General features: G+C 61.0%; 56 protein-coding genes and 1 tRNA gene. 30 read left to right on the forward strand and 27 right to left on the reverse strand.

Translation table 11 applies throughout. The annotated features are described in order from the left end of the window. The first annotated feature begins 149 nt into the window (after positions 1-149). From dapB to ACXIQ9_RS07140, 5 genes are all read left to right on the forward strand, one after another. On the forward strand, positions 150-1,004 hold the full coding sequence (gene dapB, locus ACXIQ9_RS07120) for a 4-hydroxy-tetrahydrodipicolinate reductase (RefSeq protein WP_247478818.1): 855 nt from the start codon (positions 150-152) through the stop codon (positions 1,002-1,004). A gap of 26 nt (positions 1,005-1,030) precedes the next feature. Then, the gene (locus ACXIQ9_RS07125; RefSeq protein ID WP_010317571.1) at positions 1,031-1,678 is read left to right on the forward strand and encodes a hypothetical protein; all 648 of its coding nucleotides are present in this window, start codon (positions 1,031-1,033) and stop codon (positions 1,676-1,678) included. 75 nt (positions 1,679-1,753) lie between these two features. After that, positions 1,754-2,008, forward strand: a complete 255-nt coding sequence (locus tag ACXIQ9_RS07130) for a hypothetical protein (protein WP_010317569.1) — start codon at positions 1,754-1,756, stop codon at positions 2,006-2,008. A gap of 71 nt (positions 2,009-2,079) precedes the next feature. Beyond that, on the forward strand, positions 2,080-3,246 hold the full coding sequence (locus tag ACXIQ9_RS07135) for an FAD-dependent monooxygenase (protein ID WP_459016210.1): 1,167 nt from the start codon (positions 2,080-2,082) through the stop codon (positions 3,244-3,246). Between the two features lie 13 nt (positions 3,247-3,259). Beyond that, positions 3,260-3,472: a DUF2949 domain-containing protein gene (locus ACXIQ9_RS07140; RefSeq protein WP_010317567.1), complete on the forward strand. Its 213-nt coding sequence runs from the start codon at positions 3,260-3,262 to the stop codon at positions 3,470-3,472. Between the two features lie 4 nt (positions 3,473-3,476). Here the strand turns inward: ACXIQ9_RS07140 and ACXIQ9_RS07145 are convergent, their stop codons facing one another. Then, positions 3,477-4,001, reverse strand: coding sequence for an adenine phosphoribosyltransferase (locus ACXIQ9_RS07145; protein WP_010317566.1), 525 nt, complete (start codon positions 3,999-4,001; stop codon positions 3,477-3,479). A 39-nt stretch (positions 4,002-4,040) separates the two neighbouring features. On the opposite strand from ACXIQ9_RS07145, the gene ACXIQ9_RS07150 reads away from it, so the two are divergent. From ACXIQ9_RS07150 to ACXIQ9_RS07170, 5 genes are all read left to right on the forward strand, one after another. Continuing rightward, a complete protein-coding gene (locus ACXIQ9_RS07150) occupies positions 4,041-4,577 on the forward strand; it encodes a DUF3038 domain-containing protein (RefSeq protein WP_459016211.1) in 537 nt (178 codons plus the stop codon). A gap of 8 nt (positions 4,578-4,585) precedes the next feature. After that, positions 4,586-5,182, forward strand: coding sequence for a DUF4335 domain-containing protein (locus ACXIQ9_RS07155; RefSeq protein ID WP_247478810.1), 597 nt, complete (start codon positions 4,586-4,588; stop codon positions 5,180-5,182). Between the two features lie 36 nt (positions 5,183-5,218). After that, positions 5,219-5,467, forward strand: coding sequence for a hypothetical protein (locus ACXIQ9_RS07160; RefSeq protein ID WP_247478808.1), 249 nt, complete (start codon positions 5,219-5,221; stop codon positions 5,465-5,467). Then, positions 5,464-5,838: a hypothetical protein gene (locus ACXIQ9_RS07165; RefSeq protein ID WP_459016212.1), complete on the forward strand. Its 375-nt coding sequence runs from the start codon at positions 5,464-5,466 to the stop codon at positions 5,836-5,838. Before ACXIQ9_RS07160 ends, ACXIQ9_RS07165 begins: the two co-directional genes overlap by 4 nt. Positions 5,839-5,899: 61 nt before the next feature. Continuing rightward, positions 5,900-6,922, forward strand: coding sequence for a linear amide C-N hydrolase (locus ACXIQ9_RS07170; RefSeq protein WP_459016213.1), 1,023 nt, complete (start codon positions 5,900-5,902; stop codon positions 6,920-6,922). Between the two features lie 139 nt (positions 6,923-7,061). Here the strand turns inward: ACXIQ9_RS07170 and ACXIQ9_RS07175 are convergent, their stop codons facing one another. From ACXIQ9_RS07175 to ACXIQ9_RS07200, 6 genes are all read right to left on the reverse strand, one after another. Continuing rightward, positions 7,062-7,409 (reverse strand): hypothetical protein, encoded by a 348-nt coding sequence (locus ACXIQ9_RS07175; protein WP_459016214.1) that lies wholly within the window; start codon positions 7,407-7,409, stop codon positions 7,062-7,064. Between the two features lie 42 nt (positions 7,410-7,451). Further along, complete coding sequence (locus ACXIQ9_RS07180) at positions 7,452-7,643, reverse strand: hypothetical protein (protein ID WP_010317549.1); 192 nt, start codon at positions 7,641-7,643, stop codon at positions 7,452-7,454. 499 nt (positions 7,644-8,142) lie between these two features. Continuing rightward, a complete protein-coding gene (locus ACXIQ9_RS07185) occupies positions 8,143-16,263 on the reverse strand; it encodes a multicopper oxidase domain-containing protein (RefSeq protein WP_459016215.1) in 8,121 nt (2,706 codons plus the stop codon). 303 nt (positions 16,264-16,566) lie between these two features. Beyond that, a complete protein-coding gene (locus tag ACXIQ9_RS07190) occupies positions 16,567-16,725 on the reverse strand; it encodes a hypothetical protein (protein WP_459016216.1) in 159 nt (52 codons plus the stop codon). 23 nt (positions 16,726-16,748) lie between these two features. Further along, complete coding sequence (locus tag ACXIQ9_RS07195) at positions 16,749-17,294, reverse strand: hypothetical protein (protein ID WP_459016217.1); 546 nt, start codon at positions 17,292-17,294, stop codon at positions 16,749-16,751. 63 nt (positions 17,295-17,357) lie between these two features. Continuing rightward, positions 17,358-17,442 (reverse strand) — tRNA-Ser (locus ACXIQ9_RS07200). 127 nt (positions 17,443-17,569) lie between these two features. On the opposite strand from ACXIQ9_RS07200, the gene ACXIQ9_RS07205 reads away from it, so the two are divergent. Next, entirely contained in the window at positions 17,570-17,740 is a 171-nt protein-coding gene (locus ACXIQ9_RS07205) for a hypothetical protein (RefSeq protein ID WP_010317547.1), read from the forward strand. A gap of 5 nt (positions 17,741-17,745) precedes the next feature. Here the strand turns inward: ACXIQ9_RS07205 and ACXIQ9_RS07210 are convergent, their stop codons facing one another. Both ACXIQ9_RS07210 and nrdJ read right to left on the reverse strand, forming a co-directional pair. Continuing rightward, the gene (locus ACXIQ9_RS07210) at positions 17,746-17,943 is read right to left on the reverse strand and encodes a hypothetical protein (protein WP_010317545.1); all 198 of its coding nucleotides are present in this window, start codon (positions 17,941-17,943) and stop codon (positions 17,746-17,748) included. 106 nt (positions 17,944-18,049) lie between these two features. Beyond that, positions 18,050-20,386 carry a ribonucleoside-triphosphate reductase, adenosylcobalamin-dependent gene (gene nrdJ, locus ACXIQ9_RS07215; RefSeq protein ID WP_459016289.1) on the reverse strand — a complete coding sequence of 779 codons (2,337 nt, stop codon included), beginning with the start codon at positions 20,384-20,386 and terminating at the stop codon, positions 18,050-18,052. A 154-nt stretch (positions 20,387-20,540) separates the two neighbouring features. Between nrdJ and ACXIQ9_RS07220 the strand changes: the two genes are divergently transcribed. The 5 genes from ACXIQ9_RS07220 (at position 20,541) to ACXIQ9_RS07240 (ending at position 26,093) form a co-directional block, all read left to right on the forward strand. Then, entirely contained in the window at positions 20,541-22,754 is a 2,214-nt protein-coding gene (locus tag ACXIQ9_RS07220; protein ID WP_459016218.1) for a mechanosensitive ion channel family protein, read from the forward strand. After that, entirely contained in the window at positions 22,738-23,400 is a 663-nt protein-coding gene (locus ACXIQ9_RS07225; RefSeq protein WP_459016219.1) for a class I SAM-dependent methyltransferase, read from the forward strand. The genes ACXIQ9_RS07220 and ACXIQ9_RS07225 overlap by 17 nt, the downstream gene beginning before the upstream one ends. 22 nt (positions 23,401-23,422) lie before the next feature. After that, positions 23,423-25,066: a peptide chain release factor 3 gene (locus ACXIQ9_RS07230; protein WP_459016220.1), complete on the forward strand. Its 1,644-nt coding sequence runs from the start codon at positions 23,423-23,425 to the stop codon at positions 25,064-25,066. Positions 25,067-25,144: 78 nt separating this feature from the next. Beyond that, complete coding sequence (locus ACXIQ9_RS07235; RefSeq protein WP_247478797.1) at positions 25,145-25,369, forward strand: hypothetical protein; 225 nt, start codon at positions 25,145-25,147, stop codon at positions 25,367-25,369. Between the two features lie 37 nt (positions 25,370-25,406). Beyond that, complete coding sequence (locus ACXIQ9_RS07240) at positions 25,407-26,093, forward strand: CPP1-like family protein (protein WP_296420952.1); 687 nt, start codon at positions 25,407-25,409, stop codon at positions 26,091-26,093. Here ACXIQ9_RS07240 and ACXIQ9_RS07245 read toward each other — a convergent pair. Continuing rightward, positions 26,090-26,248, reverse strand: coding sequence for a hypothetical protein (locus ACXIQ9_RS07245; protein ID WP_247478793.1), 159 nt, complete (start codon positions 26,246-26,248; stop codon positions 26,090-26,092). The two genes, ACXIQ9_RS07240 and ACXIQ9_RS07245, sit on opposite strands and share 4 nt — an antisense overlap. A gap of 270 nt (positions 26,249-26,518) precedes the next feature. Continuing rightward, positions 26,519-26,686: a hypothetical protein gene (locus tag ACXIQ9_RS07250; RefSeq protein ID WP_459016221.1), complete on the reverse strand. Its 168-nt coding sequence runs from the start codon at positions 26,684-26,686 to the stop codon at positions 26,519-26,521. 509 nt (positions 26,687-27,195) lie between these two features. Between ACXIQ9_RS07250 and ACXIQ9_RS07255 the strand changes: the two genes are divergently transcribed. The 9 genes from ACXIQ9_RS07255 (at position 27,196) to ACXIQ9_RS07295 (ending at position 35,656) form a co-directional block, all read left to right on the forward strand. Then, entirely contained in the window at positions 27,196-27,567 is a 372-nt protein-coding gene (locus ACXIQ9_RS07255) for a DUF805 domain-containing protein (RefSeq protein ID WP_459016222.1), read from the forward strand. A gap of 166 nt (positions 27,568-27,733) precedes the next feature. Continuing rightward, positions 27,734-28,351: a GIY-YIG nuclease family protein gene (locus ACXIQ9_RS07260; RefSeq protein WP_459016224.1), complete on the forward strand. Its 618-nt coding sequence runs from the start codon at positions 27,734-27,736 to the stop codon at positions 28,349-28,351. After that, positions 28,351-28,839 (forward strand): hypothetical protein, encoded by a 489-nt coding sequence (locus ACXIQ9_RS07265; RefSeq protein WP_459016225.1) that lies wholly within the window; start codon positions 28,351-28,353, stop codon positions 28,837-28,839. The genes ACXIQ9_RS07260 and ACXIQ9_RS07265 overlap by 1 nt, the downstream gene beginning before the upstream one ends. Positions 28,840-29,026: 187 nt before the next feature. Next, on the forward strand, positions 29,027-29,542 hold the full coding sequence (locus ACXIQ9_RS07270; protein WP_459016226.1) for a hypothetical protein: 516 nt from the start codon (positions 29,027-29,029) through the stop codon (positions 29,540-29,542). Further along, positions 29,542-29,970 carry a Rho termination factor N-terminal domain-containing protein gene (locus tag ACXIQ9_RS07275; protein ID WP_459016227.1) on the forward strand — a complete coding sequence of 143 codons (429 nt, stop codon included), beginning with the start codon at positions 29,542-29,544 and terminating at the stop codon, positions 29,968-29,970. Before ACXIQ9_RS07270 ends, ACXIQ9_RS07275 begins: the two co-directional genes overlap by 1 nt. Before the next feature lie 42 nt (positions 29,971-30,012). Beyond that, positions 30,013-31,797: a type I restriction-modification system subunit M gene (locus ACXIQ9_RS07280; RefSeq protein ID WP_459016228.1), complete on the forward strand. Its 1,785-nt coding sequence runs from the start codon at positions 30,013-30,015 to the stop codon at positions 31,795-31,797. After that, entirely contained in the window at positions 31,794-32,948 is a 1,155-nt protein-coding gene (locus tag ACXIQ9_RS07285; protein WP_459016229.1) for a restriction endonuclease subunit S, read from the forward strand. Before ACXIQ9_RS07280 ends, ACXIQ9_RS07285 begins: the two co-directional genes overlap by 4 nt. A gap of 8 nt (positions 32,949-32,956) precedes the next feature. Further along, on the forward strand, positions 32,957-35,299 hold the full coding sequence (gene hsdR, locus ACXIQ9_RS07290; protein ID WP_459016230.1) for an EcoAI/FtnUII family type I restriction enzme subunit R: 2,343 nt from the start codon (positions 32,957-32,959) through the stop codon (positions 35,297-35,299). 57 nt (positions 35,300-35,356) lie between these two features. After that, positions 35,357-35,656, forward strand: coding sequence for a hypothetical protein (locus ACXIQ9_RS07295; protein WP_459016231.1), 300 nt, complete (start codon positions 35,357-35,359; stop codon positions 35,654-35,656). Here the strand turns inward: ACXIQ9_RS07295 and ACXIQ9_RS07300 are convergent. Together ACXIQ9_RS07300 and ACXIQ9_RS07305 are read right to left on the reverse strand one after the other, a co-directional pair. After that, the gene (locus tag ACXIQ9_RS07300; RefSeq protein WP_459016232.1) at positions 35,653-36,135 is read right to left on the reverse strand and encodes a hypothetical protein; all 483 of its coding nucleotides are present in this window, start codon (positions 36,133-36,135) and stop codon (positions 35,653-35,655) included. The genes ACXIQ9_RS07295 and ACXIQ9_RS07300 overlap by 4 nt on opposite strands. Before the next feature lie 18 nt (positions 36,136-36,153). Beyond that, a complete protein-coding gene (locus ACXIQ9_RS07305) occupies positions 36,154-36,570 on the reverse strand; it encodes a hypothetical protein (protein WP_459016233.1) in 417 nt (138 codons plus the stop codon). A 569-nt stretch (positions 36,571-37,139) separates the two neighbouring features. Between ACXIQ9_RS07305 and ACXIQ9_RS07310 the strand changes: the two genes are divergently transcribed. After that, complete coding sequence (locus ACXIQ9_RS07310) at positions 37,140-37,715, forward strand: tyrosine-type recombinase/integrase (RefSeq protein ID WP_459016234.1); 576 nt, start codon at positions 37,140-37,142, stop codon at positions 37,713-37,715. A gap of 776 nt (positions 37,716-38,491) precedes the next feature. On the opposite strand, the gene ACXIQ9_RS07315 is transcribed toward ACXIQ9_RS07310, so the two are convergent. The 6 genes from ACXIQ9_RS07315 to ACXIQ9_RS07340 all read right to left on the reverse strand — a co-directional run bounded on the left by ACXIQ9_RS07315 (position 38,492) and on the right by ACXIQ9_RS07340 (position 45,546). Continuing rightward, entirely contained in the window at positions 38,492-41,287 is a 2,796-nt protein-coding gene (locus ACXIQ9_RS07315) for a primase-like DNA-binding domain-containing protein (RefSeq protein ID WP_459016235.1), read from the reverse strand. Continuing rightward, positions 41,284-41,802 carry a hypothetical protein gene (locus tag ACXIQ9_RS07320; RefSeq protein ID WP_459016236.1) on the reverse strand — a complete coding sequence of 173 codons (519 nt, stop codon included), beginning with the start codon at positions 41,800-41,802 and terminating at the stop codon, positions 41,284-41,286. Before ACXIQ9_RS07320 ends, ACXIQ9_RS07315 begins: the two co-directional genes overlap by 4 nt. Before the next feature lie 374 nt (positions 41,803-42,176). After that, positions 42,177-42,404 (reverse strand): hypothetical protein, encoded by a 228-nt coding sequence (locus tag ACXIQ9_RS07325; RefSeq protein ID WP_459016237.1) that lies wholly within the window; start codon positions 42,402-42,404, stop codon positions 42,177-42,179. A 359-nt stretch (positions 42,405-42,763) separates the two neighbouring features. Further along, positions 42,764-43,861: a tyrosine-type recombinase/integrase gene (locus ACXIQ9_RS07330; RefSeq protein WP_459016238.1), complete on the reverse strand. Its 1,098-nt coding sequence runs from the start codon at positions 43,859-43,861 to the stop codon at positions 42,764-42,766. Positions 43,862-43,943: 82 nt separating this feature from the next. Further along, entirely contained in the window at positions 43,944-44,864 is a 921-nt protein-coding gene (hslO, locus tag ACXIQ9_RS07335; protein WP_459016290.1) for an Hsp33 family molecular chaperone HslO, read from the reverse strand. A gap of 37 nt (positions 44,865-44,901) precedes the next feature. Then, complete coding sequence (locus ACXIQ9_RS07340; protein ID WP_043706045.1) at positions 44,902-45,546, reverse strand: ABC transporter ATP-binding protein; 645 nt, start codon at positions 45,544-45,546, stop codon at positions 44,902-44,904. A 69-nt stretch (positions 45,547-45,615) separates the two neighbouring features. Between ACXIQ9_RS07340 and ACXIQ9_RS07345 the strand changes: the two genes are divergently transcribed. Together ACXIQ9_RS07345 and ACXIQ9_RS07350 are read left to right on the forward strand one after the other, a co-directional pair. Continuing rightward, positions 45,616-46,074, forward strand: a complete 459-nt coding sequence (locus ACXIQ9_RS07345) for a DUF3531 family protein (RefSeq protein WP_459016239.1) — start codon at positions 45,616-45,618, stop codon at positions 46,072-46,074. Between the two features lie 3 nt (positions 46,075-46,077). After that, positions 46,078-46,824, forward strand: a complete 747-nt coding sequence (locus tag ACXIQ9_RS07350; RefSeq protein WP_459016240.1) for a 16S rRNA (uracil(1498)-N(3))-methyltransferase — start codon at positions 46,078-46,080, stop codon at positions 46,822-46,824. 15 nt (positions 46,825-46,839) lie between these two features. On the opposite strand, the gene ACXIQ9_RS07355 is transcribed toward ACXIQ9_RS07350, so the two are convergent. Continuing rightward, the gene (locus ACXIQ9_RS07355; protein WP_424163027.1) at positions 46,840-47,220 is read right to left on the reverse strand and encodes a hypothetical protein; all 381 of its coding nucleotides are present in this window, start codon (positions 47,218-47,220) and stop codon (positions 46,840-46,842) included. 126 nt (positions 47,221-47,346) lie between these two features. On the opposite strand from ACXIQ9_RS07355, the gene ACXIQ9_RS07360 reads away from it, so the two are divergent. Then, a complete protein-coding gene (locus tag ACXIQ9_RS07360) occupies positions 47,347-48,111 on the forward strand; it encodes a DUF92 domain-containing protein (protein ID WP_296420950.1) in 765 nt (254 codons plus the stop codon). On the opposite strand, the gene ACXIQ9_RS07365 is transcribed toward ACXIQ9_RS07360, so the two are convergent. The 7 genes from ACXIQ9_RS07365 to ACXIQ9_RS07395 all read right to left on the reverse strand — a co-directional run bounded on the left by ACXIQ9_RS07365 (position 48,108) and on the right by ACXIQ9_RS07395 (position 54,445). Next, positions 48,108-48,869, reverse strand: a complete 762-nt coding sequence (locus ACXIQ9_RS07365; protein ID WP_296416077.1) for a sigma-70 family RNA polymerase sigma factor — start codon at positions 48,867-48,869, stop codon at positions 48,108-48,110. The genes ACXIQ9_RS07360 and ACXIQ9_RS07365 overlap by 4 nt on opposite strands. A gap of 78 nt (positions 48,870-48,947) precedes the next feature. Continuing rightward, a complete protein-coding gene (locus ACXIQ9_RS07370) occupies positions 48,948-49,625 on the reverse strand; it encodes a GDSL-type esterase/lipase family protein (protein ID WP_247478782.1) in 678 nt (225 codons plus the stop codon). A gap of 8 nt (positions 49,626-49,633) precedes the next feature. Then, positions 49,634-51,169, reverse strand: coding sequence for a phosphonate ABC transporter (locus ACXIQ9_RS07375; protein ID WP_459016241.1), 1,536 nt, complete (start codon positions 51,167-51,169; stop codon positions 49,634-49,636). Then, positions 51,166-51,915: a phosphonate ABC transporter ATP-binding protein gene (locus ACXIQ9_RS07380; RefSeq protein WP_459016242.1), complete on the reverse strand. Its 750-nt coding sequence runs from the start codon at positions 51,913-51,915 to the stop codon at positions 51,166-51,168. Before ACXIQ9_RS07380 ends, ACXIQ9_RS07375 begins: the two co-directional genes overlap by 4 nt. 90 nt (positions 51,916-52,005) lie before the next feature. Next, complete coding sequence (locus ACXIQ9_RS07385; RefSeq protein ID WP_010317515.1) at positions 52,006-52,242, reverse strand: hypothetical protein; 237 nt, start codon at positions 52,240-52,242, stop codon at positions 52,006-52,008. Positions 52,243-52,281: 39 nt separating this feature from the next. After that, complete coding sequence (locus ACXIQ9_RS07390; protein ID WP_459016243.1) at positions 52,282-53,232, reverse strand: putative selenate ABC transporter substrate-binding protein; 951 nt, start codon at positions 53,230-53,232, stop codon at positions 52,282-52,284. 34 nt (positions 53,233-53,266) lie between these two features. Next, positions 53,267-54,445, reverse strand: a complete 1,179-nt coding sequence (locus tag ACXIQ9_RS07395) for a pyridoxal phosphate-dependent aminotransferase (RefSeq protein WP_459016244.1) — start codon at positions 54,443-54,445, stop codon at positions 53,267-53,269. Between the two features lie 81 nt (positions 54,446-54,526). Between ACXIQ9_RS07395 and ACXIQ9_RS07400 the strand changes: the two genes are divergently transcribed. Next, entirely contained in the window at positions 54,527-54,916 is a 390-nt protein-coding gene (locus ACXIQ9_RS07400) for a VOC family protein (RefSeq protein ID WP_459016245.1), read from the forward strand. Positions 54,917-54,923: the final 7 nt, after the last annotated feature.

Raw genomic sequence — 54,923 nt, forward strand, 5'->3', positions numbered from 1 at the left:
ATTGAGCAATGTGAAGAAGCCTACGAAGGAGTGCGCTGTCTGCGCGAGGGTTCTTCCCTCCTGTAACAGGAGTTTCGGGGGGTTCTCTGGACTCTGCGACTCGTGTTAAGGGGGCGACATAGGCTCGGGCGATTGTCTTGCGCTCTCCCATGACCCAGGCTGCCGCCAGCAAGCCCATCTCCGTTGTGGTGGCCGGCGCCTTGGGCCGGATGGGAGCGGAGGTGATCAAGACCGTCGTGGCGGCGCCCGACTGCCAATTGGTGGGTGCGGTGGACACCACCCCAGGCAAGGAAGGGGCCGATGTGGGTCTGGAGCTCGGCCTCGGTGAACTGGAGGTCGCGATCACCTCTGATTTCGAAGGAACCCTCTGCCAAGCCAGTCAGGCCGTCCGCAATGACGGGCCGGGTCAGGGGGCGGTTTTGGTGGATTTCACGCACCCTTCGGTGGTTTACGAGCACACCCGTGCCGCCATCGCCTACGGCGTCCATCCCGTGATCGGCACCACGGGCCTCAGCCCTGAGCAGCTGGGCGAGCTGGCCCAATTCGCCGCCAAAGCCTCCGTCGGCGGTGCCGTCATCCCCAACTTTTCTGTGGGCATGGTGCTGCTGCAGCAGGCCGCAGCCGCGGCAGCCCGCTTCTATGACTTTGCGGAGCTCACCGAGCTGCACCACAACCGCAAGGCTGATGCGCCGAGCGGCACCTGCATCAAGACCGCCGAGCTCATGGAGGAGCTCGGCAAGAGCTTCAACCCGCTTCAGGTGGAGGAGCACGAAACGCTCTCCGGTTGCCGGGGCGGTCAGCGGGAGAGTGGCCTGCGGCTGCACTCCATCCGTCTACCCGGCCTGGTGGCCCATCAAGAGGTGATGTTTGGCGCGGCCGGCGAGACCTATACGTTGCGCCACGACACGATTGATCGGTCGGCCTACATGCCCGGAGTCCTGCTGACGGCCCGCAAGGTCCGGCAGCTCGATGGCCTGGTTTACGGGCTGGAGCGCTTGCTCTAATCCCTCCAGCAGCAGACACTGTCGGCATGCTCATCCCGCTTCGCTCCGGTGAGCTGCCGCGTCTGATCCCCGCGGTGGCCACTGGCCCTCAGTTCAACTTCTGCAGTGGCAGTCCCCAGAAGCTGCTGCAGCGGGTCTTTATCTCGGTGATCGGCGGGGTGATCAGCCTGTTGATCAGCCAAGGAGTGGCCATCAACAGTCAGGCCTCACCGATCCTGCTGATGGTGGGGTTCATCTTCCTTCTCTATGTGCTGTGGGGGCCGATCGTCGAGGCCAGCCGCAAGAACGCGACGCTCCGCCGCTACCCAGCTGCCGCCATCTTCGAGGGGGAGGTGGCTGACCTTTACACCAAGGAATTGGTGGAGGGCCGCCAGGAGACCACCGACAAGCAAGGGCGCCTGGAAACCGTTGAGAACCGCCGCACCTGGCTCTGCCTGGAGCTGGAGGACGAGGACGGTTACCTCGGCAGCATCCGCTTCCCCTACGACAAGAAGCACAAGCAGATTCGCCGTGGCGCGGTCGTTCGTTGTCTGGTGCTGAGTGAGCGCAAGGACTTTTCTCGGGTGGGTGCCCTCAGTGATGCCTGGCTGCCCCAGCTGAAGCTTTGGGTTGGTGAGTATCCCTTTCTGCTGCGTCCGGCCTTTGAGGAGCTCTGCCTGATGCGCCTGCGCTGAGGCCAGGCAAACGGGGGCTTGTTACATCGCGCAATATTGCGTTACAGTTCTGTTACGTCCAGATGAGAAAGCGCAATGACCCAGGCCAATCCTTCCGCCCCCGCAGTGATCCGCGGCGCCACCGTGACCGAAGAGGACGGCGGTCGTCTGAACGCCTTCGCCACCGAGCCCCGCATGGAAGTGGTGGACGTCGAGAGCGGCTGGGGTTTCCATGACCGCGCCGAGAAGCTGAACGGCCGTATGGCCATGCTCGGCTTTATCGCTCTGCTGGCTACTGAGATTGCCCTCGGTGGTGAGTCCTTCACCCACGGTCTGCTGGGTCTGGGCTGATCGCTCCCTAATTCATCTCAACGAGACCGCAGCACAGAATCGTGCTGCGGTTTTTTTGTGCCGTTTCTTCCGTGCCCCAGCGCAGCACCACATCGCCTCAAACCCTGCGCGCTCGGGTGAATGGCGCCGGCCCGACCGGGACGCTGAGCGCCTTGGCCCTGGCGGATGCGGGCTGGCAGGTGGAGCTCTGCGATCCCCTCACAGCTGCGGCACTGCGGGAACGCAACCGGGCCTACGCCCTGACCCATTCCAGCCAGAGCTTGTTGCAACGGCTTGGACTCTGGGATGCCTTGCTGCCGGCCCTGGCGCCCTTTCGCCGCCTGGAACTCTGTGATCGGGCCACGCACCTGCAGGTTCCCTTCACAGCAGATGATCTCCCGTGGCTTGGGGGCGATCAGCCCGTCGGCTGGATCCTGCAGCACCAAGATTTGATGGGGGTGCTGCTGGGGGCGGTGCAGCACCAGGCGTCGATCCACTCGCGCCTTGGGCTGACTCCGGTGCCCTCTCCCCTGGGGGTGGATTTGGTGGTGGCGGCCGATGGCCATCGCTCCCCTACCCGCCAGGATGCTGGCATTAGCCAATGGGCCCTGCCCTATCGACAGGGCTGTCTGACGGTGCAGGTGCGTCTGCGCGGCTCCGCCCCAGATCAGGCCTGGGAGCTGTTTCGCCCGGAGGGGCCCTTTGCGGTTCTTCCCTTGGGCGGAGACGCGTTCCAGCTGGTTTGGAGTGCGCCGCTTTCGCGTCTGCGCCAGCTGGAGCAGCTCGATGCGGTTGCCTTCCTCGATGCCCTGAGCGGCGCCCTGCCGGAGGAGCTGCAGGCCGAGGTGCTGCTGGATCAACCCCGGGCCTTCCCCGTTGCTCTGGAGCTGGCCTGGCCCTTGGCCCGCCGCGGCACGGTTGCCATCGGTGAGGTGGCCCATCGCTGCCACCCGGTCGGCGGACAGGGCCTGAACCTCTGCTGGCGCGATGTCGATCAGCTCCATCGCTTGGCCAGCCGCTGCGCCACGGGCCGTCTGCGGCCGAGCGCCCTTCCTGGGGCCTACGGGCGTTCCCGCGTCCTCGACATCGCCCTGGTGCTGCTCGCCACCGATGCCCTGGTGCGCTTGTTCTCCAATCGGTTTGCGCCGTTGCTGCCCGTGCGCCGTCTGGCGCTTCTGGCCCTCGGCCGCTTTGGCTGGATGCGTCAGCTCAGCCTGCGGGCGATGAGCGAAGGACCTTGCCGCCTCTGGCGGACCTGATCAGGATGGCGGCATGGTGATCTGCACCTCGCCACAACCCGCCCCCCATCCGGAGCTGCTGCGCTTTCTGCGCAACAGCCTGGGCTTAAGCGAGAACGCCCTGGGGCTGGGGCTGAAGCAGTCGCAACTGGAGCAGGCTCCCCTGCCGGTGGTGCTCTGGCGCTTTGGCTTGATCAGCCTGGAGCAGCTCGATCAGGTCCTGCAGTGGCAGGACCTGCATCTGTAGCTCCTCAGTAGACGATCAGGGAATCCACGGGCACTCCTGAGGGGAGCTTGCGTTGACCGCCGAGGTCGGCCAGTTCCACCACAAAGGAGAAACCCACCAACTGACCGCCCACCTGTTGAACCAGCTCAGCGCAGGCCGCTGCAGTGCCGCCGGTGGCCAGCAGGTCATCCACGATCAGCACCCGGGGGTTGTTCTCAAAACCATCGGGGACGATCTCGAGGCGGTCCGTGCCGTACTCGAGGCTGTAGTCGACCCCAATGACCTGACCGGGCAACTTGCCGGGTTTGCGAACCGGGCTGAAGCCAATGGTCTTGGCGGTGGCCAGGGCGGTGCCGACGATGAAGCCGCGGGATTCGATGCCAACAATCAAATCGGGCTGAAGCCGGTCGCAGACCTCACCGAGCTGGCGCATGACTTCCTGCCAGGCGTCCGGCTGGCGCATCAGCGGGATGATGTCGCGAAAGAGGATCCCGGGCTGGGGAAAGTCGGGAATCTCTCGGACCAGTTGACGCAGATTGATGCTGCCCATGGTCGACGAATCAGCGCCAGTGCTGGCAGTATCGCAGCCATGGCCCAAGCCCCTGCGAGCGTGCGAACCCCATTGTCCCGCCGCGGCATTGAGCGCCTGGATTTGATGCTCCTCTGCGCCGAGGCGCTGGATCTCAATGGCGGTGAGGCGATGGTCTGGCTGAGTGAGGAGATGGGTTTCACGGACCTCTTCCCCAACCGTGTTGAGCTCTGGAAACGCCGCTGCATCAATCCACTGCGACGCAACACCCGCCGGGCCTCGCTGAAGCCCGAGGAGACGGATGCCTTGATTCGCATCCTCACCGCCCTCTCAGAGCGGCTCTACCCGATGCTGCGGACCCTGCTCTCCTCCGCTGAGCCGCCGGATCTGAATGCCCAGCGTTGGGATCTCTTTCGCTCCCGCCTGAGGGAGCTGGTGCTGGAGCGCCTGAACCCGCGGCGGGGCGGGGTCCAGCGCCTGCTCGATCCCCAGGAGGGTCCTGCCTTGAGCCGTGAATTGGTGCAATCCATGGCGCTCTGCGCTGGGGAGGGCGGTTTTGAGCGCCTGCGGGCGAGCCTTCTTGATGCGGCTGTTTGATCACTGAGATGAAACTCACCACGCGCTACGAACAGACCAGCTGCCGCCTGATCGTTGAGGGCTTGCCGGATCTCTCCGCTGGCCAGGACTCCAGCACCATTGGCATCCTCACCGGCTTCACGATGGGCTTGGCGGGCCAGACCGAACTGGAGGGCAAGCGTGAGCACCTGCAGGCGTTGCTCACGGCTGTGATTCCCTACGCCCGCCATCTCCTCAGTGGCGTCCCCAAGGCCTTCGGGGAAGCAGACGCCCCAGTAGCGATTGCTCCAGGCGATGGCTGCCACCAGCTGGAGTTGCGCAGCAGCCAGCCCAACACGCCGCCCTTGACCCTGCGGTTGGATGACGCCGAGCTCGCGGACCTGGTGCGCTGCCTCGATCAGCTCCGTTTGGATGCCCGTTTGGCGCTTCCGTTTGAAGCCCCCCCCTTGGTGCCCCTGGCTCGCAAGGAGTTGCGCCACCGCCAACCCCTACTGCGGCGCATTGCGGCTCCGCTGGCCGGTGTTGCGGCTTTCGCGATCAGCGCCGCCCTGATCGCCATGCTGCCGACGCCGAAGCCCGCCCCGCAGACTGCCCCCGAGCTGGCACCGCCGGCCAAGGGCGGTTGACGTCCATTTGAATCACCCCACACTTGCAGTACTGCGATGAGCGCATTGAGCTGGTCGGAATTGCGTCGTCGTGTCACCCGGCTGGGCGCCAGCCTGGATGTGGTGGTTCGCAGCGATCCGGAAGTGTGTGGTCTCAGTGGTCCTGACTTCCACATCTCCTTGCATCACGGCGGTCAGGGGGATTGCACGGTGGGCGACCTGAGCCTGGTGGATTGCCCCAATGAGCTGGTCTTAATCGAATTTGAGCGCTGGATGCGCGGAGCTGGACACCAGCTGGAGTCATGACACGTCAACGGCGTTTGCGGGTGGTGGCAAGCCGAGCGGGTGCTGCAGCGCGTCAGCGTCCGGTGTTCCGCAAACGCAAGGGCAAGCGCCGTCCGCGGCTGATCCTGGAGGCGCTCTTGATGATGGCCGGCGGGGTCGGCCTGCTTGTGCTGTTGCTCCAGTTGCCGCAGCTGATTGATCTCGACAGCCTGCTGCTCGTGAGCACGGCCCTGGCCCATCTGATTGGCGGCCTCTCTCAGTTGTTGATGGGGGTGCTTCAACTGTTGGGGGTGCTGCTGTTGGGCGGGTTGGCTCTGCTGGCTCTGTTGTGTTTGCTGGGTGGACTGGTGCGCTTCGTGCGGGCGGTGGTGGCTCCGCCTAAACGCCGTTAGGCGTTGTTCTCCGGCTCCGTTCTCTTCATCCTGAGCAGACCGCTCCGATCGGTTGGCCCCGATGAAGACCTCCCGTGTTTGGCCCTGGGCTCTGCTGCTGCTGGGGGCCCTGAGTCCGCAGGCCGCGCAGTCCTGTAGCCGTGTGCTCTCCAACAGCAACGGTCAGGCCGTGGTTGTGGGGCGGACGATGGATCTCTACCTCGACGACCAGGCGGCTCTGGTGCTGCGGCCCCGTGGTCTGGAGGCTGGTGGATTGGTTAGCGCTTCGGTGGCGAACGCCAAGCGCTGGCGGGTGAAGCACGGCAGCGTCGGGGTGATGAGTGTCGGCACGGTGCTTGCCGATGGCCTGAATGAACGGGGGCTCAACGTCAATCTTCTCTACCTCTCGGGTAGCGATTACGGCTCGCCCAGCAGCGGCAAGCCCGTTATCTCCAATCTGCGGATGGCGGAATTCGTGCTGGATCAGTTCGCCACCGTCGAGGAGGCGATCGCGGGGTTAGCCCAGGTTCAGGTCGTCTCGGACCGCATTCTTGATCGCGATTGGGGGCTGCATCTCTCCTTGGCTGACCGCAGCGGGCGTTCGGCTGTGGTGGAGTTCATCGCTGGGCGAATGGTGGTCCATCAGGGCAACCAGACGCGGGTGATGACCAATGAGCCGCCGCTGGCCTGGCAGTTGAACAATCTCAAGCGTTACCGCCCGTTCGGCGGCGACCTTCCCTTGCCTGGTGATGTCGATCCCGCCTCCCGCTTTGTGCGGGCTTCGACCTTCCTGAGCACCCTGCCGAAGGCCAGCTCCGCCGCGGAGGCGGAGGGCAACCTCTACGGCGTGATGAAAAACGTCGCTGTTCCGGCGGGGGCTGAGGACTACTCCGGCGGTCAGGCGGAGGACAGCTGGGTGACGCTCTGGACGATCATCGCCAACCTCGATGAAGGCAGTTACGCCTTCCAGTTGGCCCGAAACCCCTATCCGATCTGGGTGGAACTCAAGCGTTTGAACTTCGGCGGCGGCGGAGCCATGCGCCGCCTCGACGTGCAGTCCCCCGAACTCACGGGTGATGTCTCCGAACGTCTGAACCGGTCCTGACTCAACCGCCGTGCAGTTGCTGGAACCAGAAGCCAGCTAGCTGCCAGCTGGAGTACAGGAAGATCCCCAGGAACAACCAATTCAGCCAGGCTGGACGCTTGTCGTTTTCAAACACAGGTGCTGTCCGCTCGCTGGGGCATCATCGCCCCTGAAACCATTGCAGCACCACTCCTTGGGCCGCCGGACCGGGAACAGTGATGACCGCCAGGGTTTCGGCTCCGCGTTGGTAGTCGTAGCGGCAAAAGCCCTGGCCAGTCCCTGAGCAGGCACTCAGGCTTTTGAGCCGGTTGCCAGCGAGTTGCCGGTCCATCGGTTCTGGCGCGAGTCCATGGAGCGGGGTCCAGCCATTGCGCTGCAAGCTGCTGTCGGCCTGCTCGATGGGTTGCTGCGGGATGAGGCCAAGCTCCTGGGCCGCGCTGGCTCCACCGATCCCACTGAGCAAGGTCAGCAGGATCAGCAGTCGGCTGGCGGAGGGAACAGCTGCCATGGCAGCGGCCGAGGTGAAGGTCTACCTCGATTAGAGCAATGCTCAGGCAGGAACGGAACTGCGCTGTTCACGCACCTGATCGTGCAGCGCCTCCAGTTGGGCGTGGACCGAGCGCAGTTGCTCGCGAATGGCCTCGGTGTTCTCCAACTTGCTCAAGGTCAAGAGCATGGTTTCGATCTGATCCTTGCTGTTGATCAGGACGCGGCATTCGCTGGTGCCAGGTTCGTAGCGCACGGGAGAGTGTTCGCTGGAACACCATCGAAGCGAGCCTGGCCGCTCAGAAGTGTGCCCGATGTTGCGGTTTCGGCGGTTGTCACGGCCTTGGCCTCTGTTGGCCCCTGTGACTGATATCTTGAGATCGTCTGATCTCACTTGCACGGCCTGGTGACGGTGGCAAGATGCGAGTTTTCTCTCGCTGGGCAGCCAGGAAGATCGAATCCTTCAGGCTGGTTGGAAAAGCAGAGGGGGTGGGATTCGAACCCACGGAAGCTTTCACTTCGCTGGTTTTCAAGACCGAAGTAGGGCCTAATAAGGAGAGTGGTTATGAGGTGGTTACGGAAGTCTTCTGCCGAATTTCTGCCGAAGTATTTGTCTTGAAAGCTCTTGCTCTGGGGATTCAGCTTCGAGAGGGACTAGCTGCCTTTCTGTCCCTCATCCCTTCGCTAGCTAGTGCAGGTTGTGCTGGACGTGTCGGGCGTCGTCCCTAGACCGATAGCGGATCGAATCGATGCAATCAGAAAAAACCAGTTTCGGAGACAGGGGTTCCGATCAATTGATGCATCGCATCAGTGGTGTAGAGATCAAAAACATCTTGTGCAGCATCCCAGCTGCCCACAGGCACCACCGACTGCAGCATCTGATCCAGCTCAGCGGAAACGACCAGATCACCACTCAGACCTTGGCCAAAGGAGCCTGCAATTTCAGCGCTTGTGCCCCACTGAAGCGCAGCCCATTGGCTGATGCCGCTGAGGGTTGCCACGCGGTACTGGTCGGAGCCCTCCGTGCTCTGAAGAATCGCCTGGGGCAGCAGGGTGCGATCCAGGCCATTCGCCACCTCGCTCTGCCATCGCTGTAGCTCCGCCGCATCGGCCGACCGCAGATACAGAGTGGCGTAGGCGGTCTCAACGATGGAGGCCACGCTCTGAGCCGCAAGGTCGCCGCCGTAGTGGGCATCAACCTCTGGAGCGTAATCAGGGCTGTTGAGTAGGTTGCTGACCAGGTCGGAGGCATACCCTCCGGTACCCAGAATGGCAGCTGCCTGATCGGCCAAACCAGAAGGCCACAACAGCTGGCCGGTGTAGGCCAGATAGGTCATGGCTGTGAGTTGATAACGATCTCGAACCTGTTCAGCGCTGAAGGTGCTGGTAGCGGTGGAATCGATGATGCCGGTCAGATCATCCACACTCACCTCATTCAGGCCAGCCAGAGGAATCACCAACTGTTGGGTGGTATTGATCAGTACATCTGAATTCGAGCTATTGCCATTCACCGCATTGCCCTGAGCAACCACGGCGTAACCATCCACCAGGGTGCCGCCATGACCCAGGCCAGCGCCGATGACGGGTGTTACCGCCTGCGTGGCAGAGGGAAGTTGAAGCTCCTCTACCAGATAAACCGGAAGTGAATCCTCACGAAGGTTGAGGATCCGATCGTCGATGGGCTGGGAATGGCCGCCATGACCGTTTCCTGAACTCTGGTTGTTGCTGTGCTGGGTTTGGACGTTAGTGGCAATAAAATGCCCCGCCTGCAGTTGGAGCGTGAACTGTTGACGACCAGCGGAAGACTCGGTGGTAAGCACCACATTCTCAAGCGCTGACTGGGCATAACTGTTGAATCCTGACGTGAGCGCCAGCTGGGAGAGATCACTTAGGCCGTTATCGAGCAACACCGCATCGGCGAGCACGTTGCTGTTCGGGAAGTAGCCACCCTCCATCTCACCGGTCTGATAGCTCAGCGACAGTGCCGCACCATCCAGAACCACCAAACGCACGCCACTTTCAACGGCATAGGCAATGGCGACGTCCTGGAAGTTGTCCAAGTTCATATCGCTGATCGCCACACTCACCTGATCTCCTGTGAGCTGCTTGCGTGGCATCACCTGATGAGGCGTCATCAGTGAGATGTCATCAAAGGGGTCGAAATTGAACTGTTCCTGCCAGCTACCAGGCTGCGATCCAGGAAGAAAGGCCTTGATTTCTAGATCTTTGAGATTGATAGCACCAACCTGAGCCTGATCGAAGCCAGCTGTCAGCAAATCACGCTGACCATCACCGCTGAAATCCTCAATGAACACCCAGGGTGCGAGAGTGGACTCGCTGTAGGGAGTCAAGCTGGAAGTCAAGAGGGCTTCACCTTTTTGTAGAGCTTCACCATCAAAGATCCGAATCAACCCGGCCTCTGTACCTCCCCCAGCCGACAAAGCGATGTCCTGGACAAAGTCGACGTTGAGATCACCAGCCTGAGCACGCTGCCAGCTTTGGGCGCCAGGCGCCTCCGCACCCAGGATCACTGGCTCGTAGGTCTGGGCTTGATAGAGACGCACACCACCATCCACCTGCTCAAATCCTTCAGCAGCCACCAACCAACTGGAGTCGGTGTTTTCAACAACGGTGAGAACCTGCATCATGCCGGCATCCTCATGGGGAAGGATATGGCAGTGGAACACATAGGTGCCGAGATAATCCTGGAACAGCATGCGTATGGTCTGATCATTCGCGCCAAATGTGGAAAGGCTGCCAACTTGAGTCGGGTCAAGTGCCTCGTCGATGGAATGAAACGAACCGCGTAGAGGATCTTTTGAAACCACACGACCCAAGTCGTTGTCGTAGTAGTGATAACCGGAAGAGTTAAGAGGAGTGGTGTCTTCAAGATTGCGCTTATCTTGAAGCTCGGTATCGCTATCCTTCACCTGGTAATCATTAATGTGGATGTGAAATGGGTGCCCAATGTATTTTGAAGCGCTTCCAATGCTCCAGTTTCGATTCACCCACTCCTCCATTGTGCCAAGCTGGGTAATGGTCAGATTGCCATTCGGGAAAACATGATCATTGATTAGGAAAGGATTTTTGTAACCAAGCCAATCTTCCACACCTGGCTCACCCAGGGGCAGCGGGGTATAAGGCTGGTAAGTGGCCCCATCATTCTTCTGGCTGTATTGCTCAAGGAGCGCAACTGTTGCAGCGTCGTACTCACTCGCCGGTCCAACTAGGGTGCCTTTGCTCCAGTTGAACTGACGCCTCCGAATCGGCTGCCAGACGTCTTCCCCGGTGGTCGTCTTAGCGAAAAGATCAACACTCGGCACCCGACGGGGATCGTAAGCAGAGGCAGGTGTATCTGGCGTTATCTCTTGAACGTTGATGCCGCGATTCGCGAGTGCAATCACCTCGTTCAACTCATCTTCACTGGGCCGAGCCGTTCCACCGGTGACTTCAAAAAGAGCGAGAGGACCAGCACCAGTGTTGGCGCCGAATCCGGTATTCGCCAACGAGAGATCTGGATAGCCGCCGGCATTCTTGACAACATATTGATCTCCTGTCTGCTCGAAGGAGTAGGTGGAAGCAAGCTCGGTTGTGCCCTCAGGCAGATAGAAAAGCAGATCAACCCGTTTCGCTGGGGGTAAACTGATCAGATCCTGAGCTTGGGTGTATCCCTTCGGCACGGTGCCTGGCGCATTGCCTCCGTTGACACCGATCACGCCCTGATCGACCGGACGGATCTGCGGGTACTGATGACCATCTTCACCGTAGATGTAAAGCGGTAGTGTTGAACGATTCCCCTGGGGATCCGTGTGAATCAGCGAGATGTTGTAGAAGGCCTGATTCGCCTGGTTCGACAAGGTCAACGCCTGCCAGCCACCGCTTCCCGCTTCTGCAGTCGGCTGAAACTCGCCGTTCACCGTCACCATCGTCATCCGATTGACAACCCCTCCGAGGTTGTCAAAACCATCCAGTCGCAAATCGGAGCTGCCAGCAACGATGCCGACATCCATGGTTTTCAGAACCGCAAGATTACGGGGCACATCTTTAAACAGGCTTACCTTGCTGAGGGGGTCGCCCACAAGCAATGCCCCAGACATGCCGCCATAGACCATTTGATTCACCGAAGGGTGGTAGTGGGGGTGGTACCAATACGTGCCTTGCCCATGGTCAATTGGAAGATCAATCTCGGTCGTCCATTGCTGCCCCGAGGTATATCGGGCCACCACGTTGTCACCAAATCCAGCGGGATTGGTGTGTGAGCCATGAAAGTGATAGTTGGCCGAAGTCGCCGCACCTAAGCCATCACCAGCGCTGTTTCCATAGGTGCTATTAACTACAAGGGTTGCCTGTTGGTTCTGCTTCTCACTGATGCCTTCTATGCGGATATCATTGCTGAAGCGGAGCCTTAGATCATCGCCTGGTTGCATCACCAGCACGGGCCCTGGATAGCTGGTCCCCTGCTCAGGCACTGCCATGGTGTAAAGCATGGAGGGGTACCAGAGGTCGGGCTCTGGATTTGCCTGGGGATTCTCGAGCGCCGCAATATTTTCCAGAAGCGCGGCCTGATCAAATGCGGAGCTCACCAAAGTGCTGCCGTTGTAGCTACCCCAAAGGGTCACAGGGTCATAGTTCTCTAGGTCACTGACATCTTTGTAGAGCTGTTCGCTCTTATCGCCGTACGCATTCCAGTAACTGCTATTGGTTGCTGAGTTCTCACTGCCTGCCCCGTCATAACCAATCTTGAGGAGATCCGTGATCGAGTTATTACGTGGCGTCGAATCCCATTGATCTAAAACAGACTTTCTATACTTGCTGAACAGCGACTGTTGATTATCAACAGCCGTAATCTGAGGAATAAACCAGTTTCTTAGAAAACGATCTACCCCCGGAATCACAACGGGTTCACTGCTCATTCGCATCCGCGAGTCCAGGAGGTCTTCGCCTCCAGGATTGTTGACGATGCGAGATTCACCGTCGATTGTCTTCAGAGCAAGGCCCGAAGAAAGCAGTAGATTGGGTTCACCATCAGGTCGCGTCGGAAAAAGAGAACCGAGACGGAAGCTGACGGGGTTGGCAACGGGTGCACTGGCTTTAGCCGGCAATGTCAGAATCAGATCATTAAAGTCCTGATCTGAGCTGTTTCGGCTCGTCAGCAGGTCTTCAAAGCCAAAAGTTAAGGCACCATCGGGTGTGGTGAAGCTGGTGATCTGAATGCTCCCATCTGGATTAGCTGCGCTGTAGGAGCTAAAGAGATGGCTCTCATCACCATCAACGATCAACAAAAAGCCATAGTTTTTATCCGGCGAGAGTGTGAGGTTGAGATTTCCGTTTTCGCCATAGCTCGGAAGCTGATGTGCTGAAATCACGGTGCCTCTACGCTTAGCGGCCTGAAGCGCTGCTTGCAGGTAGCCCGGATCGCCAGGCAGAAGCCCATCCACGGCACCCGAGAGGGCATCGGCCTCATAAAGTGCTAGATCGTTATTGAAGTCTCCAAGCCGTTTCACAGTGGCGGTGACACTGGCCAGGGGGCCATCGGAGATGGCGCTGGCCAGCAGGCCGGAACCGCCCACTGCGTACACGGCTTCCACGCCACCGGCAAAACGTGCCGATGCACTGTTGCCTGAAAGCACCAGGGATTCCAGCGAGAGGCGTTGGCCTTTGGCATCGGTCGCGACTGGAATCCAGGTATCGGCAGCGACCGCAGATGCCGTGCGTCCGCCAAGGGCAACACCCTCCGTCTCCGTCCAGGTCCCCGCGAGAATCTTCTCAAGATTGAGCGATTGATCGCTGGCGGCAACGAGTGAGACGAGATCCATGGCCGAACCACTCGCCGCATTCTCAATGCCGAAACGAATGCCTTCTGAACCGGTATCAACACGCAGAACGCTAATCGTGGAATCGGCCGTCAGGGTGAAGCGATCGGAATTAACAGCCTTGGTAAAGCTGAGATTGGCCCACCCCGGTGCGATCTGTACTGCACCGTAAGTATTGGAGTTAAATGTGAGCCCCTCACCGCTTTGCCGATCGGCTTCGATTGCACTCACTCCAAGGAAGCTGAGGCCATAAGTGCTGTTGTCTCGAAATTCTGTCTGACTGATCCTATTGTTCAGACTGGCCTCAATTGTGAGACCGTTGCCATAATTATTGGCGAGCAATGTCTGCGTCGTGCCAGAAGAATCACCAACAGTGGCCTGAGCAGATCCACCAATGAAAACACCTCCCAAGCGATTACCGAACTTCAGTGCCTCATCGGCAATAATCGACCCGGTCCCGATTGCAGTATTTGCAATGCGCACGTTGCTGGCAGTCCCGGTCACATGAATGCCGTAGCCGTTATTGTTTGAGATTGTGTTTTGTGGAATCACCGAGGCATAAGTGCCGGCAATGCTGATAGCCGAAGCCTCACCCTCCACCCGGATGCCGTCACCCTGGTTGCCGTAGGACACCACATCACCGGTGCTGGAAACATAGTTGGCCGCGGTACCAAAGCTGTTGAGGCCAATGATGTTGGGATCCACCGTGATCCCTGTAGCGGAGCCCGCAATGCGAATACCGTTACCGACATTTCCACCAATTACATTCGTGCGAATGGTGTTGTCGCCACCAGTGCTGGTGAACAACATGCCATCAGCCTGGTTGGGAGCAATGCCCCCAAAGGCAGTGGTGCCTGCAAAGGTGTTGAAGGTGATAAAACCGCTGGCTTGATCCTTCACTTCAATGCCGTTGGCACCATTGCCAGAATTCACATTGCCCAGCGGGATCACTCCGCCATACTGAGTGTTGGTAGAAGTACCTTCAACCAGTGAACCATTGAGGTCATTGCCAAGAGGATCCTGGTTATTGGCCGCTAAGCCAAAGAAATTAGCGTGAATGGTCGTGTTGTCGCTATTACTGATACGAAGGCCATTTCCCTTGTTGCCGCTCACAACGTTGTAGTAAACGAACGGCGAGCTTTCCAGCTGACAGCCCAGCAGCGCATTGTCATCGGCATCCACGATGGCCACCCCATCGGCACCATTGGCGATTTTCTGGTTGCCGCTGACGCTGGTGCCGATGAAGTTGCCGCTGAGGATGTTGTAGCCGGCACCATTAGTGATCAACACACCATTCAGGTTGTTGCCGGAAATCAGGTTGCCCAGTGGTGGCGGGGTGGTGATGCCCTTGGTGGGGTCATTCCCGCCGCTGATCGTGCCGCCGATCAGGTTGCGACTGGCGCCATCAATCAGGATGCCGTTCCCACCATTACCCAAGCCGCTACCGCCATCGGCGGTCGTGCCGATGCGGTTCTGGGCGATGGTGTTGTTAGTGCCTGAATCGGTACTGGAGCTGACAACTGCAATGCCATGTCCCCCATTCCCGCTTATCAAGTTTGAAGGACCTACAAACAAGCTTGTCTTTGACGACCAGGTCAGATCACTGCCGTCGCTGCCAACAAACACACCGGTCATTACGTCACCGGCGACGGAGGTGGGTGTGGTGATCCCCCCGGATGAATTCGGGTAGTTGACCTCCGTCCAGCGCATCGCACCAAAACCGCCATCGGCGGTGCGATCAACGGTCATCAACTGCCCGCTAACCGGATCGCCGCTGGTGGCCTCAAGCCCAACGGTGGCCAGCGTGAAAGTGTTGTCGCTGCTGTTGTAGCTGATGCCATCAGCATGACTGGCAATGTTGCCAAGCCCGGTGTTATTCACATCCCAGCTGGTCCAGTCGCGGAAACTGTTGCTGCCTCGGTGGTAGTAGACGAGATAACCATGGGCCACACCGTCGGGTTCGGCATCGAGGCTGTAGGAGCCGGTGATTGCGAAGAGATCGTCATTGACCTTGGCAATGCCGTAGGCCGTGGTGGATCTCGCACCCGGGTAGGAGACATCGGCAATGGAGACACCACTGTCGACGTCATAGATGAAAGCTCTTCCCGCTCCGATGATCGGCTTTGAGGTGTCAGGAACAGAGACCGTGTCATCCCAGTTGCCAACTACCAGACCGGCCTGAGTGCTGTGAAAGAAGGTCCAGGTGGAACCGGGATATTGGTATTCCACAAAGCCCGTTGTGGTGCCGTTAGCTTCATCAATGGCACCGGTGTAAATGAACGCTGTGGTGTTCGTGGGGGGAATGCCGCCGCTGCTGTTGTAAGAACCCACCACTCGGATAGTGTCTGGTCCCAGTTGCTCAGGGCCATAACAGCTGGTGATCGCACTGCTGCTGCCAGCGAAGGCCGTGGCCGCATTCACTGTGTACCAGGGATCGCTGCCATCAGCGTCCCCGAGACTCACCACACCAATCCCCTGCCCCGAAGCTCCACGGGTTCCGGATCCGCAGAGGATGTACGGCACATCTGCACTACTGCCGTAACGAATGCCCTGAATCGAAGCGATGGTGTAGCCATTTTCCTGAGACAAGTCCGTGAACGTTGTGCTGCTGCCCGGCGTGGTGCTGCCGATCAGGTTGCCGCTGGACGTAGCGGTGATCGTGATGCCGTTCCCCTGATTGGCGAGTGCCGTCAGGCCATCTAGATCAACACCGATGTAGTTGTTCTGAATCGTGTTGCCCGAACTGACGAGGGTCAGCGCATCGCTCGAGGCACCCACCAGAGACAAACCACTCAGGGAGGAGCCATTGCTGCCGGAGCCCAGCACCAGCCCTGGATGGCCGGCGAAGTCGATCTGGATCACCGGGGTCGCCTGACCGGCGGGCAGGGCCTGGATGGTCACCGCTCCGATGATTTCAGGCAGGGCTGACTCAAGGCTGATCGTGCCGCTTAGGCCCGAAGCGAAGGTGATCGCATCAAGGCCAGGGTTGGCGTTGGCCTGTTCAATTGCAGCGCGCAGGCTTCCCGTGCCGCTGTTGTTGAGATTGCTAACTTCGATAGACATAGGGCCCCCTGAGAAAGTGAAGTCAGCCTCAACAAGCCGGTTCTATGTTGAGCTCGCAGCTCGATCATCACGGCGCAGTCATCTGGGGTCAAGCTCGTGATCAGCGATGTTCACAATGGCCTCGCCAAATGCAGATGCCCTGGCGGATCTGGTCGGATATGAAGAACTGGGGCAGATGTTTGCCGGGTTCCAGCGCTACCGCTATTAGCCAGTCAGCGTGTAAATCATTGGTATGACTGAATAGCACTTCTAGTCGCGTTTTTGGCAGTGCATCTGAACTTTCCGTCATCCCTTGGCTGAGGCCTATACGTCGATCACCTTCGCTTCCTGAACGCCGTCTTCTATAGCTTGGAGTTGGTTGCGGATCGCTTGAAGCTGTCTGCGCTGCTCGGCTTCCAGAACGTTCGCGCCGAGAATCTTGAAGCACTCGGAAATTGCGCTGACTCGTGCGTATTGCTTCACCGCAGGGTCAAGCGCGATCCGGACTAGTTCTTCGGCCAGACGCGGTGCTGCATTGGAAAGGACCCCAGTCGCGCTGTTGAGGTTTTCGCGGACAACGGTTTCGACGAACTCTCGTGCTTGAGGGTCTTTGGCGTATCCCCGCAGGGCCTGGCTCGAACGCTGCTGTCCTTCCAGAAATCGTTTTCCAGCTGCGTGATCGCCTCGGCAATCGTTAAGGCATTTGGTACGGAATCTGGAAACTTCCTGATCTCACTTGCCCAGGGAAACGGATCGGGCAAGATTCCTAATCGCGCAATCTCGGCGGCAAGCCGAATGACGCGGTTTTCGGCCTCAAGAACCTGGCTGCTGTTTGAGGGCAGGTCCAGTCGGATCCTGCGGTCACTGCGTTTTCCGTTGCTGCTGGTGACCGTTGTGCGCCAGTACAGCTTGTTGTCGTGGTCAACGACCCTGCCGCCTATTCCGCGGGTCTTCAGCCCAGTGTTGAGGGTCGTCAGATCGACCATTCCTGCCGAGTTTCTGCCGAATTTCCTGCCGGAATCATCCCGCAGCAGCCGGAAGCTGGCAATCACCCCGACCCATAGCTGCTATGGCTAGACACTAAAAAACCCAGTCAGAGACTGGGTCTTTTAAAGCGGAGGGGGTGGGATTCGAACCCACGGAAGCTTTCACTTCGCTGGTTTTCAAGACCAGAGCCATCAACCACTCGACCACCCCTCCAGGGACGACCTTGGGTCCTCCTCATTGTTCCACGGCCCCGCCCAACTTTCTGATCTCAGGAGTGAGATAGCTGAGACGGATTGACATGGTTGGTTTAGAGCCCTGCGACCGAGAGGTCGTCTGATCCATGGCCGTTCTGTCCACCAACCTGCTGGCCGTGCGCACCCGTGAGCTGGCCGACATGATTGAGACCCTGCCGGTCAGTCTCAGCCCGGATCACCAGTACGAGCGTTGCTGCGAGTTGCTTGAGCAAGTCGCTGTCGCCCTGGACCTGCTGTCGGCTGCGACTCCTGGCTGATGGCCTCAGGCCTCGAAGCCGAAGCTTTGGCGCTGCCTGGGGTTCAGTAATTGTTTGGTGACGTGTTTTTGGGCGTGCATCATCTCGGCCATCTGCTTGGCGAGGTGCTTGAGCAGCTCGAGGTCGTCCATCGCATCGATCGAGCGCTTGATCCGCTCGAGTTCGAAGTTGGATTCCAGGGACAGAGAGGTGGGGGCTGTCACGCGGATCAAACTGTGTGAACGAATGTTAAGTGGCGCAGTGGCTTGCTGTGGCTGCCACAAAAAAGCCGCCCCCCAGCAGGAGGCGGCTCTGGGCGCTGGTGACCGCCTAGTTCTCAGGTTTGGCCAGCGGCAGCAGGCACTTATCGGAGTCGCAGCCCGCGGGACCGGCCTCCATCAGTTCGCCACCGTCGTAGCGCTGCAGGGCTTCGAAGAAGTCGTTGGTGCTGCGGCGGCTGACCACGGCGGCCTGGAGTTCTTCGTAGGTGTCCTGGTTGATCGGCTCAAAGGGTAGACGCGGGAAGGTGGCGTTGGCGTCGAAGCGGGCCAGCAGCGCAGCTGAGATGTAGCCCTGGCCGTTGTCGATCGCGGCGTGGATCGCATTGGTCAGGGGTTCGATCTCGTTCTCGCGGAACTCCACCGTCGCTGAGGTGTTGTGGGCGGTGTAGTGCTGCTGCACCTGCATATAGAAGTCGAACTGGGCCATGGCCGAGAAGTTGTTGATCTCGACGGCATCGGCGCCGGGGATGTTCGCCCAGCTCACCTCGGTGGGGATTTCCACCAGCCATTCGGTGCAGCGGGGATCGAAGGCGTCATCGAGCAGGCGACCCTCTTCGTCTTTGTCGGACTGGGACGGGACGATCGAGTAGCCGTAGTCCATGCAGGCCAGAGCGACCGGGTCGTTCTTGCGGAAGGTGATCCGGCGGATGAAGCGCTGGGCCTTGGGGGGGTGCCAGCCGGGGGAGGCACCGGTGAGCAGGCTCTTGGTGCCGGCGGGCTGGACCGTGGTGCAGCGGTTGGGACGGCGCAGGCCGTGGCGATCGCAGTAGTCCCAAACGGCCTTGTTGACGATCTCTTTCCAACGGCTGAGGTACTCCGCTTCCTTGGCCTTGAAGGCCCGGCCTTCCTCGCTGTCCGGGCGACCGGCTTCCCACCAGGTCAGCCAGGGGGTACCGAAGGCATGCACGAAGAAGTCGAACAGGCCGGTGAAGCTCACGCCAACGATCGGATCCCAGGCGCGGCTTTGGCGGTAGCGCTCCACCTCAAAGCGGTGGTTGAGCAGGCAGGCCACGGCCAGGCCGCCGGCGGTGAAGGCTTCTTCCTGGGCCACCAGATCGTCGGGGTCGATCCGGTTGAGGTGAATCTCAGCGAGGTTGCAGTGGAAGTCGGCGCCCAGGATCTCGCCGCAGGGGTTCAGGCCGTAGCGCCCCAGGCGATGCTCGAGCTCTTCAGCGCTGATCTCGGGGTGGTTGGTGGTCAGCCAGCGGGCGGCCTCTTCACGGCCTTGATCGCAGTAGACGTCGATGAACTCCTTGCGCAGCTCAGGGGTGGAGAGCAGGTCGGCGTTGGAGCGGGCGATGGCCTCAGGGGCGAACTGAATCGCACCTTCGCCGGAGTGGAACTGCTTGGTCACCGCCTCGAGAACGGTCTGGCGGTCCGGCCGGGTGTGGAAGACCCGGGTGTGGTTCGCCATGCGTAGGGCATCGCGCTCGGGGTCGATGCGCCAGTTGCCATCGCTGTCCTGCTGCCAGAGGTTGTCCTTGGCGTTTGACGCGGCGCTGTCATCAGCGCTGAACTGGCGCATGCCGGCGCTGCGGCGGATGTTGCCGGCGACGATTGTGACCGCGGCCTCGTCAATGAGCAGGCAGCACTCGACCGAGGTGAGTCGACGGCCCTGGGCCTTGTTCAGGATTTGGGCAACGCGGCCGTAGAGGTCCTTGAGTTTGACGGGGTTGGCCATGCCGCCGAAGCCCTTCAGGGTTTCGCCGACGGGCCGCACGTCGGAGAGGTCGACGCTGACTTCGATCGGGGTGTTGGCATCGAAGCGCTCGTCGCTGCAGAGCTCGAGCAGGAGCTGATAGCTGTCGACCCAACCGCGTCGGGTGTCACCAACCTTGACCTGAACGGTCTGACCGTTGATCTGGTGAGTCGTGCTGTCTTGGCGCTGGCCGGCCGGTGTGACACCGATGTCGCTGACGCCCGTCACCTTGATGGTGTTGCGGACGGCGGGGAGGCGATCAATCAGGTGGGGCTCAATGATGGCGCCGGTGCCGCAGCCCATCATCGCCAGGTCCATCATCAGACCGAAGGCTTCCCAATCCACCAGGTTGGTGGAGGTGCAGTTGTAGGAACCGGAGAAGTTGTTCTCCTGTTCAATCCAGGGAGTACCGCCGATCCACAGCCAGCGTCCGGAAGGCAGAGCTTTTTGCTCCTGCTGCATCCGGCGCAGCAGGGCGACTTCCTGATCATTGAGGTTGCCGAGTTTGCGCAGCCCAGAGAGGTTGCGCTCGGCTACTTCGTTCCAGCTCTCGCGGCCGCTCGGTGTTTTGCGGCTGTAGGTCCGGTAGAAGACGGGGTTGGCCGCCGGCGCAGTGGCCGGAAAGTCAGGTCTGGGGCTGTTCAGGGCGCTGGTGCTGCTTGCCGCACTGGCTCCAGGAACTGACACGGTCACGGGCGTCGATCTCTAAGCGTGCCGGCACCCTAACGCCACTGGTGGGGTCTGCAAGCAGCCGTTGCCACCAGTGGCGGTGCATCCCCCTCTGTGCCGTTCTGTGGCCTTTGTGGGACAGGGATGTGGCAAATCTGGAATTTTCGCCAGATTGCAGATTCCAGTCCCCATTGGCCTGATGCGCTGCCGCCGCTCCCCCTGGTGGATGACCCTGGTGATCGGGGTGCTTGTGGTGCTCCAGTCCTGGTTGCCGGCCGAGGCCGTCACCGGTAGGACCCGGGCGCTGCTGTTTGAGCCCAACGCCCGGCTGATTCCGATTGAGCAGCAACCCTTTTATGGGGAGCTGGTCCGAGATGCCGGCTCCTGGTCTGATGTGGTGCTCGGTCAGGTCGTGGGCAGCAGTCCAAGGGCGACCCTGCTCAATTTCTATGCGGTTATGGCCGAGGTGGGGGACCGCGCCGACCGCCTTGGTCGCTACAGCGCTCTGGTGCAGGCACGCCGCGATGGGGTGGATCGGCAGGAGCAGATCGATGACACCAACCTGCTGTTTGATCTCGCGGTGCGGGCTCTGGATGCCTCGGTCTTCCCCCAAAGCGTGCGGGGCGGGATGGCGGATGAGGCGGCCATCCAGCTGAAGCATGTTCTGGATTACGTCTTCACCCACAGCGTTGAACCCATCTCCATTCCGGACTCCGCAGGGATGAAGGCGCTGAACGATCAGCGGATCAAGCCGGTGGATGCCTGGCGCATCCCGGGTACGGCGATCACGTTGACCTCAGATCTAGTTGGCGATCCTGAGAACAACCTCTACGTCTTTTCCGCCGACACGGTGAGACAAATCCACGCGATGTACGAGGAGATCAGGGACTATCCCCCGATTCAGCAGCCGTTTGCGACGCCTCATTTTTATCACGACTTTATTCTGACCCCCGGTTACTTGGTGCCACCGGATTGGTATCTCCGTTTCCCCAGGTCTTGGCGCTCCGTTTTTGAAATCCCTGTTCTTGACCAAACGCTCTTTCAGGTCGTTTGTGCCATCGCAGTCATCGGCATTTATCTCCTGGTCGCAGGCTGGTTAATAGGTCTTCTGGTCGATAGTTATCGCGATCGTCCCCTGGGTGATTCCCTCCCCGCAAAGCCAGGGCCCTGGGTTCAAGACGGAATTGCTTGGCGCCGATTCTTCTTCATTCTGCCGGTGCTGCCGTTGACACGCTTGGCTGAATATCTAATTGATGATGAGGTCAACTTCACGGGATTGCCGCTCGTTGTTGTCACCTATGCCTTCTACGTGATCTGGTTTGTCACCGCGGGATTGGTGGTCTTTTTGTTCTTTGAGGCGCTTGGGCGAACCGGCTCGGAATTCTTGACCCGTGTGCGCGGCTCCGGTTCGGAGTGGCGGCTGCAGCGGGTCTCCAGTTTCTTGATGCCCCTCTGCCGGGCACTGGGTGGCTTAATCGCGGTAGCCATCTTCTATCGACTGTTGATCCTGCTGGGTTTGCCCGCCAGCACGGTGTTGGCCTTTTCCGCCGTTCCCGGTCTGGCGATTGGTTTGGGCGCTTCCAAGTTGCTCGGCAACCTGTTTGCTGGCCTTTCGATTCAGACCGACCGGCCCCTGCGGGTCGGTGAGTTCTGCCGGGTTGGCGACAGCCTTGGCTACATCACCAAGATCGGTTTGCGCTCGCTTGAGCTGCAAACCCTCGAGAGCCGGGTCACGATTCCGAACTCCATCGCCGATGAGGCGACCATCGTCAACTACTCCAGGAGGAGCCATCGGCAGGACCGACGGCCGATGCAATCGCTGGAGCTGCGGTTGGATCTCGATGGCGCCTTCTCTCCGTATCAACTCGAGGAGGTCTTGCATCAAACCCATCGCTCCCTTGAGGCGCGCCAGGACCTGCATCAGCCCTTGGTCACCCTGGACCGCAGTGCAGATGGTGCGGCTCAGTCCCTGGTGGTGGTGGCCATGGTCGAGCTGCATGGCTGGCCCGCCTACCTGCGCCTGCGGGATCAGTTGCTGCTCCAGCTGGAGGAACTGATCGAGCGGGCTCAGTTGTCGGAGATTGCCCTGGGGATTGCCTATGGCACGACGCCTGAGCAACTCCAGCGGGTCCCGGCCTTGATGCAGAAGGCTGTCGAGGTGGATTCTGAACTGCGCTTCCTGGCCTGCCGGCTGGAGCGCATTGCCGCCTTCAGCTACGACCACGTTCTGGAGTTCAGCTCCCTCCACAGCGAGCACGATGCTTTCGAGGACAGCCTTCATGAGCTGAACCGCAGGATTATCGAAACCCTGGCGGCCGAGGGGATTGAGATCCCCTTCCCGACCCAAACCCTGATGCTCAACCCTTCCGATGCAGCGCACCCCTGAACCGGAATTGATGGATGCCCCCGAGCAGGCATCCGCCTACGCCGCTGCGGATTTCAGTGCTGGGGATCAGGCCCTGATCGAGCGGATCCAGGCGTTGTTCCCAAGCGGCCTGGGCCCGCGTGTTCTGGATCTGGGTTGCGGTCCGGGCAACATCAGCTTCCGCCTGGCCCGAGCGGATTCCGCGGCGGAGGTGATCGGTCTGGATGGGGCTCCGGCGATGCTCCAGCTCGCGCAGCAGAGTCTGGAGAAGGAGCCGGCTCTCTCCAAGCGGCTCTCGTTTGTTTGTCTCTGTCTGCCTTCGCTGGCCCTGCCCAAGGGCTGTAGTGGCTTGGTGAGCAACAGCCTGCTCCATCATCTGCACGACCCGCTGGTGCTCTGGCAGGCCATTGCCCAGGCTGCTGCCCCGGGTGCACGGGTCTATGTCAAGGATCTGCGGCGCCCCCCCAGTCCGGAGGCCGCCGAGCAGTTGCGTCAGCGCTACCTCGCCGATGCCCCGGCGGTGCTGCAGCACGACTACCTGGCGTCCCTGCATGCGGCCTTCACCGCCGCTGAGGTGGAGCAGCAACTGCACCGCTGCGGCCTGGACCAGCTGCAGGTGGCGGAGGTGGACGACCGTTACCTCGAGATCTGGGGGCAACTGCCGTGAGCTCACCTGTCAGGCTGGCGCCATGACCAGCAGCAGCGTGAGCACCACTCCCGAGCTCGAGGCCCTGGCGGAGGCCGTCTCTCGCCGCCGCAACTTCGCGATTATTTCCCACCCCGACGCGGGTAAGACCACCCTGACGGAGAAGTTGCTCCTTTACGGGGGGGCGATTCAACAGGCCGGTGCCGTGAAGGCCAAGGGGGAGCAGCGCAAGGTCACCTCCGACTGGATGGAGCTGGAGAAACAGCGGGGAATCTCGATCACCTCAACCGTGCTGCAGTTCGACTACAGCGGCAGCACGATCAACCTGCTGGATACCCCCGGCCACCAGGACTTCTCGGAAGACACCTACCGGACCCTGGCCGCTGCGGACAACGCGGTGATGTTGGAGGACGCGGCCAAGGGCCTCGAGCCCCAGACCCGCAAGTTGTTTGAGGTCTGCCGGATGCGTCGCATCCCGATCTTCACCTTCATCAACAAGATGGATCGCCCGGGCCGTGAGCCTCTGGAGCTGCTGGATGAGATCGAGCAGGACCTGGGCCTGGCCTGTTGGCCAGTGAATTGGCCGATTGGCAGTGGCGACCGCTTCCGGGGCGTGATCGATCGCCGCAGCAAGGAGGTGATCCTGTTTCAGCGGGCCGAGCGGGGCCGGGCCTCAGAAGAAAAGGTCCTCAGCGTCGATGAGGCCCGCGGCACTGGCGCGGTGGAAGACGAGCTGCTCGATGCGGCCCTGGAGGAACTGGAGCTGCTGGAGGCCGCTGGCAACGAACTGGATTTGGAGTTGGTCCATGCCGGCGAGCTCAGCCCGGTCTTCTTTGGCTCGGCCATGACCAACTTCGGGGTGCGTCCCTTCCTGGATGCCTTCCTGGAGCTGGCCCAAAAACCCACCCCCCGCTCCAGCAGCGCCGGTGAGATTGAACCGGTGCGCCCCGGGTTCAGCGGTTTCGTCTTCAAATTGCAGGCCAACATGGACCCCCGCCACCGCGACCGGGTGGCCTTTGTGCGCGTCTGCAGCGGCAAGTTTGAGAAGGACATGACGGTGCAGCACGCCCGCACCGGCAAGGCCATCCGTTTGTCCCGTCCCCAAAAACTGTTCGGACAGGACCGGGCTGTGGTGGAGGACGCCTACCCCGGTGACGTCATTGGTCTGAACAACCCGGGGATGTTCGCCATTGGCGACACCCTGTACCTCGGCTCCAAGGTCGAATACGAGGGGATTCCCTGCTTCAGCCCGGAGATCTTTGCCTGGCTGCGCAACCCCAACCCCTCGGCCTTCAAGAGCTTCCGCAAGGGGGTCAACGAGCTGCGGGAGGAGGGAGCCGTGCAGATCCTCTACGACACCGACCAGAGCAAGCGTGATCCGATCCTGGCGGCGGTGGGACAACTCCAGCTGGAGGTGGTGCAGTACCGCCTGGAGAGCGAGTACGGCGTGCAGACCCGCCTCGAGCCCTTGGGTTTCTCGGTGGCCCGCTGGGTCGTGGGCGGCTGGGCCGAGCTGGATAAGGTCGGGCGGATCTTCAACTGCAAAACCGTCCGCGATGCCTGGGATCGTCCGGTGCTGCTGTTCAAGAACGACTGGAACCTCAACCAATTGGCGGAGGATCACCCGGACCTGGAACTCAGCGCCGTCGCGCCCGTGGTGAGCGGTGTGGAGCCCATTGCGCTGTAGCCCCTCTGCAGGGCTCGCGGTTGCTTGTCTGGGAGCGCCAGAATCAGCTGCAACGAAATATCACAGGCTGATTGGCTGATGCCTGGTTCTCTTTGGCTGGTTCGCCCCAGGACCGATGGGGGCAACGATTACGTCAATTTCGTCCGTGGCGGCATGGGCATTGAGATGAGAGAAGGAAGCCACCTGCCGCCGCAGATGCCCCTGCTGAAACGTCGCTGCTGGCTTGAGCTCGATGAGGCGGCACGCCAGCGCATCCTGCTGCTGCGCCAGCAAGGGTTCCAGTCCAGCGAGCCCCTGTTCTGACTACGCTCAGGAATGCAATCCTGCGGCGCGCGGTGGCATGAACCAGGGTCCTGATTCCTCCTCGACCGGTTCCCAGCCCAGTCCCTACGAGCGCCTGGGCATCGAGACCGGTGCGGGATTTGAGGCGGTGCAGGCCGCCAAGCAGGCCAGGCTCGATGAGGTGGGTGAGAACCCCCAGGCCCGCGCCCAGATCGAGGCGGCCTACGACGCCGTACTGATGGATCGCCTGAAAGAGCGGCAGCAGGGCAAGGTCAGCACTGCAGCCCTCAACGCTTCGGCCCGTGAGGCCAAGGCACCTCCCTCGGCATCACCCGCGCGGCCATCTCTGCCATCCCTGCCGAAACTCGCGGCCCTGCCCAAGCCGTCCCTGCCGAAGCCCTCGCTGCCTGCGCTGGAGTTGGCCGAGGGGCAGCAGCGTTGGCTGCCCGTGGGTGGCTTCGCCCTGCTGACCCTGTTGCTGCTGCTCGCGCCGGCCTCCTCGGCCGAGCTGGTGCTGGCCCTTTCCACGTTGTTCAGCGTTGTGCTGCTGCAGCGGCGCAGTCGGCGCCTGCTCCAGGCCGTCGGCTTCAGCATCCTGCTGCTGAGCCTGGGTCTGGGCATCGGTGCCTTACTGCTTCAGCTGCTGGATCCGAGCTTGCCCCTGGGCCTTCCGCTCGATGCCCACCAGGTCCAGAGCCTGCCGGCCCTGCTGCTGCTGCTGCTGGGCGCCCTGCTGATCGCCTAGAGCTGCTTGCTGCCGGCCTGGTTCCAGCTGTGGCAGCGCAGGGTCCGGGCTGCTCCCCAGGGGATCGTGATGGCCCAGAAGCGGCAACAGCCGCTCTGGTTAGAGCTGTTCAGCGCAAAGTGACTGCAGTTCAGGCAGTGGGGAAACCAGGTCATCACCAGGGCCTGCAGCGCTTCCCCGTTACAGCTCCGGCTGGGGCGCGTTGGTGATCACCCCAGGACACTTTTTCAGCCGTTAGGCGGCAGGCGAAAGCTCGTCGATCAGCTCCTGCAGCTCGGCGGCCTTGATGTCATAGACCTCATTGCAGAAGTGGCACTCGCACTTCTCGAATGCCCTGCGGTGCAGGCTTTTTCTTCAAGACTCAAGACACTGGTGGACTAAAAGTGGCCTAGTTTCTGGTCAATCGGGCGGCTTGAAGCCCTTCTTCAGTCGATTTCGGCGCCTGGTTCGCCGTCGGCCAGCACCACGGCCAGGCGACACTCCGGGAAGAGGTCATGGCCTGTCTCAAAGGCCTCTTCGGGGCTGTCGGCGCGCACAGGCACCGTGGTGATGCCTTCGGGCAGGTCAACGATCAACGCGTACAGAAGTCCCAATGCACTGCAGCCACTAACGATTAGCTAGCAACCCCTTGCACCCTTGGCTTCACACAGTCCATAACTGAGCTGAACGAGCACCACAGGCCAGCGCCGTCCGCGCGAGGAAGCTATTCCGTCAGCGTCATCTGGGCCAGGCTGTGGGAGCTACATCAGGTCGATGCGCCGTCTGCTGATGGAGACCGCCGACCTCTCAGCTGATTCCCGCCTGATCCGTCCCCGCTGTGCAAATGCCTGAATGCCTGCCAATCGCCACCTCTGGCTGGGCACAACTAGGGGATTACGCAAGAAACCTTCTGGCTGCATCTGTATTAAGCGGATCAAGCTGGTGCGCATGGAACTTTGCCTTTACGAAAAAGAACGCTACTGTTGTCTATGCCTACATTGGCCTTCTTGCGTTGGCGCTAACCGCAATACAGGGCAATTTTCAGCAACGCATCATTTACGCAATAAAGTCTGGCTGCATTTAATCCCGTAGCACAGGAATTGACCGTTTGCACCCTCAACAGATGATTCGAGCTTATTTCGCTTTCTGGAAAAGGTCTTTTGACTTCACGGGCAGGACATCTCGGTCTGATTTCTGGTGGGCAATAGCAGGAAATCTTTCCGCTATTGCAATCGTCTTCGTGGCGTGGTACTTGGTTAGATTTGTTTGCATCGGTGATTGCGCAGAATCTACCAAAGTGATGTCTACAATGTCCGCCCTGCTCTATTTGGCCGCATCCTTTATTCCGAATATATCTATTCAGATTCGAAGGCTTCGAGATGTAGGCCAAAGTCCTTATCTTATTCTTACATGCTTCATTCCCATTGTTGGCGTTGCCTGTCAGGTCGCCCTGCTATTCATGTATGCAAGGCCCTCTTCCAGAGCCACAGCATGAGCGCCTAGCCCATCAGCTCTGATGACTCGAGCCAGAGGCGCTAATGGAGAATGCACCATCCAATATGGGGGTCGACCATGGCCCCCCAACCACAGCTCTCAGCAGGTGTTCTTCTCGAACCGGTTGGGTGGTTGTTGCGAAGCGTCGGATGGGCCAGGCTTGGTAAATGGCTGAAGGCATCGTCTACGTCTTGACCAACCCAGCCATGCCCGGGATGGTCAAGATTGGCAAAACGGGCCGAGAGGTAGAAGTCCGTCTCAATGACCTCTACACAACAGGGGTTCCCTTGCCCTTCGAGTGCGAGTACGCAGCAAGGGTCCCCGACATGGACAAGGTTGAAAAAGCCTTCCACGACGCCTTTGGCCCTTACCGGGTAAACCCCAGGCGGGAGTTCTTCGCTATTGAGCCCCAGCAAGCCATTGGCCTACTGGATCTGATGAGCCTGGAGGACATGACTCCGGCAATCCAGAAGGAAGCAGAGATGGTTGATGTTGAGGCCAAAGCCTCGTCGGAAAAGCTCAAGAGGTCCCGACGACCATCTCTCAACTACCTAGAGATGGGCATCCCTGTTGGCAGCACTCTTGTTTTTGAGGGAGACGGACTGACCACATGCACAGTGGTCGATGGCCGTAGCGTCGAATTTCAAGGCCGGATTACTTCGATCTCGAAACTCACAGCAGAGCTCCGCAACACCCCCGGCAGGCCGATTCGCGGCCCTGCGCACTGGTCATTCAATGGTCGATTGCTCGATGAGCTCTATGAGGAAACCTACTCGGATTACTGATGGCTGCAGACAAGACATTTAGGGGTAACGCGAGTCAGTTCTTTGTATGTGGAGAGCTTTGTAGGCGCGGCTACTACGCAGTTGTTACTTTGGGTAATGCGGCAAATACCGACATACTGTGCAGCAACATTAAAGGCACCAAGTTTGTGCATATTCAGGTCAAGACCTTTTTGCCTGGCAATGCGACCTGTTCTGTGGGCATCAAGGCGGAGAATGATAATGGACCGAACTTCTTTTGGGTTCTGGGTGGCATCCCGGACCCGCCCGAAAAGAATTTCCGCTACTTCATCATTCCCTCAGCTGTTATGGCTGAGAATGTTTCCAGAGCACACAAGATCTGGGAGCGCACGCCTGGCAAGGATGGGAGGCAACACAGCCAGGACACTAAGTTCCGGACCGTCCACATTCCACCAGCATCCAATCAATACAGCTGGGATATCAGTGAATTCGAGGACCGCTGGGACCTAATCGAGGCGAAGCTGCACTAGGTCTAGTCACTCACCCACGAACTCAAGCGCAACCCGTATCGTCTGTCACTTATCCGGCGTTCGTGCCGGTGGTCTAAAGGATGAGCAATTAAGGGCGACTAGTTAGTGTCACTGAATAACCTGCCAACCAAATCATCTAATTAGCTGCCGGGCTATTTCCTAGGCTCTTGGGAGAGCGTTGCGCCCCATGGCAAGCACCCCATCCAGCCCGGCCAAGCGGGGAACAGCAGCCAAGCGCTTCCCTCTGGTCCACAAGCTTGTCCAGTTCGCGGACATCCGCCGCTACTACGCCGAAATGCGGGAGGCCCTCAAGGACTCCAATCGCCAAGCAGGGGCTTACAAGGGATGGGTCACGCGTTGGAAGAACAAGGCCGAGGGTTTGGAGCTGGAGCGAAAGCGGCTGGAGGTTGAGGTCGAGACCCACCTACACGACAAAAAGGTCCTTTCGGAGCAGCTGCGTGCCATCACCGAGGACTACCAAGCTATGGGAACTGTCCTGGCCAAGCTGGAGCACTTCGAGAACGCCATTGATGAGCTGCGCCGACTGAAGCTGGTGGCTGACGAGCAAAGCCTTTCTGCCGGTTACTGGTCAGCCAACGCCCAGAACGACCTCCGCACCGGTGTGGATGACTTCCTTGAGGCGGTGGACGAAATCATGGATGACGAGTGGGTGGCACCTCAGAAAGCCTCTGAAGCCAGCTAGTGGCCAAAAAGCTCCTATCCGAGCAGTTCCGAGAGCAGCTGCAGGGCCTTGGTTCCAGCCTTGCTGCTCATACCCGCTCGCTGGAGCAGCACTTCGAGAGCCAGGAGGCCTTCCTGGCCCTGCGGCACCAGGAGCTTGAGGAAGAAGCGAGGGAAGCATTGCCAGCCGCTGGCGGAGCGGTGGAAGCGCTGGAGCTAGCCCTTGCTCCTCTGGTCAAAGGAGACCTGGCCCTGCTGACCGTGACCGACCTCAGGCGCCTATGCAACGGGGCAGGGCTGAAGGGTTACTCCAAGTACAAGAAGGCGGAGCTGGTCTCGCTGCTTAAAGCCAGTGGCATAGCGGCGCCACCACTACAGGTCAAAAAGCTCTCTCGAGCCCAACTGGAGGCAATCGCTTCCGCAGTTTTGGCAACAAGGACTTTGGGATAAGCCTTATATCTGGCAGCCTGACCTGAAGGATCCCCTGGGGCTTTGACCTACAGCGTTGATACGTCCGCTGAAGCGCCAGAGCTCGATGGGGAGCTCGATGAATTCCTTGGTGCCCTGGCAGCCCTTGGCGGGTCCGCTGGGAATGGGCGGCTTCGTGAGGTCCTCGAGTGGGATGAGGCCTCGTACGAGGCGGTCAAAACCGTCCTCGTAGGGCGAGGCCTTGTCGTGCCTGGGCGTGGCCGTGGTGGATCCGTAGCGCTAGCCGGTGAGGGTGGTGCCACCGCAGGGCTATCTGATTCGGAACCGCCAGCCAGGCGAGCAAGGTCGACTCGAGGCGGCAACGGGAAATCCGCAAGCTCCTTTGAGCAGGCCTTCCGCGCCATCGACGACTGCCTGCGAAAGGAAGCCGGTTGCGGCACCGAGCTGGACTACACCGAGCAGACCTCGTGGCTGCTGTTCCTCAAATACCTGGACGGGCTTGAGGAAGACCGTGCGGCAATGGCCCTGCTGGAGGGGCGCCCTCACGCCCCAATCCTCGACGAGCAATTCCGCTGGAACAGTTGGGCGGCCCCAAAGGATGTCAGTGGTCAGCTCGACCACAACGCTGCCGTTACTGGCGACGACCTACGCGACTTTGTGAACCAGCGCCTATTCCCCTACCTGGAGCAGTTCAAGCAACGGGCCACAGGGCCCAACACCATCGAATACAAGATCGGCGAGATCTTCGGAGAGATCCGCAACAAGATCTCCAGTGGCTACAACCTGCGCGAAATCATCGACGTGATCGATGACCTCCGCTTCCGTTCCCAGGCCGAGAAGCACGAGCTCTCGATGCTGTACGAGGAGAAGATCAAGCGGATGGGGAACGCTGGCCGTAACGGCGGCGAGTACTACACCCCTCGGCCACTGATTCGGGCAATCGTTCAGGTCGTTAATCCGAAGATTGGGGAGACGGTTTATGACCCTGCCGTTGGGTCTGCGGGCTTCCTCTGCGAGGCGTTCGAGTTCATGCGGAATGGCGGCTTAACCGGCAATGAGCTCAGCACAGAAGACCTAGAGGCTCTGCAAACGCGCACCTTCACGGGCAAGGAGAAGAAGAGCCTCGCCTACGTGATTGCCATCATGAACATGATCCTGCACGGGATCGAGGCACCCAACATCATTCACGCCAACACGCTCACCGAAAACCTGAGCGATGTCCAGGAGCGTGACCGTTACGACGTCATCCTTGCCAACCCGCCGTTTGGAGGAAGTGAGCGCACTGAGGTGCAGCAGAACTTCCCCATCCGCTCTGGCGAAACAGCCTTTCTATTCCTGCAGCACTTCATCCGCATGCTGCGAGCAGGTGGCAGGGCCGGTGTAGTCATCAAGAACACGTTCCTGTCCAATTCCGACAACGCCTCAGTGGCCCTGCGGCGGAAGCTCCTTGAGGAGTGCAACTTGCACACCGTGCTCGACTGTCCTGGTGGCACGTTCCAAGGGGCTGGTGTCAAGACGGTTGTGCTGTTCTTTGAGAAGGGAACGCCCACCCGGAAAGTGTGGTTTTACCAGCTCGATCCCGGCCGCAACCTGGGCAAGACCAACCCGCTCAATGACCGCGATCTAGCGGAGTTCGTCGATCTGCAAAAAACCTTTGCAGATTCCGTCAAGAGCTGGAGAGTGGCGGTGGATTCGATCGATCGCCAGAGTTGGGATCTCTCGGTGAAGAACCCCAATGCTGCTGAGACCGCAGAGCTGCGCAGCCCGCAAGAAATCCTCGCGGAGATTGCGGCGCTGGATGCAGAGAGTGCGCAGGTGCTGGCAAGGATTGGGGGATTGTTGGGATGAATGATGCGTGGGATGTAATGCCTCTTGGCGAACTTTGCGATGTGCTCGACCACAAGCGTAAACCAATCACCAAAAGAGACCGAGAGGCCGGAGAGTATCCCTACTACGGTGCAACAGGCGTGCTGGACCACGTGGCTGGTTATTTGTTTGATGAGCCGCTCGTGCTTGTAGGTGAAGATGGCGCAAAGTGGGGGTCAGGTGCAAACACGGCTTTTGCAGTCAAAGGAAAAGTCTGGGTCAATAATCACGCACATGTACTGAGGCCCAATCGGGACAAGCTCCTTGATCGCTGGCTGATCTATCACCTTAACCATTCTGACCTTACGGTATTCGTCTCGGGTTTGACTGTCCCAAAGCTCAATCAGGGAAGCCTACGTGAAATACCTGTCCCCGTTCCCCCACTCCCCGAACAGCAGCGAATCGTCGCCCTACTTGAGGAAGCATTTGCGGGCCTCGCCACCGCCAAAACCAACGCCGAGCGGAACGTCCAGAATGCTAATCAGCTGTACGAGAGTCTTTTTCAATCTTTCGTCGATCAACGCGGAGAGGAATGGGAGGAAACAACATTGAGTGAAGCGACTGGCGGAATATTCACCGGCCCATTTGGTTCCCTCCTGCACAAGAGCGACTACATTGAGGGCGGAATCCCACTGGTCAACCCTGCCCACATCAAAGCAGCCGGGATTGAACCTGATCTGCGCAAAACTGTTTCATCTGAGACAGCAAAGCGCCTCAAGAGCTACATCTTATCAAGCGGAGATATTGTAATTGGACGACGCGGCGAGATGGGGCGATGTGCGGTTGTGACAGAGCGAGAGGATGGCTGGCTCTGTGGGACTGGAAGTTTCTTTATTAAGCCTTCTGCTAGATGCGATCCGCGTTATGTAGCCATGTATTTGCGTTCAAGATCTTGCAAGTCAGCACTTGAATGCATTGCTGGTGGCGCCGTCATGCCGAACTTGAGCAATTCTGATCTAGGGAATCTACCTCTTAGGCTGCCACCGCTTTCTAAGCAGCTGGAGATTGTAGAGCGGGTTGATTGCCTTGGTGCACAAATTCAACGCCTCACCCACATCTTCGAAAGCAAGCTCATCGCAGCGAAGGATCTCAAGAAGTCAATTTTGCGCAGGGCCTTCAACGGGGACCTTTAGGGAATGCAATGAACGAGGCAGACACCAGAGCAGAGCTCATCGATCCGCTACTGACAGCAGCTGGGTGGGGGGTCGTTGAGGGCAGCCGCATTCGGCGCGAATACGGCATTACACCTGGTCGGCTCGAAGGAGGTGGTCGACGCGGTAAGCCCCTCACCGCGGACTACGTCCTGACCTACCGCAATACCCTGCTTGCGGTCGTGGAGGCTAAGCCTGATACGGCTCCCTTGACCGAGGGTGTTGCACAGGCCAAGGACTACGCAGGCAAGCTCAAGATCCGCTTCACCTACGCCAGCAACGGCCTTGGGGTCTACGCCATTGATATGGCGAACGGCGAAGAAGGCCCTGCGGGGGGGTTCCCCACGCCGGATGAGCTCTGGAGCAGGACCTTCGCCGAGGAGAACGAGTGGCGTGATCGCTTTGCCGCCATCCCCTACCCGGACAAGGGGGGAAGCTGGGAGATCCGCTTCTATCAGGACATTGCGGTTAGGAGAGTCCTCGAAGCTGTTGCCACGGGCCGTGATCGGATCCTGCTGACCCTCGCTACGGGAACCGGCAAGACCTCAATTGCGTTCCAGATCATCTGGAAGCTTTTCCAGGCCCGATGGAACCTGTCAGGTCAACCAACCAGACGCCCTCGGATCCTTTTCCTGGCCGACCGGAACACCCTCGCCAATCAAGCCTTTAACGACTTCACAGGCTTCGCCGCCTTCGAGGAAAACGCTCTGGCGCGTATCCAACCGGATGAGCTGCGCAAGAAAGGTCGAGTTCCCACAAACGCAAGCGTCTTCCTGACGATCTTCCAGACCTTCATGTCTGGCCCTGCGGCTGAGGGCGAGCCCACTCCGTGGTTCGGGCAGTACCCACCCGACTTCTTCGATTTCATCGTGATCGATGAGTGCCACCGAGGAGGTGCCAAGAACGAATCAACCTGGCGCGGCATCCTCGAGTACTTCGAACCAGCGGTCCAGCTGGGCTTGACCGCTACCCCTAGGCGTACCGACAACGCCGACACCTACGCCTATTTCGGGGAGCCGGTTTTTACGTACTCGCTTAAGGAGGGCATCAACGACGGGTACCTGACACCCTTCCGGGTCAAGCAGATCAGCACGTCCCTCGACGAGTACGTCTACACGGCTGACGATACTGTCGAAGAAGGCGCCGTCGAGACGGGCCGCCGCTACACCGAAGCTGACTTCAACCGGATCATTGAGATCCAGCAGCGGGAGCGGCAGCGCGTGGAAATCCTGCTCAGTCAGATCGACCAACGCCAGAAAACTATGGTGTTCTGTGCGACCCAGGAGCATGCCCTCGCGATCCGGGATCTCATCAACCAGCTCAAGACCAGTACCGATCCCAACTACTGCCAGCGGGTCACCGCAGACGATGGCGAGCTGGGCGAGACCTACCTTCGAGAGTTTCAGGACAACGAGAAGTCAATCCCCACGATCCTGACGACCTCACAGAAGCTTTCCACCGGGGTGGATGCCCGGAACGTGCGCAATATCGCCCTGCTTCGGCCGGTGAACTCGATGATCGAGTTCAAGCAGATCGTCGGTCGAGGAACTCGCCTCTATGACGGCAAGGACTACTTCACGATCCTGGACTTCGTGAAGGCTTACCAGCTATTCAGCGACCCCGAGTGGGATGGCCCACCCGAGGCTCCTGATCCCCCCGAACGGCCGGCAAGACCCAATGTCGAACCGAAGGGATCAGATGAACCGGAGGATGGTTCCGGCGCTGAAGACTCGCTACGTCGAAGCAAGGTGCGCATCAAGCTCGGGGATGGGAAGGAGCGGGCCCTGCAGCACATGATGGTGACCAGCTTCTGGCATCCCGACGGCAAGCCGATGAGCTCGACGGAGTTCATTGAGCTCCTCTATGGCCAGCTGCCTGAGTTTGCGAAGAACGAAGCGGAGCTCCGGGAAATCTGGAGTGCGCCGGACACTCGCAGCAAGCTTCTGCAGGGCTTGGCCGAAAGAGGCTTTGGCGGCGAGCAGCTCGCGGAGATCCAGTCGATCATTTCGGCGGAGAACAGCGACTTGTTCGATGTCCTGGCCTATGTCGCCTACGCCCTTGGCCCTGTTCCCCGAGAAGAGCGTGCTCAGCAAGCCCGCCTATACGTCAACTCACGGTTCACGACCAAGCAGCAGCTGTTCATCGACTTCGTCCTTCAGCATTACGTGACGATGGGCGTGCAAGAGCTTGCGCAAGAGAAGCTTGCCCCCCTTCTCAGGCTGCGATACCAGAACTCAATCGCAGATGCTCTAGCGGATCTGGGGGGACCTGAAGAGGTGGGGCAGATGTTTGCCGGGTTCCAGCGCTACCTCTATGAGCCAGTTAGCGCCTAAGTCATGGGCATGACGCAAGAGGAGCTACTACAAGCTCTATCAGCAGTCGATCTGGCCTTGGAGTCATCCCCTGGTTGGAAAGAGATCAAAGAGATCGCCAGCGACTATCCGATAACTCTTGAGGAAACGCAGCTGAGCCCAGGGCAGCTAGCAGTAATGGTCCTCTGGAGGCTCTTCTCCCTGGATGAAGAGGGCCAATCGAGCGCGCCGGACATTGAGGAAGGTCCTGCGGAGACGGTCCTCGCAAGCCTGGAGGACTTCCGAGCCATGGCAGAGGAAGTCCTCATTGGCGGCGAGCTCGATGTGGATTCCATCCGAAGCCTGTTTGAGATGGCTCAAGCAGCAGGTGCGCGCTAAGCCTCTTCATTACCGATACCGCTCTGCAGCCTGATGCTGCGTGCGGCCGCTTCACGGCTCGCCGCTAACTGACGTTGGAGCTGTTCGGGGGATGGGGTGAGCTCGGCCCTGCGAGCTCGCTCCGCTTCAATGGTTTCAGCCATACGGCTGAGAGCAGTCTCGATCTGTTCACGACGCATCTGATCGTGCTGGTGCGGTCTCTTGATAGACAGCTCGGTAGCAAGGTCCGTCGTCAACTCCATGTGGCCATCCAAGGCAGCCTGGAGTGCCAGTGAGATTGTTGGGCCGTAAGCGACCTCTGCCTGCTCCGCCATTGCCGGGTTGAGGGACCGGAAGGCGGTTTGCCAGGCAAACGCACGGCTGTCTTTCCAGCTCCACGGCGTCACGTCTGCCGGGATGGTCGACGGGTCGATCTGCGCGAGTTTTGCGGCCTTCAGCAGTTCCGCGATGGGCAGCTGGGGTTTGTCGGACGATTTCATGGGATGGCCCTGCAGGGGTTAGACGTCGATCACCTGCGCGTGTTCGACGCCGTCTTCGATGGCTTGGAGTTGGTTGCGGATTGCCTGAAGCTGTTTGCGCTGCTCGGCTTCCAAAACGTTCGCGCCGAGGATCTTGAAGCATTCGGAAATCGCGGAAACTCGCGCATATTGCTTCGCCGCAGGGTCAAGCGCGATCCGGACTAGTTCTTCGGCCAGGCGTGGTGCGGCATTGGAAAGGACACCAGTCGCGCTGTTGAGGTTTTCGCGGACGACGGTTTCGACGAATTCCCTCGCTTGAGGGTCTTTGGCGTACCGCCGCAGGGTTGGCGCTTTGATGCCAACTGCTTCTGCGGCATCACTCCATGAGCTGCCGTTGGCAGCAAGGGTGAGTGCCGTGAGGATCTTTGGCGGAATGGGCTTGTCGCTTCTGGTCATGAGCATCACCCCATCTCCCGTCGCGATGGCTTGTGTTTGGCTTTGACGGCACGACCGAGACGTCTTGCAAGTCCAGGAGCCCTGCGGACTGCTAGATCTTCGGGCTCAATTCCTTCTAGTGTCCACTTCATCCATGCCATGCGGCCCCATTCGTCAGCAGCCTGGCGGTCGTTGCTGAATAAGGTGCACGCAACTCGATTAACTCTGCTGAGTTGAATCCACTCATCCATCGACAGGCTGTCGGTAGTCAATGCGATCAATAGTGCGTTAGTCAAAGTGTAACCGTAGGTTCTAGTGTCTGCTGGTGTAGTACAGTTAGATCCTGGATCTGGGGGATGCTTGTTTAGGTTCCCTGGGCGCTGTAGGCGATAACCAAAACTCGAGCCCTGCCCCCCTGCGATAAGCAGCCTGTATAACAGTAGAAATCATTAGATGCGCCAGAAAGATCAGTCTTGCTGTGGCTTATTGGCCGATGTTGGCTTGTACTGTTTGACAGTGACCGCGTAAAATGTCAGTTAGACGCGGTGGCTAGTTGTCACTGGGTTCTCAAGTCTTTTTACTATTGAGAAATGAAGTCGAATCGCTATGGGCAAGCGGCGGTTCTGGACACGCAGCAGCTCGACCAGTTGATTTCGGCCCTACAGGGGCGTCATCACCAGGTCTTGGCGTCTGTGTGTCGCTACACCGCCTGTCGCATCGGTGAAGGTCGCCAGCTTGTTTGGGGGAATATCGGCGCCAATGCCATCGTCTTCCCCAAAACCGTCACGAAGGGGAAGCTGGCTTCCAGGACGATCCCGGTGACGCCCAAGCTCCATGAAGTTCTGGTGGCCTGGCGCAGTGAATGGGTCGCTCTGTATGGGCGCGGACCGAAGCCTGAGGATCCGTTGTTTCCCGGACGGTTTGCGGGACAGTTTCTGTCGTCCAGGAGCTTCATGGACGCCCTTGAGAGGGCTGCTCGCGAGGTGGGTCTAGAAGGCGTTTCAAGCCACAGCTTCCGCAGAAGCGCGTTGAGTAGTGCCAGTGCTAGTGGAATACCGCTGGCGGCGATTAGATCGCTGTCTGGTCACGCCGACTTGGGCACGCTCCAGCGGTATCTCGAAATCAGCCAGACCGCCAAGGAACAAGCGGCGGCGGCGTTTGCCTAACGCTTTGGCCGCGCTTAGGTGGTCGCGGCCGCTAGTGGTCAGCACCCTCCTCATCATTCAAGCTAGTGATCCCTGCGGTCGCTAGGGCTATAAAGCCAATGCCCAGCCCGATTTTTTGTTTTCCCTGCGATCGGATAGTGAGTGCGGCAAAGCTTGTCTCCGCCCACCAGCTTGACGCCCCACTGCTTTGAGCAGTCCATTCGTCTGCGCCAGTCCATATCAGAAACACTCCAGCCACTACTGATAACAGTCGGCAGCTTGGGCCAAGTTTCATTGCGGCGTTATGGCTGATTCCACCCTTAGCAAGGGTTCAACTGGTTGGCAGCTTGGGCTCGATCACGAGGTTCATGCGCCAGGGGGATGGCGGCGGTAGTTCGTCGCCATCATTTACGACCGCCAGCTCAAGCTTGGGGGGTGCTTGAAGGATCGCGATGCGATTGGCCCTGCGTAGCAGGCTTGCAAGTTCACGGGAGTTGTCCATGTTGTTCACTGTGACTCTGTTCGAATCGATGTCAATTTTTCTCTGCAGCATTTTGGCATTTAAAAGTGTGTTTTCTTACTATTAATACCTTCGCGCCACTTCGCCCCCCGGACACGTCCGGACAGCAGCCGGACAGCATCCCCAAATCCCCCAAAAGCCCTGCGGGCACTAGATCCGGACAGGCCGGACAGGCCGGACAGGGTTTTTCGGAGGGTTGGCTAAAGAGAGTGGTGGGATAACTTTTTCTCCAACACAAAAAGAAGCTGTCCGGGCTGTCCGGGTTGTCCGGACTCAGTTATTCCAAGGGATTTGCTGTTTTCGTGACCCTGTCCGGGGCGTCCTCAACCCTGTCCGGGCAGGGCTGGATGCTGTCCGGGCTGAGGATCGCCAACACTTCTGCTGCCTCTGGGAGATCCGGTTTGTGGCTCCTCAATTCTTCGTAGCCGTTCTGTACATAGTGCTTGGTGTGGATGATCTGCTTGTGACTGATCATGCTCGTGCCGATTAGACCCTCCTTCACTCCAAAGCCAAAGAAACACGCCGGTGCTTTTCGAGTGGAGTTGGACCCAGCGACTGATCGCCGATCAGCTCTGAGATGAGGAAGTGCCATCGCCAACCTGCTGACAAAGGTCTTTTGGGATGTCGGCCTGTGGTTCTGCTCGGTGCAGAAAGCCTGAAATGCCTTGAACAGCTCGGTCTCGTTCGGCAAATGATTTGACGGCCTCGGCACTAAGCACGCGTTGGCAAAATTCCTCACCGCGTCCATGTCGATCTCGGCAGCAGTCGCAGCGTCCCTGAGCAGACCATTCACATCACCCCCTGCCAGGAGCCTCTTCACCTCCTGCCTCGATGCCCGCAGGGCCCAACTGACTATCTGCCCCAGCTCGGACTCCAACTTTTCGTCGAGATCCAGATCAGGCTTCATCCCCGCAGGGCGTGAAGTTGGCAGCACCAACATCCGGCGGGTCATGCCGTTGCCGGCGTCATCCATCGACGGCGGCTGCGTTGAGCAAATCACCACCCGGCCGCTGAACGGCTCAGCATCTTCAGCATCGGACTCATGCAGCGTCCTGCCGGTCAGCTTCCCGCCATCAGTCAGGGCATAGAGGGTTCCGACGCCGACCTGCCGCCCCTGCAGATCCGGGAATGCCAGGAGGCGTTTCCCGCTGACGAATTGGCGGATCTTGTCGGGGTGGTTGATGTCGGCGAACCCGCTGGTGATCACGCTGACCACACTCGATGGAAACAGCTTCTCGATCACCCGTTCCATCGTCCCCTTCCCGCTCCCAGATGCCCCGAGGATCATCACGATCCGGCTGCATTTGAACCCGGGATCAACCATGTAGCGCAGCACCACCTGGATGATCGACTCCCACTCCTCACCAAAGGAGCTGGTGATAAATCGCCTCATCGTCGGAGGACACTCCGCTGTGTCTGTGAAGTCCGCGTCGACCGCCCACGTCAGCTTGCGCGCAGGGCTATGCGGAACGAGTTCCCCAGTGCTCAGCAGGTAGGTGCCGTTCCGGAACGCCACGGCCTCCTCGAGATCCATCGCGTCTTCATGCAGCTTCAGAGCGGCGAAATCGGTGCAACTTTTGGCTCGCGCTGCAGTGATGTGCTTCCTGGACTTCTTCCCCTTTGCGTTTTGGCTGAAGGCATACGGCAGAAGTTCCAGCATCAGCTGCTGCATGCGGTGCGTTGACACCGGCTCGAAGAACCCGAGGCGGTCGTCATACCGAAGGAACCTTTGCTGATGGCTGGTGATCGGCCGCCCCTCAAACGCCGCCTTCCTCAGCAACGCGTTGAAGACCACCAGCTCGGGGGTTCGTTCAGCACTGATCAACCAGTCCCAATCGCTCATCTCCTCCGCCCACGCACCAAGCGGATGCGGCCGCTTCACAAACTCAAACTGAACGGCCCGCTCTCGCAGCTTGCGCTTCAACACCAGCTCTGAGAGATCCGTCTCCCCGCAGGACTCCGGCCGCCAGTACTTCTGCAGCGCGTGCTCGACATCACCCCCCTTAACTGCCGATTTCTCAATGAACTCGGTGAGTAGACGCCGCTCTGACGCTTCTCCCCCGCCCTCAATCTCCTGGCCGAGACCCTCCAGCTGCAGCCGCGCTGCCCGCAGGGCCTTCCCCAACCGATAAACAGCCAGATACCGCTCATCGCTGGAAGGGGCCATCCCCTTTTCCAGCAGCTCGCGAGTTGTCGGACCCAGTGCTGTCTCGAGGGGAACAGCCATCCCCTCGATAGGGAACTCAGGAAACCACTCCCCGGGGTCTGGCAAACCGGGATCTGGCCTGATGCTGAAGTCGCTGCTCTGAACCCTTTGCTCAACCTCTACCTCCGGGCAGAGCGCCATCAGCTCCACCAGCGGGTATCGCTTGCCGGTGTTCAGCGCGATGGTGGTTCGCTGCCCGGACTCGGGATGGATACCACCGGCGAGCCGTGCCACCTGCCCTGCGCGCCAGAGGTTGTGATCGGTGTTCACGCCGGGATGGACAGCCTCGATCGCCGCGCTCAACCTCTTCCGAGCGTGCTCACCCTCAGCAACCCCGCAGGGCTCAGCCAACAGGTAATAGACGTGCAGAGATTTATTCCCGGTATCGACCACCAGGGTTGGTTCCGGTAGCCCTGCCCGCTCCCACGCCCCCCACTGCTGCTGCCGGTCCAGGCCGTAGTCGATCTCATAGATCAACATCGTCATGGCCAGGATCTCGTCGCGATCCTGAGCGCTTGTCCCTCCTGGCGAAGGAACAAAGCCCAGGTTCTTGGTGACTGTTCTGGTCAGCTGGTGCTTAATAGCCGGCCAGTCCCTGCCATTGGCGGCTGCGTCTTTGGTGACCTCATCCCAGTCATAGGGAAGATCGGCTTTCTCGTTTCGCTTGGGGAAGTACTTAGGGGTACCGCCCCAACAGACAACGATCGCCGGATCCCTGGGGCCAATGCCGACGGCTGTGAGGTGCGCCTCGGCCATCTCGTCATCAACCTCGGTGTCGGCGATGACCTTGGTGGCAACGATGTTGTTGGCCTTTTGCTGAACCCTCTCAAGCTGGGCTTTGACGATTGCCTCGAGCTGTTCGTTCATGCCACCTCCAGCTCTGCGAGCAAGTCCAGGAGGTTGGCCTGCAGCAGCTGGTCATCCTTCGCCGAGAGCTCGGCCTTCGTGATCAGGTCCCGCCACAGCGGCCAGCCCTTGATGCCCACCCCGAAAGGAGGATTAAAGAGGGCATGCCCGATCAGTGTCAGGGCTGTTCCTGAAAACATTTCGCCCACCGATCCGAACAGCCGCTTGTGGGCTGCTTGAACAACTTCCAGAGGCAGCCGCGATACCCCAAGCGCGAGCAGGGCATCTCTGCTGATGTCTTTGATCACTCCGGCGCCCCTGTTGCAATAACAAGAGCTGGCCCACTCACCTTGTACCTGGCTGGTCAGTCGAGACTCCCAGCCCTCGAGGTCATCAAAGCGGTCGTGCTCAATCAGGATTCCCGTTAGGTGAGCTCCACGCGCTGGCCAGTGCGGCCGGGTGATCCTGGTGGCTGAATAACGCGCCAAAAGGCGATCCAGATCCAGCTCTGGATATACCTGAACAGAGGTGTCCATTGTTAAAGTGCGGTGGGTTAAAACGCGTTTTGCAGGGGTGCAGGGCGTCTCACGGGAAGCCACCTATGCGGGGTGGCTTTTTCCGTTTATGGCCCTGCGCGATCGAAACCCTGAGTTGAGGCCCACTCGTAAAGAGCGCACCTCACAACAGTGCTCTCACTCACCCCTGCAGTCAGCGCTTGTGACCGAACGAATGCAGCCAGATTCTTGGTGACGCGGATGTTCAGTCCGTCAACAAGTGGGGCGCCACGATATTCACTCTCGGCAAAATGCCTAAGCGAGCTGATCATGGAAGCTGCGGTTCGTTCTACAAAACAATAACCGTAAAAATCAGATTGTGTGTGCAACGTCCTCGCGAATCTATACTGTAGTAGTTAACAATGCTCGATTACTGTGTGCAGCGCTGACAGAAGCTCTGTTATGACGCCGTAATCAATGTCGGCCGGGCTATTCGAGGAAATCTTTCTGCTGTGATACTCCCGAAGTCCCCGCAGGGCCTGAATCATCGCGCTATCGGCCTCGCTGGCGGCCTTCTGCACCCTGGCGAGAGACTGCATGTGAGCAGCCCAGTCCGCGTTGATGTCCATGCTGTCGTTTCCCATCAGCCCTGCGGGGGTAGTTCGGTCCATGTCGCCATCGTCTCCCTGATGGCATCGGTGTTCCAGAGAAGGTGTGCTCTCTTCCCTGGCGTCGTTGCGATGTAGTGGATCTTCGGTTTCAGCCCGCCTTCCCTTTTCTTCAGCCTGTTCAGAGTGAATCGGCTGATGCGTAGCTCTGAAGCAGCTTCCGCCGTGGATACCCAGCTTCCCTGGCTAATTCTCCTCTGCATCGCAAAGTATGGATGGGCTACGCAGTGCCACATCCAGCAACAACGCATTGACTGTATATCCCGGCGCGCAAAAAAGCGATATTCACTCTACTGTTACACAGTATAAGTTCTGCCCTTGTGTAACAGTAGAAATCAAAGGTCGTAGTTTGCCATCAGCGAAACAATCGTTTCCTCTGAAATCCAGGCTGTGTAGGTCTCGGTGAACATCGCCGCGGAGTGGCCCAGGAGTTTCGCTGCGAGCTCAGCCGGTACTCCTGCCACCAGAAGACGGATAGCGGCTGCATGCCGCAGGGCATAGATCGGAAACTTGATTCCAGCCCTGCGGCGGGCGGCGTTGCAGTTCGTGCTGATGGAGTAGCCATCCCGCTTCCCTGGCGGTTCTGGCAGGGTGTGGAGCTTGAACCGTGCCACCCAGTCGCTCTTGGTAGGTGTCACTGCGCGCGGCCGATTTGTCTTGCTGTCCTTGATGAGGAGAACGCTGTCCTCCCGCAGTGTTGCTGTACCCAGCTCGCTCGGCCTGGCGCCGTAGGTCGCGACAAGGCCCCAGATCCTTGCCCAGTGCGGTGCCTGCTTCAGCAGGGTGTCGAATGCCGCCTCAATGACGGCGTCGCTGGGGATGTCGCGCTTTTTCAGCATCCGCCTGCCGTACCCCGTGCCGGCGTTGCGGATGGCTTGCTGATCCCATCCGAACTCCCTGGCGACCATCCCTAAAACCAGGCTGGTTTCACGCCGGGCTGAACTGCCCTCCTCCAGCTGGTTGACCACAGCCAGGAGTGTTTTCTGCGTGATCTGCCCTGCGGGGAGCTTGTTTAGTGCGCAGCTCCACCGTTTCCTCCAGCTTTCGGCGCCTCGGGCTTCGGCTTGGGGGTCTCTTTTTGCCTTCATGCGGACTTTCCGCTCATGCAACCCCTTCGCCATCGCGTGGAACTCATCCCTGGTGACGGCGTTGCGCTGCGCGCTGCTGTCGTCGTCTTGAAGCCAGCTCGCCCAGCTGAAGGTGTTGCTTCTGATCTCGCTGTCCAGCTTCAGCGCCTTGAACTCGGCGTCGCTCAGCCCTGCCGGCGTGGCCGGTGCCCCGAGCGGGAGACGCTGCTGCTTTGGTTTGCCTCCTTCCCTGGGAGGCAGTGTTGCTCTGAGGCACAGGGCCTTCTTGCGCAGCTCGATCCGGCACCGGCACCGCCGTCCGCGAAGCCGTTCATTCGCGTCTCGGAGAAGCTGCTCGAAGTCCACCGGTGGCCTAGAGGTGGACTAATTCTGCGCACACCCAGCACCGTTCCGCAACGCAGGGCAACTCCTGCTGATGGCTGAGAACTCAGGCTGCCTCTGAAGTTATCTCGTGAATCAGCTCCTGGAGCTCGCTGCCCTTGATGTCGTAGATCTCGTTGCAGAAATGGCAGGTGAGTTCGGCCTTGCCGTCTTCGCTGAGCATCTGGGAGAGCTCATCGCGCCCCAGCAGTTTGAGGGCGTTGACGCTGCGCTTGCGGCTGCAGGGGCAGTGGAAGGTGATGTCCTGGCTGGCTTCGGCGTCCTCCAGCAGCTGGGGATCAAGGTCCGGAAAGATGTCCTGGAGCAGGGCCTCAAGGTTGCCTTCGCAGGCGGCCAGGCGGTCGCTGAAGTGCTCAATCTCGCGGCAACGCTCCTCCAAGAGCGCCACCAGGGCTGGCTCCCGCGCGGCCTTGGGCAGCACTTGCACCAACACCCCGCCGGCATGCCTTAAGCCGCTGCTGTCGATGCGCTCGCCCACGAAGACCGCCGAGGGGGTCTGCTCGGAGTGCAGCAGGTAGGAGGCCACGTCATCGCCGATGCCGCCGCTGACCAGCTCGACCGTTGAGCTGAACGGCTCCCCCTCGCCCAGGTCCCGAACCACGTGGAGGTACCCGGTGCCGGTGGCCTGTCTGAAGTCGAAGCTGTGGGCGCCATCGGCGCTGTCCAGCAGGTCGAGTTCGAGTTCGGGGGTCCCGACGTAGCCGCGCACGGTTCCGTCGCGGCCGGCATCCACCATCAGTCCCTTGAGCGGGCCATCGGAGGAGATCCGCAGGTTGACTCGCCCGTGGGCGACCTTCATGGAGCTGGCCAGCAGCAGGCCGGCGGTCATCGCCCGTCCCAGCAGGGCGGTCGTCAGAAACGAGAGGTTGTGGCGGCGGCGTGCGTAGCGAACCGTCGTGCTGGTGCTGACAGCCACCAGGCGGATCCCTCCGCCTGCAGCCGTTGCGCGCACCAACCGATCCGACATGCCCTGCCCCTTGCTCGAGGCACTGTATTCAGCGGCCTCAGCAGGGGATGAGCGCGGGCTGGAGTTGCCCATCGATCAGGTTCCAGCGCTGTCCTGGTTCCGTCAGGGGCTCGAACAGTTCAGGCTCATGGGTGACGATCAGCACGATGCGCTCGCGGCTGAGCTGATCGATCAGCTCAATGATTTCTGAGCGCACGGACCAATCCAGACCGGCGGTGGGTTCATCCATCAACAGCACCTTGGGGTCCCGCAGCAGCTGGACCGCCATGGCCAGGCGCCGCTGCTGCCCGCCGCTGAGTTCCTCGGGGGCCTGTTGGAAGGACAGGCCGCTAAGGCCGACCTGCTGCAGCACCGCCTCCGCCTTCTCGCTTGGCAGGCGCCGTTGCCCCAGTCGCAGTTCTTGGCCGACGGTGAGTCCGAGGAAATGGCGTTCGGGGAACTGAAAGACCAGGCCGCAGAGCCAACGGCGCTGGCGGGCATTGAGGGCTTTGCCGTGCCAGCGGATCTCCCCGTGGCTTGGATCGGCCAGTCCGCAGATCAACTCCAGCAGGGTGGACTTGCCGGAGCCACTGCGGCCGGCCACCAGCGCTATCCGCCCGGGCTCCAGGCCCATGCTGGCCCCCCGCAGGACAGGCTCCGGAGCCGTTGCGGCGTGGTAGCGGAGCGCGTCGAGCTCAAGCATCGCTGGCCGATGGCCGTCAGGTGCCCCCAGCATGTTTGATGGGAGCAAGCCCTGCTGCATCGCGCTGCAATGGAGATTCGTTTTCGAGAATTTGACCCCTTCAATTGCTGGCTGTGGTTGCGCTTCAGCAATCCCCCGGGCCAAGGGGAGCGGGGCTATATCGAGACCACATTGGACAGTTGGTTCTTCCTGGGCAAGTTGGGTGGGTTCAACGCCGAGAACCTGCAGGTCCACGAGGAGGGCGCTGAGGTCAGCTGGATGGGCTACGACGGCGAGACGGCGGAGCGGGCCATGCCTGCACTGATGCACAACATGGGTGAAATTGAGTACCAGGGCTCCTGGGCTCGCTGCTGGGTGGATCTGGGCACCAGTGACGGCTTCGCCCTCGATGTCCTGATCAACACCCTGCGCCAGATCGACTCCGATGTGGTGCAGATCGAGGAGCTGCTCATCGGTGGGGCCAATGAGGACTGGCCCGTGGAGGACCACCCCGAAAGCCTCTTCCCCGTCGGAGCCCCGGACGCGTAGTCCATGGCCCGGGAGCTGCGGCGGCTGTTGATTGCACCGGAGCGCCTGGCTTCGCAGATCGTGTTGACCCGTGAGGAGGAGCGCTATCTCACCCGCGTGCTGCGGTTCAGTGCCGGTGATCGCTTCGCCGTGGTCAACGGTCAGGGCGCGCTCTGGACGGCCGTGCTTCGGCAGTCCGCCTGCGCCGAGTTGGAGCAGAGCCTGGAGGCGCCCTTGGAGCAGCAGCCTGCACCGGCTCCCCAGCTGGTCTTGGCCGCTGCGGTGGTCAAGCGCGACTTTGAGGTGGTGCTGCGTATGGCCGTCGAGCTCGGGGTGGATCGCTTCATCCCGCTTCTCTGTGAGCGAACGGTCGTCCAGGGCAGCCTGCGGCTGGAGCGCTGGCGCAGCATTGCCGCTGAAGCGGCTGAGCAATGTGAACGGCTCTGGTCCCCGCGGATCGAGGAGCCGATGGACGTCCATCAGCTCCTGGGCCTGAGGGATTCGGCGGTTCCAGGGTTTTGGGCGACCACCCGTCAGCAAGAGCTGCCGCTGTTGGCTTCTGTGCTCGCCGATCTGCCCTTGGAGCGTCTCTCCAGCCTTTGGCTGGCCTGCGGCCCTGAGGGGGGCTGGTCCCCCAGCGAAGAACAGGCCGCCGAGGCGGCCGGATGGAAGCCCGTTGATCTGGGCCCTCGCATCCTGCGCAGCTCGACGGCCTGCGTGAGTGGCTTGAGCAGCCTGAGTACTGCCCGCGTTGCGCGCTGCGGCAGCTAGCTCAGACCCTCAGCCTTACTTCTTGCCAAACATGCCGCTGGCCATGCTGCGGAAGCCGGCGAGGTTGGCGCCACCGCGGCGGCGACGCATCGGCAGGGCGCCGCCGGCGGTCACACACTCGGGGGCGAAGGTGGCGTCGGTCTTGGCGGGAAGAGCGGCTTGCTCCGCCGCTAATTCAGCGGCGATCGCTTCAGCGGTGGTTTGCACCGAACCGGTCGCTGCAGGTGCGGTTTCAGCCGGTGCAGCGGCGGCGCTTGCCTTGAGTTCAACGGCAGCCTTGGCCTCGACAGGAGCCTTGGCCTTGGGCTTCTCGGCAATGGGGGCCACAGTCACCGACTGTTCAGCTGCCTTCTCATCGAGGTTGAGGAAGAAGCTGCCTTTGCGGTTGAACACCATGGCGCCGGTAATAGACCGTTTGCAGGATTATCCGCTGCTGCCGGTGCTTCTGAACAGCGGCCGTAGGGCAGTGCAACAGAAGTTCCAGCTGCTGTGTTCTTCTGGAGCCAGTCGCTGATTCCAGGGATGCTCGATCTTCAGATCTTGCTCAGCCCAGAGCGCTTGCAGCACTGGCTGGCCGCCCTGGTGATTAATGGTGTGCTGATTGCCGCCGCCCAGCGGCTTCCCCTGTTGACGCGCTCCGGCTGGGTCCACGCGGGGATCCTCGGCACCGTGCTCCTCGGCAGTCTGGACTGGCCCGGTTGGTTGGCCGTGGCGCTTTACCTAGCCCTCGGCTCGCTGGTGACCCGTCTGGGCTACCGGCGTAAGCAGGAGCAGGGCTTGGCCGAGGGGCGAGGCGGCCGGCGCGGGCCGGAGAACGTCTGGGGATCGGCGGCGACTGGGGCCGCGTTGGCGGTGCTCAGCGTCTGGCCGATGGCGCCGGTGATCCTGCTCAAGATCGGCTTTGCCGCGAGCTTTGCCGCCAAGTTGGGCGACACCTGCGGCAGTGAGATCGGCAAGCGTTGGGGACGCCACACCGTTTCGATCACGAACTTCCAGCCCGTTCCCCCCGGCACCGAGGGAGCCATCAGCCTGGAGGGCACCGCCGCCAGTGCGGCGGGCAGCGCCTTGATGGCCCTGGTGATGCTCCAGTTGGGGTTAATCCAGGGCGGGCCGACCTGGTTGTTGGTGGCCCTGGTGGGGCTGGCGGCGACCTTGATGGAGAGCCTGATCGGCGCCACGGTCCAGGACCGCTTCCCCTGGCTGAGCAACGAGCTGGTCAATGCCCTGCAGACCCTGATTGCGGCCCTGCTGGCCATGGGGTTGGCGCTGCGCTTGGCCCTGGCCTAGCTCGCGCCCACCAGCTGCTGCCGGACGATGCCGCAGGCCTGCTGGTAGCGCCGCTGGGCGGCACGGGCACTGATCCCTGCCATGGCGCCCAGGTCCTGCCAGGTCCGCTGCTGCAGCACCCGGGCCAGCACCAGTCGCCGTTGACTGGCCTGCAGGGTTTTCAGTCCCCTCCAGAGCTGACGGCGCAGTTCGCAGCGCTCGAGCCAGCCGTACTGACCTGGTGCCTGTTGATCGCTGAGTTGCTCCACCAGGGGGGTCTCGGGGTCTGACCCGCCACCGGGTTGATCCAGGCTGGCCACCCGCAGGCAGGTTTGCAGGGCCTGGGCTTCCTGCCAGCGCTGCTGGGAGCAGCCGAGGGCCCGGGCCAGGGCGCTGTCGTTCATCGGGCTGAGTCCCTGCTGCTCGCGCCGGCGCTGCAGTGCTGCTCCCCGCTGCAGCAGCTCGATCACGCTGCGGGCGCCGCTGAAGACGCGGCAGCGGTCCCTGAGGTAGTGACGCATGGCGCCGCGAATCCAGGGAACGGCGGCCGTACTCAGGGTGTTGCCCAGGCTTGGATCAAAGCGCTCGACCGCCTTGATCAGACCGCGGACGCCCTCTTGGGCCAGGTCTTCAAAGCTGTGGCCGCTGCGTTCGCTTTCCCGCCGGGCCACCTTCCAGACCAGGGGCAGGTTGGCGGCGACGACGGCGTTGCGGTGCGCGTGGTTGGGGTCCTTGAGATAACGGCTCAAGAGCCATTGCTGTTGGTCCTGGACTGCCATAGCGGATGCCTTGCTCTGCCCTCAGCCTCAACCGCTTGAACCGCTCGTTGGCTCACCCCCTCGGGGGTCTGATTCCCCTCAGTAGAGGGGGGTCCCGGCGCTGGTGGGCTGAAGGTTCGCCCAGCTCAAGAGCGGACTCCAGTGACGTACCCGCTCGTAGATCTGACGATGTCCCTCGCTGTTGAAGTGAATCCCATCGGGGCAGATCCACTGCAGCCAGCTCGGATCCGCCAGCAGGGAGTCCAGTAGCGGCAGGAAGGGCAGATCGGCCTCCATGCAGGCCTCCTTCAGCAGCGCTTCGTACTGGCGGACGTGCTCATTGCTGTACCAGAGCAGATCCGCGAAGGGCATCACGTGCTCGTCCACGGGCGTCAGTCCCAGCACCAGGACCGGTGCGGCCGCTTTGAGCTGGTTGAGAAGTTGTTGGAGGCCGAAGAGAAAGGCCTCCGGATCGAGTTGGTGGCGCCCGTCGCGGCGACCGATTCGCGCGGTGTCGTTGAGGCCGACGGAGAGCAGGATCCCCTGGGGCTGCTGACGCCTGAGTTCCCCGCGGCAAGCGAACTCGCTGGCCCAGCGCGCCGCCACCCGCTCGAGACCATCGCCGCGAACGCCGAGGGAATACAGCACCGGTCCGCCGGGCAGCCCCATCCAGTGCCGCCTGAGGCGCTCGCACCAGCCACCCTCTTCGGGGTCCCCCCAGCCGTAGACGCCGCTGTCCCCAAGCACGATCAATTTGCGGGGAACGGCCAACAGCATGGAGTCGCTTACAGCAGGCGCCGCCGGGCGCGGTCGCTCAGATCTTCACCCACCAGGGTGAGGGCCGCATAGGCCACAAGCAACAGGGCGATCTGATCCCAGGCAAATGAGCTGAGGCTTTCCTGCAACTGGGTTCCAAGCCCGGTCCCCGCCATCAGACCGACCACCACGGTCTCCCGCAGGATCACATCGCTGCGGTAGGCGCCATAGGCCAGATAGGAGCGCGCCAATGCACTGAAACGCCCGTAGAGCAGAGCCACCCGTGCCCCGACCCCTTGGCCGTGTAGGGCGTCCTCGGCTGCGCCGCTGCAGGACTCTGCTCCCTCCAGCAACAGGCGACCCAAGATCCCGAGGTTGTGAAACCCCAAGGCCAGGGCTGCTGTCCAGATCCCCGGTTTGAAGACAAACAGCAGCAACAGCGCCGTGAGCGGCGGTGGCCAGAGTCGCCCCAGGGCCCAGAGCAGCCTGAGCAGCGGCTGAGCCAGGCGCCACGGCGCGACCAGCAGGAGCAGTAGCGGAGCACCGCCGACGGCTAAGCAGGCCGAGAGGACCGTGAGCAGCAGGGTGTTGCCGATCAGTCGCCCCCAGGGAAGGGCGAGGGCCTCCTGCCAGTGCTGGGAATGCAGCGGCGGCAGCGGTTGCCAATGCAGTAGGGCCGCTGGCTCAATCCCCAGGCTGTGGCTGATCGCCAGCATCAGGGGGAGCAGGAGCCCAAGCAGAAGCAGGATCTCCCGGCCTTGGCGTCCCACGCCGGGCTGGGCTTGACCAAAGCGGTTGGCCAGTCCCCAGCGCTGGCGCAGGGCGCGGATCAGGCTCTCCAGGCTCAGCATCACCGCTAGCAGCAGCCAGAGGCCACTCCAGAGCTCGCGAAATTCCAAGGACTGCAGGGTGAGCAGCAGTTCGTTGCCCAGGCCCCCAAGACCAAACACCCCCAGCAGCGTGGCGCTGCGCAGGGCACATTCGAGCCTGTAGCCGCCGTAGCTGACCACCCCAGGCAGGAGGGGCGGTCCCATGGCCGTCAGCAGGGCCGCTGGGCCTGCACTGCCGGCACTCAAGAGGGCCTTCAGGGTCTGATCGGGCAAGGCATCGAGTTGATCGCTGATCACCCGGGCCACCAGGGCGCCATAGGGAATCACGATCGCCAGCACCGCCACGGCGGGCTGCAGCCCCAGCACCTGCAGCAGCAGTAGGCCCCAGATCAACTCATGGATTGAGCGGGGGATTGCCAGGAGTCGGCGCAGCAGCTCCGCAGGCAGCGCAGTGCCACTGAGGGTGCTCCAGACCAGCCGCGAGCTGGCCAGCCCCAGCAGCAGTCCCAGCAGCAGGCTCAGGGACCAGCTCAACAGCGCCACACCGACCGTGACGCCCAGTCCCCTGAGCAGGGAGTCGACCACGACTGAATCGAGCGACGGGTGCAGGGCTGCCTCGACGAAGGCGCCAATCAATTCCCAGCCGCCGCCATGGCAGAGCCCTGGCAGCATCAGGGCCAGGGGCAGGATCACCCCAGCGGGGATCAGGACCTGGAGTGGCGGCGCGATCTTCAAGGGGTCGTGCTTCCGGCGTAGAGACGCTGCAGGGCCTGCGGCTCGATTTGCTCCGGCGCGCAATCAAACAGGATGCGTCCCTCCCGCAGACCCACCACGCGGCTAAATCCCGCCAGCAGGTCCGGCCTGTGCAGGCTCATCACCAGCGCCCGTGGCGCCGCGGTCTGCTCCAGCAGGAGCTGGAGCAACTCCCCTGCCAAGCGGGGATCAAGGCTGGAGAGGGGTTCATCGGCGAGCCAGAGCAGAGGGTCCTGACGCAGCAGCCGAGCGATGGCAACCCGTTGGCGTTGTCCGCCAGAGAGCTGTCCCACCGATTGCGCCAACAGAGCGGGATCGAGATCGAGTTGCCGCAGGGCGGCTGCGCAGGCCTCGGTTTCTATGGGAAGGAGCAGGTTCAGCAGGGCCTTCGGCCAGCCCCACTGCGCGAGTCGGCCGCAGTTCAGGTTCTGTTGAACGCTGAGCTCCTCAATCAGGCGTAGGTCCTGCCAGAGCGTTCCGATCTGTTGCTGTTGGCGCCGTTTGATTCGGGGGCGCCTGGACAGGGTCTCCCCTCCCCAGAGCACTTGACCTTGATCGGCCTGGAGTAGGCCATTGGCGACGGCCAGCAGGGTGCTTTTGCCCGCCCCGCTGGGGCCGAGCAGCGCCAGTCGTTCACCGGCGTGAAGGCTGAGCTGAACCTGATCCAGCCTGGGCTGTTGGCGTCCCTTGACGCTCACCTCCCGCAATTCCAGGACGGGCGCATCCATGGGGGCCTTAGCTCTGGGTGAAGCGGAAGACCATCAAGGCCAGGATTAACCCCACCAGGGTGAGTTCGATGACGTCGGGGCCGCGTGGGTTCATCCCCGCCCCTCACGCTTTTCCAGTTTGGCCACTGAGGGCAGGCCGAAGACCAGAACGAGCAGGGGGATCTCCAGCCAGAGAACCCCATTGCTCAGCAGGATCACCGCCAGGTCAATGGCGGCAATGGAGCGCAGAAACAGGACCCAGACCTCGTCGCCGTCGCTGCAGCTGCGCTGCCAGAGCAGCAGGCCAGCCACCAGCAGCAGCAGGTCCGTCAGCAGGGTCGTGGACAACGCGGAGAGGACAGGTCTCCCCGCATTCTGCTCCTGGAATCAGCGGATCTTGCCCATCTGCCGGCCGACCTGCTCGATCTTGGCGTAATCGCTGGCCTTCGCCCCGATGAAGCGCTGGGCCCCAAAGAGCTCCAGGATGGCCTTCTGCTCAGGGTTGCTGCTGCGCCAGCTCAAGATCGCCTGACGCAGCTTCGTGCTGAAGCCTGCTCCGAAGCGCTGGTTCAGGTCGGGCTGTGCGATCCAGTGGTAGTCGGGGTAGCCGGGGGTGGTCCAGATCGCATAGACCTTGGCCTTGTTGACTTTGCCGCTGGCCAGGTTGGCTTCCCAGACCTGTTTGTTCAGGGCGCCGGCGTCATAGGCGCCGCTTTGCACCAGGGCCACGGTGGCGTCATGGCTGCCGCTGAAACCGGGGGCTCCACCGGCGAACTGGCTGGGCTTCACCCCGGCCTGCGCCAGGAAGTACTGGGGCATCAGCCGCCCTGAGGTGGAGCTCTGGGACCCGAAGGTGACGCGCTTGCCCTTGAGCTCCTTCAGGCCGTTGATTCTGCTGGTGGGCTTGAGCTGGCTCTTGCGGTTGGCGATGAAGACCGATTGGAATTTGGCGTCGATGTCGCGCTGGGCGATCACCTGGGAGCCGGGCTTTTGCAGCCGGGCCTGGACACCGGTCAGGCCGCCAAACCAGACCAGATCCAAATTGCCGGTGCGGAAGGCACTGACCGCCGCGGCGTAGTTCGTGACGGGGACATATTTGACGTCGACATTCAGCTGCTTGCTGAGTTCATTGGCCACCAATCCGTAGAGCCGGTTCAGCTTCTCGGGCTTTTGATCGGGGATGGCGCCAATGCGCAGCACCGGCTTGTTGGTCTTTGCGACGGCTGCGGGGGTGAAGGCACTGCTCAAGGGCAGAGGTGTAGCCACCGGTAGGAGCGCAAGCGAAACGCCTACGGCCGCGGCGGCCATACGTTCTCGGCCGGTCAAGCGGATGGTCATCGCAGGAGGTGCAAAAGAACCTGCGATTTTGCCCTTAGAGCTGTTCGATGAAGCGCTGCAACCGGGTCAGTCCGTCTTGGATGGTGGCGTCCGAGGCGGCGCAGGAGAGGCGAATGCAGTCGTTGTCACCAAAGGCGCCGCCGGGTACCAGTGCCAGGCCCTGCTCATCGAGCAGCCGTTCGCAGAAACGCATTGAGTCCAGGCCGGTGCTGCTGATGTTGGGGAAGGCGTAGAACGCCCCCTGGGGCGGCAGCAGTTGCACACCGGCGATGGCCTGGAGGCCATCGCTGAGCAGCTGACGGCGGTGGCTGAATTGAGCCGCCATGGTTTGGACGCACTCGCGCGAGCCGGTCACCGCCGCCAGGGCTCCGTACTGGGCAAAGGTGCAGACGTTGCTGGTGCTCTGGCTCTGCAGGGCGCTGGCCGCCTTGAGAACGCTGCTGTTGCCGGCCAGCCAGCCGATCCGCCAGCCGGTCATCGCCCAGCCCTTGGCGAAGCCATTGACGGTGAAGACCCGATCCGCCAGGTCTGGCGCGACCGCCGCGAAGCTGTGGTGGCTGTGGCTGGGTGCCAGCAGAAATTCGTAGATCTCATCGCAGACCACCGCCACCTGGGGATGGCGCCGGAGGACTGCGGCGATCGCTTCGAGATCACTGCGGCTGAGCACCGCACCGGTGGGGTTGCCCGGGCTATTGAGCACAAGCAACTTGCTGGCCGGCGTGATCGCCGCCTCCAGCCGTTCGGGGTCGAGCCGGAATCCTTCTGTGGCTGAGCTGGGGATCAAGCGCACTGAGGCGCCAGCCAACCGCGCAATCTCCGGGTAGCTCAGCCAGTAGGGCGCAGGGAGCAGCAGTTCATCACCGGGCTCCAGCAGCACCTGAAACAGGTTGTAGAGGGCCTGTTTGCCGCCGTTGGTGACCAGCACCTGATCCGCGCTGGTGGGGACCTGGTTCTCCTGGGTCAGCTTCTGGGCAATGGCTTCCCGTAGGGGCGGCTCGCCGGCGGCCGGGCCGTAGCGGGTCAGGCCACTCTCGAGGGCCTGGGCCGCGGCCTGGCGGATAAAGGCTGGGGTATCAAAGTCCGGCTCACCTGCGCTCAGGCTGCAGATGTCGCGTCCCTCGGCCTTCAGGGCCTTGGCGCGGGCCGCGATGGCCAGCGTCAACGAGGGCTGCAGCGCTTCGGCCCGGGCGGAGAGTTTCAACGGGCGCGGCATTCGAGCAGCGACGTCAGGGGGGCACGCCTTGCGGCGAACCGGTGATGCTGTGCATCCTGCCGCATGCCGGGCCCCGAAACGATGTCTCCACTGACCTCTCCGACCGTTGGCCTGGTGTTGGCGGCGGATGACCCCGAGGCCTTGGCCCGTTTCTACGGCTCCGTCTGCCTTGCGCCGCTGCAGGCCGGCTTGAGTGCCAGCCACTGGCGGCTGCCCTTGCCCGGTTCGGGCTGGCTGGAGATCTACGCCCCCAGTCGCTCCAGACCACTCGCTCGCCAACGGGGACGTCTCGCCCTGGCGATCCAGCTCAGCGGTGGCGCATCCGGCCTTCAGGCTGCGGTCGAGCGGGCTCAGGCCCAGGGCGCTGCCCTGCTGGAGCCCCCGCGTCAGGAGCCCTTCGGTTGGGAGGCCTGGTTGAACGATCCCGAAGGCAACGCCCTGCTGCTGATTGCTAGAGAGACTCGCGATTGATTGCGGG

It is taken from the genome of Synechococcus sp. LTW-G (genome assembly GCF_054459035.1).

Excerpts from the sequence above, each read along its gene's own strand:
- ACXIQ9_RS07355 (WP_424163027.1), bottom strand. The coding sequence starts at position 47,220 with ATGGTGTTCAACCGCAAAGGCAGCTTCTTCCTCAACCTCGATGAGAAG.
- ACXIQ9_RS07270 (WP_459016226.1), top strand. The coding sequence starts at position 29,027 with ATGGCAAGCACCCCATCCAGCCCGGCCAAGCGGGGAACAGCAGCCAAG.
- hsdR (WP_459016230.1), top strand. The coding sequence starts at position 32,957 with ATGAACGAGGCAGACACCAGAGCAGAGCTCATCGATCCGCTACTGACA.
- ACXIQ9_RS07150 (WP_459016211.1), top strand. The coding sequence starts at position 4,041 with ATGGCCCAAGCCCCTGCGAGCGTGCGAACCCCATTGTCCCGCCGCGGC.
- ACXIQ9_RS07390 (WP_459016243.1), bottom strand. The coding sequence starts at position 53,232 with ATGACCATCCGCTTGACCGGCCGAGAACGTATGGCCGCCGCGGCCGTA.
- ACXIQ9_RS07230 (WP_459016220.1), top strand. The coding sequence starts at position 23,423 with ATGACCAGCAGCAGCGTGAGCACCACTCCCGAGCTCGAGGCCCTGGCG.
- hslO (WP_459016290.1), bottom strand. The coding sequence starts at position 44,864 with ATGTCGGATCGGTTGGTGCGCGCAACGGCTGCAGGCGGAGGGATCCGC.
- ACXIQ9_RS07130 (WP_010317569.1), top strand. The coding sequence starts at position 1,754 with ATGACCCAGGCCAATCCTTCCGCCCCCGCAGTGATCCGCGGCGCCACC.
- ACXIQ9_RS07310 (WP_459016234.1), top strand. The coding sequence starts at position 37,140 with ATGAAGTCGAATCGCTATGGGCAAGCGGCGGTTCTGGACACGCAGCAG.
- ACXIQ9_RS07345 (WP_459016239.1), top strand. The coding sequence starts at position 45,616 with ATGGAGATTCGTTTTCGAGAATTTGACCCCTTCAATTGCTGGCTGTGG.
- ACXIQ9_RS07350 (WP_459016240.1), top strand. The coding sequence starts at position 46,078 with ATGGCCCGGGAGCTGCGGCGGCTGTTGATTGCACCGGAGCGCCTGGCT.
- ACXIQ9_RS07260 (WP_459016224.1), top strand. The coding sequence starts at position 27,734 with ATGGCTGAAGGCATCGTCTACGTCTTGACCAACCCAGCCATGCCCGGG.
- ACXIQ9_RS07235 (WP_247478797.1), top strand. The coding sequence starts at position 25,145 with ATGCCTGGTTCTCTTTGGCTGGTTCGCCCCAGGACCGATGGGGGCAAC.
- ACXIQ9_RS07370 (WP_247478782.1), bottom strand. The coding sequence starts at position 49,625 with ATGCTGTTGGCCGTTCCCCGCAAATTGATCGTGCTTGGGGACAGCGGC.
- ACXIQ9_RS07325 (WP_459016237.1), bottom strand. The coding sequence starts at position 42,404 with ATGGGAAACGACAGCATGGACATCAACGCGGACTGGGCTGCTCACATG.
- ACXIQ9_RS07340 (WP_043706045.1), bottom strand. The coding sequence starts at position 45,546 with ATGCTTGAGCTCGACGCGCTCCGCTACCACGCCGCAACGGCTCCGGAG.
- ACXIQ9_RS07315 (WP_459016235.1), bottom strand. The coding sequence starts at position 41,287 with ATGAACGAACAGCTCGAGGCAATCGTCAAAGCCCAGCTTGAGAGGGTT.
- ACXIQ9_RS07245 (WP_247478793.1), bottom strand. The coding sequence starts at position 26,248 with ATGACCTGGTTTCCCCACTGCCTGAACTGCAGTCACTTTGCGCTGAAC.
- ACXIQ9_RS07160 (WP_247478808.1), top strand. The coding sequence starts at position 5,219 with ATGAGCGCATTGAGCTGGTCGGAATTGCGTCGTCGTGTCACCCGGCTG.
- dapB (WP_247478818.1), top strand. The coding sequence starts at position 150 with ATGACCCAGGCTGCCGCCAGCAAGCCCATCTCCGTTGTGGTGGCCGGC.
- ACXIQ9_RS07265 (WP_459016225.1), top strand. The coding sequence starts at position 28,351 with ATGGCTGCAGACAAGACATTTAGGGGTAACGCGAGTCAGTTCTTTGTA.
- ACXIQ9_RS07240 (WP_296420952.1), top strand. The coding sequence starts at position 25,407 with ATGAACCAGGGTCCTGATTCCTCCTCGACCGGTTCCCAGCCCAGTCCC.
- ACXIQ9_RS07400 (WP_459016245.1), top strand. The coding sequence starts at position 54,527 with ATGTCTCCACTGACCTCTCCGACCGTTGGCCTGGTGTTGGCGGCGGAT.
- ACXIQ9_RS07185 (WP_459016215.1), bottom strand. The coding sequence starts at position 16,263 with ATGTCTATCGAAGTTAGCAATCTCAACAACAGCGGCACGGGAAGCCTG.
- ACXIQ9_RS07165 (WP_459016212.1), top strand. The coding sequence starts at position 5,464 with ATGACACGTCAACGGCGTTTGCGGGTGGTGGCAAGCCGAGCGGGTGCT.
- ACXIQ9_RS07205 (WP_010317547.1), top strand. The coding sequence starts at position 17,570 with ATGGCCGTTCTGTCCACCAACCTGCTGGCCGTGCGCACCCGTGAGCTG.
- ACXIQ9_RS07125 (WP_010317571.1), top strand. The coding sequence starts at position 1,031 with ATGCTCATCCCGCTTCGCTCCGGTGAGCTGCCGCGTCTGATCCCCGCG.
- ACXIQ9_RS07360 (WP_296420950.1), top strand. The coding sequence starts at position 47,347 with ATGCTCGATCTTCAGATCTTGCTCAGCCCAGAGCGCTTGCAGCACTGG.
- ACXIQ9_RS07225 (WP_459016219.1), top strand. The coding sequence starts at position 22,738 with ATGCAGCGCACCCCTGAACCGGAATTGATGGATGCCCCCGAGCAGGCA.
- ACXIQ9_RS07395 (WP_459016244.1), bottom strand. The coding sequence starts at position 54,445 with ATGCCGCGCCCGTTGAAACTCTCCGCCCGGGCCGAAGCGCTGCAGCCC.
- ACXIQ9_RS07155 (WP_247478810.1), top strand. The coding sequence starts at position 4,586 with ATGAAACTCACCACGCGCTACGAACAGACCAGCTGCCGCCTGATCGTT.
- ACXIQ9_RS07145 (WP_010317566.1), bottom strand. The coding sequence starts at position 4,001 with ATGGGCAGCATCAATCTGCGTCAACTGGTCCGAGAGATTCCCGACTTT.
- ACXIQ9_RS07175 (WP_459016214.1), bottom strand. The coding sequence starts at position 7,409 with ATGGCAGCTGTTCCCTCCGCCAGCCGACTGCTGATCCTGCTGACCTTG.
- ACXIQ9_RS07300 (WP_459016232.1), bottom strand. The coding sequence starts at position 36,135 with ATGAAATCGTCCGACAAACCCCAGCTGCCCATCGCGGAACTGCTGAAG.
- ACXIQ9_RS07140 (WP_010317567.1), top strand. The coding sequence starts at position 3,260 with ATGGTGATCTGCACCTCGCCACAACCCGCCCCCCATCCGGAGCTGCTG.
- ACXIQ9_RS07285 (WP_459016229.1), top strand. The coding sequence starts at position 31,794 with ATGAATGATGCGTGGGATGTAATGCCTCTTGGCGAACTTTGCGATGTG.
- ACXIQ9_RS07320 (WP_459016236.1), bottom strand. The coding sequence starts at position 41,802 with ATGGACACCTCTGTTCAGGTATATCCAGAGCTGGATCTGGATCGCCTT.
- ACXIQ9_RS07365 (WP_296416077.1), bottom strand. The coding sequence starts at position 48,869 with ATGGCAGTCCAGGACCAACAGCAATGGCTCTTGAGCCGTTATCTCAAG.
- ACXIQ9_RS07380 (WP_459016242.1), bottom strand. The coding sequence starts at position 51,915 with ATGGATGCGCCCGTCCTGGAATTGCGGGAGGTGAGCGTCAAGGGACGC.
- ACXIQ9_RS07170 (WP_459016213.1), top strand. The coding sequence starts at position 5,900 with ATGAAGACCTCCCGTGTTTGGCCCTGGGCTCTGCTGCTGCTGGGGGCC.
- ACXIQ9_RS07305 (WP_459016233.1), bottom strand. The coding sequence starts at position 36,570 with ATGACCAGAAGCGACAAGCCCATTCCGCCAAAGATCCTCACGGCACTC.
- ACXIQ9_RS07255 (WP_459016222.1), top strand. The coding sequence starts at position 27,196 with ATGATTCGAGCTTATTTCGCTTTCTGGAAAAGGTCTTTTGACTTCACG.